The organism is Paenibacillus sp., assembly GCF_035645195.1.
GTDB lineage: Bacteria > Bacillota > Bacilli > Paenibacillales > YIM-B00363 > Paenibacillus_AE.
The window spans coordinates 1-57,671 of record NZ_DASQNA010000033.1; the positions used below are offsets into that span (position 1 = coordinate 1).

At 51.2% G+C, this 57,671-nt stretch carries 51 protein-coding genes and 2 pseudogenes (1 of these 53 running past the window's edge); 51 read left to right on the forward strand and 2 right to left on the reverse strand.

The window, feature by feature from the left end; genetic code table 11:
* Nucleotides 1-273 precede the first annotated feature (273 nt).
* The 44 genes and pseudogenes from VE009_RS17445 to VE009_RS17655 all read left to right on the forward strand — a co-directional run bounded on the left by VE009_RS17445 (nucleotide 274) and on the right by VE009_RS17655 (nucleotide 48,874).
* Nucleotides 274-792: a hypothetical protein gene (locus VE009_RS17445; protein ID WP_325009856.1), complete on the forward strand. Its 519-nt coding sequence runs from the start codon at nucleotides 274-276 to the stop codon at nucleotides 790-792.
* Between the two features lie 132 nt (nucleotides 793-924).
* Nucleotides 925-1,530, forward strand: a complete 606-nt coding sequence (locus tag VE009_RS17450; protein ID WP_325009858.1) for a nucleotidyltransferase family protein — start codon at nucleotides 925-927, stop codon at nucleotides 1,528-1,530.
* 128 nt (nucleotides 1,531-1,658) lie between these two features.
* A complete protein-coding gene (locus VE009_RS17455) occupies nucleotides 1,659-2,297 on the forward strand; it encodes a hypothetical protein (RefSeq protein ID WP_325009860.1) in 639 nt (212 codons plus the stop codon).
* A gap of 121 nt (nucleotides 2,298-2,418) precedes the next feature.
* Complete coding sequence (locus tag VE009_RS17460) at nucleotides 2,419-3,108, forward strand: hypothetical protein (RefSeq protein ID WP_325009862.1); 690 nt, start codon at nucleotides 2,419-2,421, stop codon at nucleotides 3,106-3,108.
* A 138-nt stretch (nucleotides 3,109-3,246) separates the two neighbouring features.
* Entirely contained in the window at nucleotides 3,247-3,630 is a 384-nt protein-coding gene (locus tag VE009_RS17465; protein WP_325009864.1) for a hypothetical protein, read from the forward strand.
* 186 nt (nucleotides 3,631-3,816) lie between these two features.
* A complete protein-coding gene (locus tag VE009_RS17470; RefSeq protein WP_325009866.1) occupies nucleotides 3,817-4,320 on the forward strand; it encodes a hypothetical protein in 504 nt (167 codons plus the stop codon).
* A gap of 165 nt (nucleotides 4,321-4,485) precedes the next feature.
* Nucleotides 4,486-4,971, forward strand: coding sequence for a hypothetical protein (locus VE009_RS17475; protein ID WP_325009868.1), 486 nt, complete (start codon nucleotides 4,486-4,488; stop codon nucleotides 4,969-4,971).
* A 112-nt stretch (nucleotides 4,972-5,083) separates the two neighbouring features.
* Nucleotides 5,084-5,569, forward strand: coding sequence for an NUDIX domain-containing protein (locus tag VE009_RS17480; protein ID WP_325009869.1), 486 nt, complete (start codon nucleotides 5,084-5,086; stop codon nucleotides 5,567-5,569).
* Between the two features lie 164 nt (nucleotides 5,570-5,733).
* Nucleotides 5,734-6,447: a class I SAM-dependent methyltransferase gene (locus VE009_RS17485; RefSeq protein ID WP_325009871.1), complete on the forward strand. Its 714-nt coding sequence runs from the start codon at nucleotides 5,734-5,736 to the stop codon at nucleotides 6,445-6,447.
* 427 nt (nucleotides 6,448-6,874) lie between these two features.
* The gene (locus VE009_RS17490) at nucleotides 6,875-7,402 is read left to right on the forward strand and encodes an effector binding domain-containing protein (protein ID WP_325009873.1); all 528 of its coding nucleotides are present in this window, start codon (nucleotides 6,875-6,877) and stop codon (nucleotides 7,400-7,402) included.
* Nucleotides 7,403-7,587: 185 nt separating this feature from the next.
* Nucleotides 7,588-8,121 carry a GNAT family N-acetyltransferase gene (locus tag VE009_RS17495; protein WP_325009875.1) on the forward strand — a complete coding sequence of 178 codons (534 nt, stop codon included), beginning with the start codon at nucleotides 7,588-7,590 and terminating at the stop codon, nucleotides 8,119-8,121.
* 270 nt (nucleotides 8,122-8,391) lie between these two features.
* Nucleotides 8,392-8,742 carry an NUDIX hydrolase gene (locus VE009_RS17500; protein ID WP_325010171.1) on the forward strand — a complete coding sequence of 117 codons (351 nt, stop codon included), beginning with the start codon at nucleotides 8,392-8,394 and terminating at the stop codon, nucleotides 8,740-8,742.
* 861 nt (nucleotides 8,743-9,603) lie between these two features.
* The gene (locus VE009_RS17505) at nucleotides 9,604-10,146 is read left to right on the forward strand and encodes a hypothetical protein (RefSeq protein WP_325009877.1); all 543 of its coding nucleotides are present in this window, start codon (nucleotides 9,604-9,606) and stop codon (nucleotides 10,144-10,146) included.
* 245 nt (nucleotides 10,147-10,391) lie between these two features.
* The gene (locus tag VE009_RS17510; RefSeq protein ID WP_325009879.1) at nucleotides 10,392-10,700 is read left to right on the forward strand and encodes a hypothetical protein; all 309 of its coding nucleotides are present in this window, start codon (nucleotides 10,392-10,394) and stop codon (nucleotides 10,698-10,700) included.
* A 143-nt stretch (nucleotides 10,701-10,843) separates the two neighbouring features.
* Nucleotides 10,844-11,389, forward strand: a complete 546-nt coding sequence (locus VE009_RS17515; RefSeq protein WP_325009881.1) for a histidine phosphatase family protein — start codon at nucleotides 10,844-10,846, stop codon at nucleotides 11,387-11,389.
* 109 nt (nucleotides 11,390-11,498) lie between these two features.
* Entirely contained in the window at nucleotides 11,499-11,906 is a 408-nt protein-coding gene (locus VE009_RS17520) for a hypothetical protein (protein ID WP_325009883.1), read from the forward strand.
* Between the two features lie 61 nt (nucleotides 11,907-11,967).
* A complete protein-coding gene (locus VE009_RS27280; protein WP_414694892.1) occupies nucleotides 11,968-12,270 on the forward strand; it encodes a TIGR04104 family putative zinc finger protein in 303 nt (100 codons plus the stop codon).
* A 67-nt stretch (nucleotides 12,271-12,337) separates the two neighbouring features.
* Nucleotides 12,338-12,767: pseudogene (locus VE009_RS17525) on the forward strand (NUDIX hydrolase).
* Nucleotides 12,733-13,197 (forward strand): aminoglycoside 6'-N-acetyltransferase, encoded by a 465-nt coding sequence (aac(6'), locus tag VE009_RS17530; RefSeq protein WP_325009885.1) that lies wholly within the window; start codon nucleotides 12,733-12,735, stop codon nucleotides 13,195-13,197. The pseudogene VE009_RS17525 and the gene aac(6') overlap by 35 nt, the downstream one beginning before the upstream one ends.
* Before the next feature lie 155 nt (nucleotides 13,198-13,352).
* Entirely contained in the window at nucleotides 13,353-13,802 is a 450-nt protein-coding gene (locus VE009_RS17535) for a PH domain-containing protein (protein ID WP_325009887.1), read from the forward strand.
* 37 nt (nucleotides 13,803-13,839) lie between these two features.
* Nucleotides 13,840-14,286, forward strand: coding sequence for a GyrI-like domain-containing protein (locus VE009_RS17540; RefSeq protein WP_325009889.1), 447 nt, complete (start codon nucleotides 13,840-13,842; stop codon nucleotides 14,284-14,286).
* 48 nt (nucleotides 14,287-14,334) lie between these two features.
* The gene (locus tag VE009_RS17545) at nucleotides 14,335-14,790 is read left to right on the forward strand and encodes an NUDIX domain-containing protein (RefSeq protein WP_325009891.1); all 456 of its coding nucleotides are present in this window, start codon (nucleotides 14,335-14,337) and stop codon (nucleotides 14,788-14,790) included.
* A gap of 439 nt (nucleotides 14,791-15,229) precedes the next feature.
* Nucleotides 15,230-15,455, forward strand: a pseudogene (locus VE009_RS17550) (malate synthase G); the annotation flags it as partial.
* Between the two features lie 244 nt (nucleotides 15,456-15,699).
* Nucleotides 15,700-17,754 (forward strand): hypothetical protein, encoded by a 2,055-nt coding sequence (locus VE009_RS17555; protein WP_325009893.1) that lies wholly within the window; start codon nucleotides 15,700-15,702, stop codon nucleotides 17,752-17,754.
* A gap of 204 nt (nucleotides 17,755-17,958) precedes the next feature.
* Nucleotides 17,959-19,539, forward strand: coding sequence for an extracellular solute-binding protein (locus VE009_RS17560; RefSeq protein WP_325009895.1), 1,581 nt, complete (start codon nucleotides 17,959-17,961; stop codon nucleotides 19,537-19,539).
* A 74-nt stretch (nucleotides 19,540-19,613) separates the two neighbouring features.
* Entirely contained in the window at nucleotides 19,614-21,761 is a 2,148-nt protein-coding gene (locus VE009_RS17565; RefSeq protein ID WP_325009896.1) for an alpha-amylase family protein, read from the forward strand.
* Nucleotides 21,762-21,838: 77 nt separating this feature from the next.
* On the forward strand, nucleotides 21,839-24,169 hold the full coding sequence (locus VE009_RS17570) for a helix-turn-helix domain-containing protein (protein WP_325009898.1): 2,331 nt from the start codon (nucleotides 21,839-21,841) through the stop codon (nucleotides 24,167-24,169).
* Between the two features lie 178 nt (nucleotides 24,170-24,347).
* Nucleotides 24,348-26,522, forward strand: a complete 2,175-nt coding sequence (locus VE009_RS17575; RefSeq protein ID WP_325009900.1) for a beta-galactosidase — start codon at nucleotides 24,348-24,350, stop codon at nucleotides 26,520-26,522.
* Between the two features lie 23 nt (nucleotides 26,523-26,545).
* Nucleotides 26,546-27,631, forward strand: coding sequence for a mandelate racemase/muconate lactonizing enzyme family protein (locus VE009_RS17580; RefSeq protein ID WP_325009902.1), 1,086 nt, complete (start codon nucleotides 26,546-26,548; stop codon nucleotides 27,629-27,631).
* 29 nt (nucleotides 27,632-27,660) lie between these two features.
* Nucleotides 27,661-28,614, forward strand: a complete 954-nt coding sequence (locus VE009_RS17585; protein ID WP_325009904.1) for an ABC transporter permease — start codon at nucleotides 27,661-27,663, stop codon at nucleotides 28,612-28,614.
* Nucleotides 28,615-28,629: 15 nt separating this feature from the next.
* Nucleotides 28,630-29,514 (forward strand): carbohydrate ABC transporter permease, encoded by an 885-nt coding sequence (locus tag VE009_RS17590; RefSeq protein WP_325009906.1) that lies wholly within the window; start codon nucleotides 28,630-28,632, stop codon nucleotides 29,512-29,514.
* Nucleotides 29,515-29,549: 35 nt separating this feature from the next.
* Nucleotides 29,550-31,655 (forward strand): hypothetical protein, encoded by a 2,106-nt coding sequence (locus tag VE009_RS17595; RefSeq protein ID WP_325009907.1) that lies wholly within the window; start codon nucleotides 29,550-29,552, stop codon nucleotides 31,653-31,655.
* Nucleotides 31,655-32,848 (forward strand): iron-containing alcohol dehydrogenase, encoded by a 1,194-nt coding sequence (locus VE009_RS17600; protein WP_325010173.1) that lies wholly within the window; start codon nucleotides 31,655-31,657, stop codon nucleotides 32,846-32,848. Before VE009_RS17595 ends, VE009_RS17600 begins: the two co-directional genes overlap by 1 nt.
* Nucleotides 32,848-34,299 (forward strand): CoA-acylating methylmalonate-semialdehyde dehydrogenase, encoded by a 1,452-nt coding sequence (locus VE009_RS17605; protein WP_325009909.1) that lies wholly within the window; start codon nucleotides 32,848-32,850, stop codon nucleotides 34,297-34,299. Before VE009_RS17600 ends, VE009_RS17605 begins: the two co-directional genes overlap by 1 nt.
* 32 nt (nucleotides 34,300-34,331) lie before the next feature.
* Nucleotides 34,332-35,495: an NAD(P)-binding domain-containing protein gene (locus VE009_RS17610; RefSeq protein WP_325009911.1), complete on the forward strand. Its 1,164-nt coding sequence runs from the start codon at nucleotides 34,332-34,334 to the stop codon at nucleotides 35,493-35,495.
* Nucleotides 35,496-35,980: 485 nt separating this feature from the next.
* On the forward strand, nucleotides 35,981-37,642 hold the full coding sequence (locus tag VE009_RS17615) for a sensor histidine kinase (RefSeq protein WP_325009913.1): 1,662 nt from the start codon (nucleotides 35,981-35,983) through the stop codon (nucleotides 37,640-37,642).
* Nucleotides 37,639-39,072 (forward strand): response regulator, encoded by a 1,434-nt coding sequence (locus VE009_RS17620; RefSeq protein ID WP_325009915.1) that lies wholly within the window; start codon nucleotides 37,639-37,641, stop codon nucleotides 39,070-39,072. Before VE009_RS17615 ends, VE009_RS17620 begins: the two co-directional genes overlap by 4 nt.
* 155 nt (nucleotides 39,073-39,227) lie before the next feature.
* Nucleotides 39,228-40,955, forward strand: a complete 1,728-nt coding sequence (locus tag VE009_RS17625; protein WP_325010175.1) for an extracellular solute-binding protein — start codon at nucleotides 39,228-39,230, stop codon at nucleotides 40,953-40,955.
* A 180-nt stretch (nucleotides 40,956-41,135) separates the two neighbouring features.
* Nucleotides 41,136-41,993, forward strand: a complete 858-nt coding sequence (locus VE009_RS17630) for an ABC transporter permease (protein WP_325010177.1) — start codon at nucleotides 41,136-41,138, stop codon at nucleotides 41,991-41,993.
* Between the two features lie 18 nt (nucleotides 41,994-42,011).
* On the forward strand, nucleotides 42,012-42,902 hold the full coding sequence (locus VE009_RS17635; protein ID WP_325009916.1) for a carbohydrate ABC transporter permease: 891 nt from the start codon (nucleotides 42,012-42,014) through the stop codon (nucleotides 42,900-42,902).
* Between the two features lie 26 nt (nucleotides 42,903-42,928).
* Entirely contained in the window at nucleotides 42,929-44,935 is a 2,007-nt protein-coding gene (locus VE009_RS17640) for an alpha-amylase family protein (protein WP_325009918.1), read from the forward strand.
* A 33-nt stretch (nucleotides 44,936-44,968) separates the two neighbouring features.
* Nucleotides 44,969-45,928, forward strand: a complete 960-nt coding sequence (locus tag VE009_RS17645) for a D-2-hydroxyacid dehydrogenase (RefSeq protein ID WP_325010179.1) — start codon at nucleotides 44,969-44,971, stop codon at nucleotides 45,926-45,928.
* A 19-nt stretch (nucleotides 45,929-45,947) separates the two neighbouring features.
* Nucleotides 45,948-46,805 carry an NAD(P)-binding domain-containing protein gene (locus VE009_RS17650; protein WP_325009919.1) on the forward strand — a complete coding sequence of 286 codons (858 nt, stop codon included), beginning with the start codon at nucleotides 45,948-45,950 and terminating at the stop codon, nucleotides 46,803-46,805.
* 32 nt (nucleotides 46,806-46,837) lie between these two features.
* Nucleotides 46,838-48,874 carry an alpha-amylase family protein gene (locus tag VE009_RS17655; protein WP_325009920.1) on the forward strand — a complete coding sequence of 679 codons (2,037 nt, stop codon included), beginning with the start codon at nucleotides 46,838-46,840 and terminating at the stop codon, nucleotides 48,872-48,874.
* Between the two features lie 48 nt (nucleotides 48,875-48,922).
* Here VE009_RS17655 and VE009_RS17660 read toward each other — a convergent pair whose 3' ends face one another.
* A complete protein-coding gene (locus tag VE009_RS17660) occupies nucleotides 48,923-51,586 on the reverse strand; it encodes a hypothetical protein (RefSeq protein ID WP_325009921.1) in 2,664 nt (887 codons plus the stop codon).
* A gap of 374 nt (nucleotides 51,587-51,960) precedes the next feature.
* On the opposite strand from VE009_RS17660, the gene VE009_RS17665 reads away from it, so the two are divergent.
* The 4 genes from VE009_RS17665 to VE009_RS17680 all read left to right on the forward strand — a co-directional run bounded on the left by VE009_RS17665 (nucleotide 51,961) and on the right by VE009_RS17680 (nucleotide 53,919).
* On the forward strand, nucleotides 51,961-52,437 hold the full coding sequence (locus VE009_RS17665) for a GyrI-like domain-containing protein (RefSeq protein ID WP_325009922.1): 477 nt from the start codon (nucleotides 51,961-51,963) through the stop codon (nucleotides 52,435-52,437).
* A gap of 89 nt (nucleotides 52,438-52,526) precedes the next feature.
* The gene (locus VE009_RS17670) at nucleotides 52,527-52,985 is read left to right on the forward strand and encodes a hypothetical protein (protein WP_325009923.1); all 459 of its coding nucleotides are present in this window, start codon (nucleotides 52,527-52,529) and stop codon (nucleotides 52,983-52,985) included.
* Nucleotides 52,986-53,056: 71 nt separating this feature from the next.
* On the forward strand, nucleotides 53,057-53,527 hold the full coding sequence (locus VE009_RS17675; protein ID WP_325009924.1) for a hypothetical protein: 471 nt from the start codon (nucleotides 53,057-53,059) through the stop codon (nucleotides 53,525-53,527).
* A 62-nt stretch (nucleotides 53,528-53,589) separates the two neighbouring features.
* Nucleotides 53,590-53,919, forward strand: coding sequence for a zinc ribbon domain-containing protein (locus tag VE009_RS17680; protein WP_325009925.1), 330 nt, complete (start codon nucleotides 53,590-53,592; stop codon nucleotides 53,917-53,919).
* A 95-nt stretch (nucleotides 53,920-54,014) separates the two neighbouring features.
* Here the strand turns inward: VE009_RS17680 and VE009_RS17685 are convergent, their stop codons facing one another.
* Complete coding sequence (locus tag VE009_RS17685; protein ID WP_325009926.1) at nucleotides 54,015-55,952, reverse strand: ABC-F family ATP-binding cassette domain-containing protein; 1,938 nt, start codon at nucleotides 55,950-55,952, stop codon at nucleotides 54,015-54,017.
* Nucleotides 55,953-56,312: 360 nt separating this feature from the next.
* On the opposite strand from VE009_RS17685, the gene VE009_RS17690 reads away from it, so the two are divergent.
* From VE009_RS17690 to VE009_RS17700, 3 genes are all read left to right on the forward strand, one after another.
* Entirely contained in the window at nucleotides 56,313-56,381 is a 69-nt protein-coding gene (locus VE009_RS17690; RefSeq protein WP_325010181.1) for a putative holin-like toxin, read from the forward strand.
* Nucleotides 56,382-56,566: 185 nt separating this feature from the next.
* Nucleotides 56,567-57,406 carry an aminoglycoside phosphotransferase family protein gene (locus VE009_RS17695; protein WP_325009927.1) on the forward strand — a complete coding sequence of 280 codons (840 nt, stop codon included), beginning with the start codon at nucleotides 56,567-56,569 and terminating at the stop codon, nucleotides 57,404-57,406.
* A 70-nt stretch (nucleotides 57,407-57,476) separates the two neighbouring features.
* On the forward strand, nucleotides 57,477-57,671 hold the 5' portion of the coding sequence (locus VE009_RS17700; RefSeq protein ID WP_325009928.1) for an HAD family hydrolase. The gene runs 21 nt beyond the window's last position; only the first 195 of its 216 coding nucleotides appear in the window; it begins with the start codon at nucleotides 57,477-57,479; the stop codon falls past the right edge of the window.

The following is a 57,671-nucleotide window of genomic DNA, read 5'->3' on the forward strand; positions in this document are numbered from 1 at the left end:
ATTAACAGGTTAATTCACAAACCGATTGACTATAACAGACCGATTGATGTTTTTAAACAAGCCTTAAAGAAACAATATAATGACATTTAGTAAGTATTTCGAGGAAGGCACTGGCATCACATAACACCGCATTCACGCATCGGGCTGGCGCCCTCGGTCGCAGACGTGGATTCGAAGTAGTGGATGCTGCGACAACTCCCTACGGGAGTTCGTGAATGCGAGAAACGTTATGTGAAATGCGAAGTTAAAATAATAGATGGGAGATGTGTTCAAATGAAGTTTCTAAAAACCGATAGACCAAATAATATTTTTTATGGAGATTTATTTGACATCAACGGGAAGGGATGTTTAATATTCGGATCCGGCAAAACAAAAGCATGTCGAGTGGCAGGAGAGGATATTGCACTAGATTTTGTTTGTTTAACGAGAGAAGGGGATGAGGTTTTTGGTCATTTTGAAATGTTCATGAAGCTTGATGGCTCTCCTGATCCAATTAATCAAAGAAAGAGAATAGATTATTTTGTTAGAATGCTAGATCAAATTGAAACTTCTCAATCAAATAACGTCCATCATGGAAATATAATTTCAGTAAGCTATGATGAATTTGTAAAGCTTTCTAGGTTTAACATATGTTTTACTATAGGATTCGAAACCCTTGAAACGTCTCCTGAAAAACGTATTACTAATTTTCTTAATTTGACTAAAAATGCTGATATTAAAGAATTCATAGTTGTTCCTTGGAAATCATCCCATGAAGAAAAAGGGACGATCATTAAAAAACATATAAATTAAGACCATTTGAGGGTAACTCTAAAGCACTTCACATAACAATGCATTAAACGCATCGGGCCTGATGGCCCTCGGTCCGCAGACATGATCTCGATGAAGCTAGAGCTGCGGACAACCTCCTACAGAGGTTCGTGAATGCAGGAGACGTTAGGCGAAAGATCGAAGATAAATTTAGTCAGGGCGGGTTCAATGATGCTCGAAGGAAAACTAATTGAAATTATGCTCATAAATCCCAGAACAGTCATAGATTTAGAAACGGTAAAGTCATTAGAGTTAAAGAACTGGTTCATTGCGGCCGGGTATGTCCGCAATCAAGTTTGGGATCATTTGCACAACAATAAAAAGCCTTTAATCTTTGAGGATGTAGATATCATTTATTATGATTCAAGTGATATTACAGAGGAAACAGACAAGAAATACGAGGAGCAGCTTAGAGCGAAAAATTCTAATTTAAACTGGTCAGTTAAGAATCAAGCAAGGATGCACTTAAGGAATAACCATGAACAATATTTAAGTATAGACGACGCAATGAGGCGATGGCCTGAAGCAGCAACAGCGGTAGGAATCAAGTTAACGGATCAGGATCGAATTGATGTAATCGCTCCACATGGATTAGAGGATTTGTTTGAATTAAAGTTAAGGCAAAGTAGATATTGTAAGGATCGGGCTATTTTTATGAAGAGGATTTATGATAAGAAATGGTTAGATAGATGGAACCAGTTAAAGATAGTGTTAGGGTAACTCAGAGATCCTTCGCCTAACACCGCATTCACGCATCGGGCTAACGCCCTCGGTCCGCAGAAGAGATTCAGTGAAGCTAGTGCTGCGGACAACTCCCTACGGGAGTTCGTGAATGCAGGAGCCGTTATATGAAAGATATGCAAAGTCAAAAGGGGCGAAATAATGTGATATTTAATTTATTTCGTAAGGGTAAAACAGAATCGGTATCTTTAGAAATGCAAATTCAAACATTAATTGACCTAGGTGTAACTTTTAACTTGTCGGATGCAGAATTAATTAAGGGATTGACGGATCAATTTGATAGGCAAGTTTACGAAGAAGATCCGTACAGACTACTCATTTCCGTTGCTGGTACTGATTTGCTCGATAATAACGGGAATGAATTACGGCTGTCATATGACATTTTAAGTTTTGATACTGAGTGCGTTGAGGATGAGTATATATACACAGATGTTATAACTCAGTTTTTGCGCCTTGCAAAATTGGAAAATTACATAAGTGAGTTAGACAGCAAAGTTAATTTTAATGAAGAAACTGCCTATATAACTTTCTTATTTGAGCAAAAAAGATATAAGTGGAATATAAGCTTTGACAGCGATTGGTTTGATGTTAGCGTCTTAGAGAGAATGGCGAGTGTGATTGAAAGGCCAAATATGAAGTTCATTTATTTTAATGATGGGCAGCATCTTACATTAATGTACTGTTCCAAAGCGGTATTTAAACAAATAAATAATCTAACAAAGAACAAATTCAGAATGTTAGCATAATCGAAGAAGGCGTATCCTTCATATAACACCGCATTCACGCATCGGGCCGAACGGCCCTCGGTCCGCAGAAGATCATTCGAGGAAGCGGGAGCTGCGGACAACTCCCTACGGGAGTTCGTGAATGCAGGGGACGTTATGTGAAATCGGGCTAAGAACATTAAAAACAAAGGAGCTCATTAGAATGGCTAGTAGGTTTGGTATCTTCAGGGAAGATGTAAGAAAAACAAATAAGGAATATTACTCATTAAGAGACAACAAAGTGAATTTTTATTTGATACCAGGAATGAATTTTATAGAATCTATTGGGTCTGGAAAACGAGATATTTATAAAATGCATGATTATAAAGAGGTTTGGACAATCGGGCGATTTATTAACCGCGTAAAATACTATACGGTAAGAGAATTAGGTAAAAACTTCAGTAGAATGCCATTAGAATTAGCTTGGGGAGATTCGGATAATGAATATAAAGCATCAATGTGGGTGCCTGAATATATATCTGATGATTTATTTGAAGTGACAATGAGTGATCTCGGAAGAAAATATGATTTTGTAAAAGATCTGTCTATATCTCTAATCTTCAGGAAAGAAAGGAATTGTGCACAGCTACTTCACTTCGGAGAATATAACCAAATAGAATCGTCAAAACAATACCTCCTTGAAGGAATATATGCAGAAGGATTTACCCCGACGGGCAAACTTGGAGAAATATTTTTGAACCATCCGCACTGTAACCCACCGGATAAACTCCAGATACTCCTAAGACAAGAAATCGCTGATAGCAAACTCAAAAAAGCGCCCGACATCACATAACACCGCATTCACTCATCGGACTGACGCCCTTGGTCGCAGATGAGAATTCGAAGAAGTGATTGCTGCGACAACTCCCTGCGGGAGTTCGTGAATGCAAGGAACGTTATGTGAAATTGCACGTTATTTAAGTGAAAGTCGGTGAAGTATATATTTAAAGATCATTGGAACCCAACTAAAGAAGAAATATACAACTGGGCACTTGACGAAGATGCATTGTGTGACCAGGATTGGGAACTCGCAGTTGCCCAGTTTGAACATTTTGAGCTTATGGTTCAGTTGGCAAATGATAATTCATTGGCTAAGAGATATTTTTTTCTAGGTTGTTTATATGTATTTACGGGGGATATTGTTCGAAGTGAAAATCAAAGCGAAATCGAAAGACTCAAATCTTTAATTAATCAACTGAATTTAAAGAATGAGAGCAATGAAATAAAGGACTGGAGACTTCGTTCTTTGTATCTAATCCAAAACCCTAGTCAATATGATTATACATATTGGGGGTTAAATTCAAAGTACATTTAACTTATTCGTAGGTATTTCAAAGAAGTGTGCAACATCACATAACACCGCATTCACGCATCGGGCTGACGACCTCGGTCCGCAGAGATCATTCGAAGAAGCTGGTGCTGCGGACAACCTCCTACGGAGGTTCGTGAATGTAGGAGACGTTGCTGAAATCCTCGAAAATCAAATAAAGGTGGTCACGCCGTGGGTCAACTCTCCCAAATAACCAAAGAGTTGTATTACAAAATATATAAAAACATTGATAACGGGCAAGATTACTTAAATTGGTCTTTTGCCTGTATAGATTATGGACTTGAAGGAAAATTCGTTTTGCAACTAGCTTCATTAAAAAGTACTGAGAGTTTGTTTATTTTTAAGGAGTATTTTGATAGGGCAATGAGAGAGATGGACTTTGAAATCCCTACTTTCGAAGAATGTTCATTAGCCTATATGGTCAAATATTGTAATGAGATTCTAAGTAATACATCTAGAGATATTTTCGATATCGTAAAGGATATTTTTAATGTAGTTGTTCTGGATCTTGACCGGGCAGCGGAGTATTCGGTTTGGCTGGAATTAGATGATGGAATAGATAGAATTAGGTACGATGATGAGTATTTCAAACCAGATGAAGAAGAACTTAAAAACCGAATAATAGAAGAGGCAAGAATTTTGTTAGCAACTCAAAACGTCGAGGACTTCAGATAACACCGCATTCACGCATCGGGCCAGCTACCGCCGTCCCTCGGTCCGCAGAAGATCATTCGGGAAAGCCGGAGCTGCGGACAACCTCCCACGGAGGTTCATGAATGCGGAAGCCGTTATCTGAAATGACCGTATAAAAAACAATAAAGGCAGGCTTCGATAAATTTCATGTTACCCTTACCTAAAGGAATTAGTGGATTCGGAGAAGTTGAAGGAAACAGAATAGAGCTAGATGAATTTAAACGAATATGTTATCACTTAATGATTGTGTTTCAATTTCAAGGTTTTGAATTGATAGATACTTATAGTGGTAATTATTATATTGGAAAGTTGATGAGAGCGGGCAATAACCGGGACATATTTATTCTAATGAATCAATGTTATCCAATTCTTTCCTTTGCCGATGAGTATGAATACGGGAATATAAATTTTGTAGAAGAGAGCACAATTGCTGAATATCTTAGTAATTTAGAGTATCGGTTAACTTCGATTGAAGGAGATCAAATAACTAATTACAAAGTAATAACTTTAGAAAAATTGAATGTAAGTTTAAGTGACTCGTTAATAGAAGGTTTACATAAAGAAGAGAAGAAACAAATTGATTATTGGAGACCCAGTAAAGTTAAAGATATTATCTTTAACAATTGGGATTGAAAGTATATCGAAGAAGACGGTCACTAACACCGCATTCACGCATGATGCCCTCGGTCGCAGACGTGGGTTCGGGGAAGCTGATGCTGCGACAATCTCCTACGGAGGTTCGTGAATGCGAGGAACGTTATGCGAAAACCTCGGAAAACAAATTATGTGGGTGATCACAAAGATGAATAGAGAAAGAGCATGTTCTGCTATATTATTTAATGGAAAAATTATAATGGTAAAAGTAGTCGAGAAAGATCACAGTTTTTGGACTCTTCCAGGGGGTGGAGTAGAAGCAGGTGAGAGTCGAGAACAAGCAGCAATTCGTGAGGTAATGGAGGAAGTTAACTTAGAAATTAATATCGTAAGATATTTGTTTGAACGTAAGTATGCTGCAGGTATTGAATATTGTTACCTGGCTGAACCCAAAGATATTAAAAAATTAAATATTGAACTTGGGTATGACCCGGAGCTGGAGGATTATGAGCAGGTTTTAAAGCAGGTAGAATGGTTTGAAATCGATAAAGTTAGGGAAGATCTACATGTTTCAAGAGTAATTGAATCATTAAGTCAAGAAGAGATAAATAAATACAATGTTAATGTGGTGAGATAAATAAAGAGATATTTTGTAAGTATATCAAAGATGTCGAGGTCATCGCATAACACCGCATTCACGCATTGGGCCTAACGGCCCTCGGTCGCAGGCGTGAGTTCGAGGAAGCGGTTGCTGCGACAACTCCCTACGGGAGTTTGTGAATGCAGGAGGCGTTATAGGAGATGGCTGCAAATCGGATAAAACATTGGAGGTTATTCATGGGCGTAGAGTGGTATGACATGATCGCTAGAAGAAATGGCGGATACCAGGGAAGATCTATATATACAATTGAAGGGAGATCAGCAGAGGATCTCTTTGAAGAACGGTTAATGAAAATGTTACCAAATTTTCGGACTGTACTGGATGCTGGGTGTGGCCATGGTGATTTTTCAATACGAATGTCCAAATACGCTAAGAAGATCATTGGTTTTGATAATTCAATTGAAATGATCAAAATTGCTCAAGGATTATTAGATTCAAGTCAAGCGGATAACGTGGAATTTGTTTACGCCACGACAAAGTCAGAGCTTCCATTTACTGATGGACAATTTGATCTAATTTACGATCGGAGGGGGCCAACTACAATCATAAATCACGGTAGGATATTAGCATCGGATGGGATCATATTTGGAATTCATAATAACGTAGATAAAGTAAGAGAACGATTAGTTATGAATGGTTATAAGAACATTGAGATTGAAGAGTACAAAGAGGCTATATTTTATTTTCCTAATGATTTGGAGTTTGCGAGATTTCTATCTGACATTCCAGGAAACCCGGACTATACGTTGCCGGAATATAGGGAAAAACTTCAAGAAAAGTTGAATGAAAATATGATAAATGGAAGAATCGGTTTTAGAGAACTGAAGTACATATGGAAAGCGGTAAAACCTTAAGTGTAAGAAACTCGAAGAAGGCAGCCACATCCTATAGCACCGTTTTCACGCATCGGGCCTAACGACCCTCGGTCGCAGACGTGAGTTCGAGGAAGCGGTTGCTGCGACAACTCCCTACGTGAGTTTGAGAATGCAGGAGGTGTTAGGCGAAAGATCGAAGATTAATTTAGTCAGAGCAGTTCAGTGATGCTTGAAGAAAACTTATAGAAATTATGCTCATGAATCCCAGATCAGTCACAGATTTAGAAGGCACCTCGGTCCGCAATGGAATGAAGGCAGGAGAAACATTAAAACTTCAAGGGAAATCTAAATATCAAATGCAAGATGAGAAGTTAATATTGATTAAAGACCATAGTTAAACCATTTTGGGAGTGTTTTAGCGGACAACCGTACTGGCTAAGAGCTATCTGAATGCAGAAGACGGTATATGAAATCGTGGCAAAGTAATAAACATAATATGGGGCTGATTGTAATGGCTATAACTACACCTCTATTAAACATGAAACCAGTAATAATTGAACATGAAGAGTTAAAACTTATTGGGATCCCTTGTATTAGTCTCACTAATATGAGTAGTAAATACCAGAACGCTAAAGAGAGTTTACTTTCTTCGACGAAATATTTTCCACAGGTAATCAATCATAAAATTCATTATGGAATGTGGCCGACCGTAGATACACAGAATAATCCAGAAAGACATGCTTATATTCTTTGTGTCGAAGTCAGCACCTTTGAAAACATTCCCGCGTGGTACATCAAGATAAGTGTACCAAAGCAAAAATGCGTAGTTGTTGCGAATGATCAAGGGGATTTTGATGCAGCTAGCAGACTTGTAGATACATATTTAAAACAAAACAAGATTAATGTAAGTGCAGTAGGCAGAGAATATATTATATGTGAAAAATATAATTATGAAGGGGAAGGTTTCTCAAGGTACTCATTACCTATTGTTTAATAAAATTATAGGGTATCTCAACCACGCATCGGGCTTACGCCCTCGGTCAGCCGAGGCATTTCAGTGAAGTTGATTCAGCGGAGAACCCCTCCACCACCTAGCCACATCGCGGCCGAAAATCCTGGGAGACTAAGATAAGAGCTATTCAAGTCTCCCAGGATTCCTTAAGGTGGTGGGGTTCGTGAATGCTGGCGCCGTTAAATGAAAGCTCAGAACTGGAAAATCTGGGGTTGAAATCATTTGATTTTTTCATACCGGAGGTTGTGATGGTGAATAATGTTACGTATAAAAAACTACAAACCGGAGACGAATTGATATTTTCTGAACTAGTTCTGCTTTTCAATAAGGAGTTTGAATCACCTAATACGGACTACGTAAATAATGATAATATTGCTAGGCTTTTATCGAGCCCTTTTTTTGTTTGTATCGTTGCAATACAGGGTGACGAGGTTATAGGCGGATTAACAGGATACGAATTGGATATGTATGATCGGAAGGGATCCACTCTATATTTATACGACATAGCGGTAGGAACGAATTATCAACGTAAGGGAATAGGAAGTAGTCTTATTAGGGAATTAGTAAAATATTGTAAATCAAATGAAATACGAGATATCTTTGTTCAAGCAGATGCTATTGATCAACACGCGGTTGAGTTTTACAAAAATCTTGGTGGAGAGAAATCTAGTGTCTATCAGTTTACATTCGCTGTTGTGTGACACTTAAAAATACCAAAAAAATCTTGGTTCGTATTTCGAAGAAGGCAGTAACATTCTTTAACAACGCATTCACGCATCGGGGACATTCGTCCCCTTAGTCCCGGAAGTGAGGGTTGAGGAGTGGCTCCCGGGACACCTTCGGGCTTAAGGTGGTGGGATGTCGCAAATGCAACAACGTTACACACGATATTCGCGAAAACCCAAAAACCCGAAAACCCGATAAAACTAATTAGAATAGGGGAATGACTCATTATATCTCAAGCAGTAATAATTAAAGACAAGCGAATACTTATGGTTAGGCAATATGTCGAAAGAGGGGATATTGTATGGAACTTTCCCGGCGGCGGAATCGAAGAAGGGGAAAGTGCTGAATTTTCATGTGTGAGGGAAGTCAAGGAAGAGACTGGATATGATGTAGAAGTTCGGCGGTTGCTGTGTGAAGAGGATGATAAATATACATATATTGTCGAGATCATAGACGGAGAATTACAACTAGATAAGAACGTGAAGTACGATGAAGATATCGTAGAAGTAGCTTGGATTGATGTTAATGACGAGGAGAAATTCGATACCTATACTCGACCTATAATAGATCGCTTGAAGAGGGAAGGGAGCTTGTAAGCAAACGCGCATTGGGCCAGCTACGCTGTCCCACGATACGGGGTGCTGCGGACAACCTCCGACGAGGTTTGTGAATGCAAGAGCCGTTCGACGAATATGTTACAAGTCTCCTGTTCGTAGTATTGTTACCAATTTACATAATTTAACAACTGACAACTATCAAAAGTGTTGCCATTACTGATGATGTTAGTAGTGAGTTTAACACTTTGAACGAACTATAGGTGGTATCAACTTGATGGATCTGGTCAACAGGCAGCGTATGCAGTCTTAAAGCTATCAGCAGCTGATTTCGAAGATCACGCATCGGGCTGACGCTCTCGATCCGCGGGAAGTATTATTCGGATTATTTGGAAGGAAGTGGAAGTTAAAGAGTAGAATAATTATGAAGATGACGTAACCGGATGCGGTTCCGAATTTGTGAAAAAATCGGTGATAAGAACAAGTAATTGGAAGGTGATTTTATGGACAATTTTAACACTAAGAACATCGTTAATTTCTTTGGAACCTGCATTGTTCTTTTATTGGTATTAGTAATATACCTGTTAGTAAAAGTTGAAAATATAAGTATACCAGCGCCTCAAGCAAACGTTAATATTCCACCTGCTTCAATACCATTTCATTCAACTAGTTCTTACGGGGATGGGGGATATTGGATTTACGATCAAAACAACGCGAGGGTAATCTTCCTTAGATATGATTCTGAACAAAACAAGATCATACAAATGGAGAAATATGTTAATGAGTGAATATACATATGAAGCCGGCTGCGCATGAGCTGCGGACAACCTCCTACGGAGGTTCGTGAATGCGGGAGGCGTAATTCGGAAATATGGCAGTAGTAAGGTAGGAGGTAATTCGGTAATGGAAGTTTTACAAGTACTCTTCATAAATATTCTTAGTGTTATTATAGGTGGATTAATTGCTTATCGAATTGCGAGATGGGAACATGATGCAAACGATTCTTTTGAGGGTCGAAAAAATCAAGTTTTGCTTAGAGAGAATATTAGTAGAATAAGGGAAGAATTAAGAAAAAATCTCGGTATTGTAACCGCACTTAGTGGAATTCTTAATAAAAGTAAGGTTGCTCGAACGGACCTATTGGATTGGGGAATGACATATGTTGAATCAATTTCCTTTTTCACGTTCCAACATTTCAGTTCCTCTCGCCTTAATACATGTCTGCCGACATCTCTGGAAAGATACATTTTTAATTCATACAATGAATTGGATAGTTTATCAAGTTGGTATAGACAAGCAGCGAAAGGTTATGATTTCTATGCCGGGCTTCAAGGATCTCAAGAAGATGAAGCAAGTAAGGAATATGAGATGATAAAGAAGAAAATAGATCAAACAATTCATAATTTAGAGTCAAATCTGAAGCAAATTGAAGAGTTTAAGGTGTAGCTTATTCAAAAATGGCATCGGGCCGACTGCGCCGTCCCGCGGTCCGCCAAAAGTATTTCGAGGGAGCGAAACCAGCGGACAACCCACGAAGTGTTCGGCATTATACAACACCGCGTTTACGCATCAGACTGAAGCCTCAGTCGCTATAACGTTGGCTTGGGGGCTAACGCACTCAGTCCGCAGGAGTCGATTGAAGAAGTGGGTACAAATTCCGAATGCAAGAGGCTTTACAAGGAAGTGAGAACATGAAAAGGGATTTTGAGGAAAAATGGAATAAAACAAGAGAAAAAGGGAGAAGTATCTATATCCTAAAGTATGGGATGTTAATGTACGGACTGCCTCTTGGTTTAATTGGGGCTTTAATAGCAAGATATTTCGAAAACGGTTTTTCCTTTGTCGGCTTTTTTTATTATGGTTTAGTTGGTGACATTATTGCTAGAGGTTTATTTACAATGGTTTTTGCAGGGGGAGTATTCGGGTATTTAATGTGGAAATCAAACGAGGAGAAATACTTGAAAGAAGTTAGTATGCGGGCCAGATCAAGATTAAAGTGAAGAGTGAAGCAGGTGCTGCAGACAATTCCTCGGCAGAAAAGAAAAGAGGGGCCCATGCTGCAACAAAAGTTATTGCCCAACGAGTTTGTGAATGCAGGAGGTGCATGTGCATTGCCGCGAAAACTGAATTGGAGGAGTATTCAATGAAGAAGATCTACTTAGTCCGACACTGTAAAGCCGGAGGACAAGACCCCAGCGCAGAATTAACTGATGAAGGAATCGAACAAGCCGAGTTATTATCGGATTTCTTTTCTGATAAAGGTATCGAGGTTATTATTTCGAGCCCTTACACGAGGGCGGTATCCACAATTCGACCTCTTTCGGATAAAAGAATGATAAAAATTCAAATTGATCATCGGTTAAGCGAGAGAGTGCTCTCGTCAGAAGACTTGCCTGACTGGATGGAGAGATTAAACGATACGTTCTCGGATTTGGATTTGAAATTAACTGGCGGCGAGTCTTCAAGAGAAGCGATGATACGCGGTGCCGCTGTAATAACCGAGTTATTTCATAGACCGGAAAATAATTTTATTGTTGTTACTCATGGGAATCTAATGACCCTCATGTTAAAGCATTATGATCATAGGTTTGGATTTGGGGAGTGGAAGAGTTTAACGAATCCAGACGTATATGAACTCTGTAAGTCGGATTCAGCCGATCATATTGAAATAAGGAGATTGTGGAAGTAGCTGGAGAAGCCGGCAATAGCAGCTATCACGCATTTGCGGTGTGCGCCCATTTCAACTTCGAAGGCATTTACGATGTTTAACGCAAAGAAAGAATGAAAGGGGTTGCCCTTTGAAGGATCCAAGTCAAAATAAAATCTTGAAAGCAGTACCATACATATTGTCATTAGGGTTTATATTTACATTATCATTTATATTAGTTAATAAATTCAAAGAACTTAGCTGGGAGGATAAAACGGGATTTATTATTTTGATTATAGGTGCACTAATGAATTTACTATTTAATATATGGAATAGGGGACAATGGAGTTACGATTATTTTACCCTTGGCTTTTCATTGTTTTTATTATTAAAATCAACGGTAATTTGTTACAATTATTTGTTTCATGATGGCATGTATTTATTTATTGATAAGGTTGCTTTTTCGTTTTTCTTGATTATGTATGGATTGGCCCTTTGGAATATAAGAAGAATAATCAAAGAGAGCAGGGTATTTGAGAAATTCCGAAGAGGGCACTAATTTGATATTAAAACTACCGATATAAGTTCACGTGAAGTTGCGGTGTGGAGGGAGGGAAGGAATGCAACGCTGTAAGGAATGTTACGAGCCTTTCTTATACAAAGAACTATTCCTTTCTGGATTAACAGGCTATAAACCCATCTCCTGTGTGAAATGCAATAAAAAGCATACAGTTACTTTAAGCTCTCGTATAAGCTCATCCCTTCTAATCGTCGCTTTTCCCATGTCTCTATCGATGTACTTATTGAAAGATCTAATTCAGATTAATCCTGTAGTTATATATTTGTGCATTGTTATCCCAACATTATTTATTTTACCTTTCGTATTAAGATATAAACTTGAACAAAATCATAAAAGAGGATGAGGCCTTCGAATAACTTTGTTCGAAGAAAAGACATTGGAGGAGTAAAAAAATGAGCTCACCTTAGCATATCCTTTCGGCTGCGGCGATTGTTGTGAATGATAGAAATAAATGAATTATTGCTTATAAAAGGTCCAAAAAGAGGCTGGGAGATGCCGGGTGGTCAAGTAGAGGAAGGAGAATCGTTAAGTCAAGCTGCAATAAGGGAGACGAAGGAAGAATCCGGTATAGATATTGAAATCATCAAGTTTTGCGGAATTTTCCAAAACGTGGGCAACTCGATTTGCAACACCCTATTTTTAGCAAAACCAATTGGCGGGGAATTAACTCCTACATCTGAAAGCGTAGATGTAGGTTTTTTTCCGATCGAAGAAGCTCTTACGAAAGTCGAATGGAAAAATTTTAGACAAAGAATTGAGTACTGTTTAAAACCTGAGCTGCAACCATTTTGCATTGAGGTTACAGATGAAAAGAAAAGAGTGGGAACTCATGATCATTGAAAAAGCAAAACCATCGAACCTTGATGAACTAACTAATTTAGCGATGAAGCTTTGGCCAGAAAATTCATGGGACAACTTAAGAACGGAGCTTGAAGATTTAATACAATCTGAGAAAGATATCATTTATCTTGCATTCGTCGAAGGAGAATGTATTGGGTTTATACATATGTCTTTAAGAGTTGACTATGTGGAAGGTTCTCGTTCAAGTCCAGTAGGGTATGTAGAGGGGATCTACGTGGAGGAGAACCATCGAAGAAAAGGAATATCCAAGAAATTGGTTGAGGCAGGAGAACAATGGTCAAAGTCATTGGGATGTAATGAAATTGCGTCAGATACTGAGGTAGATAATTATGATAGTCAGCAATTCCACAAAAAGATTGGATTCAGAGAAGCAGGAAGAATAGTTGCCTTCATTAAAAACATAGAGTAGCTGTGTAGCGGAACCTTACGGGTTCGTGATAAAGCAGAAACCTTATCCTGAGGTGAACATTTTGGGGTACATAAGAGATCTTCGAAAAATTGTTGGTTCAAGATCCCTTCGGACTCACGCTTAGATTGCCTCTGTAGAGGGAGGTAGTGTTCTCATTGAAGTTTCAAACGAAAAGAGATCAATTCTTTATTGTTTTTTGGATTGTAACGCTAATCATAATAAACCTCGGATTCTTATTGCCGTTATTGGGCGGTGGAAAATCGTGGGGTGATACAATCGTTGTAATCATTTTGGATCTGCTATTTACAGTTTTTTTTATTTGGCTGGCTGTGGACCTGAGTTACGTAATAAAGAATGATCACATACTCGTTAAAGGCGGGATCTTTAGGTCCAAAATCAAATACGAAGATATCACCAAGATTAGCGGAAAACCGAATATTTGGGCAGGGTACCGAATGATTTTCTCGAGAGATGCTATTGAGATATTCTACAAAACTGGCTTTATGGGGAGTGTAATCATTTCGCCGGTTAATAAAACGTTGTTTATTCAAGAGCTAGTTAGGAGGAATAATCAAATAAAAATCGAGGGATTTGATAAAGACTAAGTTCGAAGCTGCCTTGAGGGTTTGAGGAGGGAAGGAAATGAACGATAGTCAGGTGGAAATTGTCGAATTGGAAGAAAAACACTTTGTCGGCATAGCCGTAACTGTTTCGTTCCAAAGACATGACCCCGAAAGAATAAGAGAGGCTAGTCAACTTTTTTACGCTAGAAGAAAGGAAATTTCCGGAATAGTCAACGAGCAACAATATGTGTGCCCCCATTTTGCAAACGATCTCCTGTTTACCTACATATATTCCATGGAGGTGTCGGAAGTCAGGGATATCCCTAAAGGGATGATTGGTTTCAGCATTCCCAGCCAAAAATACGCGAAGGTGAGGACGAAGGACCAAGACCCTTATAAACTAATCAAGACCTACTTAAGGGATAATGGGTTTGAGAACAACGAGAGGTCAGTAGCGTTAGAAATATTCAAGTTTGGCGAAGACCAGCATGTTAATCACGCGGATATCTTCGTGCCCATAAAATAGATGAGGATGAAATGATAAGTCAATAAAAGACTAGGAGACCCTAAATAAATGAAACCTATTAGAAATTCGGCGAAAGCAATTATTGTGGATAACAACAGACTGCTTCTGACCAAGAATCAAGACAAACAGGGTTATTTCTACTTGTTCCCCGGAGGCGGACAAGAAAAAGGAGAAGAACTAAAAGCGGCAGTTGCTAGAGAGTGCATGGAAGAGTTGGGTTGTAAGGTATGGGTTGGAGATATCGTATTTATAAGGGAATACATAGGGAAAAATCATGAGTTTTCTGAGTGGGATTTCGATGTTCACCAAGTTGAGTTTTATTTTGAATGTGGGCTTGCCGAACCGAACGTAACCTTCAACGGGTCAAACCCGGACGATGACCAAGTCGATGTTGAATGGGTAGAGTTTGATCGTCTGAGTGACATAAGGATTTATCCGAAAAAATTAGTTGAACGGATCGTGGAGAGACAAGGGAAACCATGTTATATAGGGGACACCAATTAAGAAGTAGCGGGAGCTGCGAAAAGCTTAAGAACCGTCTTTGACAGGCAAGAGGCGGTGGGTGCCCAATCCCAGGATTCTCGCTGACCAAGCAAGGGACCCCTGTTAGTGACGAGCAGATTATTTTGGATTCGTTTATCTCCGGAGAAACTGCTGGATAACAATTATCAAATAAACGAAATTGAAGAGGTTGTGAAAACCCGGGGATCAGTATAAATGGATCAGAAACGGAGTCAATGAAACGAGCATTCCATTGAAAGCATTTTCAAATTGACCGAATTGGAAAGGCAATGATAAACTAAATCCAATCATTATCATGAACCACGTTCATAATAATGAATATAAACGAAATTTTTAACTAGCATCTCATAAATTCTCTAGGAGGAGGAACCAGTGGGGTAATCATTTCGACTTCGAAGCTTATAAATCCTTCCTTCGGGAGATCGGCTATCTGGAGCAGGAACCGGAGCATTTCTAGGTGACGATTGAGAATGTCGACGACGAGATCTCCGTTCAGGCGGGGCCGCAGCTCGTTGTGCCGGTACGCAAGGTATGCGGTTAACGCAACGAATGCCCGCTGGGGAAGCTTGTACGACGCCCTTTACGGCACGGATGCGATACCGGACGAGAACGGAGCGGACCGCCGCGTACAACCCGATCCGCGGAGACGCTGAAGATCGGCGTAATGGACGAGGAACGACGCAAGTCAATAAACCTGAGGGCTTACGGGTTTCTTGGACCGGACCGGCGGCGAGAAGCATACGTCGATGGAAGCGGGACCGTTGATCCGCAAGAACGATATGAAATCGTCCGTATGGCTGCAGAAGAAGTCGAACGTGTATGCAGGCTTGGCATCGGATTGCAAGGAAGCTGAAGACGACTCAAAACGTATAACGCGGGAGGGAACGAAACGTGGCAATCGAGGTGTTATGGAATACCGGCTCGAAGCGAATCGGGTTCGCGGTCGAGAAACTTCGGCAAGCGCTGCTTGACTTGGCAGCGTCTTCGGAAGGAACCGTACTCATCGCTCACAGGGAAGAGGACGCGCACGGTGTAGCGGTGAGCGAAGCGGTACGATCCGAAGGGTTCGAATTCCGTCGAGCAACCTTGCCAGGAAAGCAGGAACCGGCGCTTTGCGTTCTGGCGACGGACGAAACAGGAGCGATGTACGGCACGTTGGAGCTTGCGGAACGGCTGCGCAACGGGTCGTCGTTCTCTGAGGTGGAGGAGGGAATCGTGAACCCGCGATTCCCGTTCCGCGCCGTAAAGTTTAACCTCCCATGGTCCAGCTACCGAAAGAACGAATGCTTCGAGCTGCAGATGGAAACCGTCCGCGATTTGGAGTTTTGGCAAGGTTTTCTGGATATGATGGCCGAAAACCGATACAACGCGTTAACCCTCTGGAATTTGCATCCGTTTCCTTATATGCTCCGTACCGCATCGTTTCCTGACGCCACGCCGCTTTCGGACGAACAGCTTGCGGAATGGAAATCGTATTGGACCAAGCTGTTTCGAATGGCGAAGGACCGGGGCATCGAAACGTACATGCTTAACTGGAATATTATCGTGTCCGAAGCGTTCCGTACCGCATACGAGGAGAATGCGGTGGACGATACGATGTATCACTACGGGGACTCGTACGACAGCGAACGGATCCGGCGATACACGCGGGACAGCGTAACGCAAATGATCGACGAATATCCGGATTTGACCGGCTTCGGCTTAGCGCTAGGGGAGCGAATGAACGATATGACGCCCGAAGCCAGACAGGCTTGGATCGAGGATGTGTATTACGAGGGAATGAAGCGGGCAAGCCGCCCGATCAAATTCATCCATCGCGCGCCATTCTCCGTCGATCCGTCGATTACGCGAAGCTCCATCGAACAGAATGACTGTTTTATTGGACCTGTGTGGCTGGAGATTAAATTCAACTGGTCGCATGCGTACTCCGCGACGGAGCTGCTGCTGACGCACGGCGGCTCCAACGGCATGCAAGGCTATTGGGATCCGGCGCCGAGCAACTATAAAATTACGTGGATGGTCCGAAACGAGGATTTCTTCACGCTGCGATGGGCGAAGCCCGATTTTATCCGAGAGCATATCACGAGGAACGGCCAAGATTACGTTGGCGGGTATTACATCGGATCCGAATGTTTTATCCCGGGCAAAGATTACTCCCATATCCGGCCTCATCCGCATATGCACTGGAATTATGCTTATGAGAAGCACTGGCTTTATTACATGCTTTGGGGACGGTTGTTGTACGAGCCTTCGACGCCGGACGGCATCTTTACGAAGGAGATGAATCGGCGTCTCGGGACCGAGGCGGGAGAGACCTTGTTGCGGGCATATGCGCTGGCTTGCGGCATGCCGATGGCGCTGGGGTCGTTTTATAAATTTACTTGGGATTTCACGCTGTATGCGGAAGGCTTCCTATCGACGGGCGAGGAAGAATATAACGGCGGGAAAGCGTTCATCTCGCTCGAAGACTTATTGGAGAGCCAGCCGTTCGATCCGTCGTATTTATCGATCCGCGAGTTCGTAGCGCGCAAGCGAAACGGCCAGTCGACGGAGGGACGAATCACGCCCTTGCAACTGGCCGAGCGGCTGGAACGCGACGCGTCTCAAGCGCTCGAACTTGTCGGGGAGCTTCCGTCCGACTTGCCGGGTCTTCAATGCGAGATCGCCGACATTCAGGCATGGTGCTATCTAGGCATGTATTTCGCCTACAAATTGCGTGCGGGCGTTTCATACGAAATATACCGGGTCACCGGAGACGAGGGCGAGCGGGTGAAAGCGATCCATTATCTTCAGTCGGAGGGAGCCGCCGGACACTGGAGGGCGCTTGTCGAGGTCACGAAATCGCACTACACGGAGCAGCCGCTGATGCATCTCGGGAAGACGCCCTTCCACTGGGAGCTGTTTTTGCCGCAGGTAGACGAGGATATTGCGTTCGTTAAGAAATAGCGCTGCTCTAACGGTTATTTTGCGATCGAGGACAGTTCATGAACCGACAGACAATATTTGTTCACCCCTTGGCCGGCCGCGCAGCATCAAAAACTGTCAGTACCAAGCGAGCGAAAACATCAATACAATCGGATTGAAAGCGCTACCGGATTCGATGGGGACATCCGGTCTCGCCTTACGATCAGAAGATTAGGGAGGGTACACATGAAGGGTCGCAAAGTTTGGAGCATGACGGTTTCGCTGGTACTGTCGCTAAGTTTGATTGCAGGTTGTGCCGGGGGAACGGGGACCGAGCCGAGCAACGACGGAGGAGGTCAGGCCGAAACGTCGAAAACGAACGAGCCGGCCGCTCCGGCGGCAGGAGGATCGGCAAGCGCGGAGCCTTTGGAACTCCAATTTATGGTGCCATCGTATTCCGACGTGCCGGACATGAACGACGAATATTGGTCGGAATGGCAAAAGCGCACGAATACGAAGCTGGATGTCGAGTGGATTCCGTCCGGAGATTACGACACGAAGTTCGACCTTGTCCTTGCATCGGGCAACCTGCCGGAAATATTGGTAGCGACGAGCGCGACGCGGCCGACGCTGCTTAGCGCGATCAAGCAAGGCGCGTTCTGGGATTTAACGCCGTTCTTCGGGGATTTCAGCGAATATCCGAATCTGAAGAACAACAGCGAACCGAACGTATGGAACTATTTAAAGGTAGACGGCAAAATCTACGGCATTCCGCGGAACCGTCCGCACATCGACGTGGCAATTAACATTCGGAAGGACTGGCTGGACAAGTTCAATCTGCCGGTGCCGACGACGATCGACGAGTATGCGAATGCGCTCAAGACGATCGTAAAGGGCGATCCGGACGGCAACGGGAAGAACGATACGATCGGCATCCTCGGTCACGGCTTCCTGCTGGACGACGGAGACAACAACTACATGGGTCCTTTCGGCGCGCTCGACCCGGTGTTTAACGAGCAAGGCGGTCTCGTCAAGGACAACTTGACGACGAATTACACCGAGATGGTCGCTTGGTTCCGCGATTTGTACGCGAACGGCGTGCTTGCGAAGGAGTTCTCCGCGATAAAGAAGACGCAGGCGGAAGAGATGTTCGCCACGGGCCGCGCCGCTTCTTACGCGCGTAACATCTGGCGCGATTATACGTGGGAGCAGGAAATTCGCAAGGTGCAGCCGGAAGCGGAGCTGATCACGCTTCCTCCGCTCGAAGGTCCGAGAGGCAACAGCGCGGGGCTCGCGACGCCGTTCTTCGGCGCGATGTATATCTCCAAGAAGGTGCCGGAGGAAAAGGTGAAGCAAATCCTTGCGTACATGGATATGACGGCGACGCAGGAGTATACGGATTTCAACTACTACGGCATCGAGAACGTACATCACACCGTGGTCGACGGTCAGCCGCAGCTGACGGAGCTCGGCAAGAAGCAGGTGACGACGAACGCGAACCAAGTATTCGCGATGGCTTATAACAACAAAATGAAGGTCGTCAACCCGTCGGCGCCGAAGGCGTACAACGACGCGAAAATGGAGTCGGTTAAGATATTCGCGGAGGTCGGCAAGATCAACATCTTCTCCGTGATCAGCTCCGATACGTGGACGGCGGAATGGCCGAAGTATCAAGCGGAATGGGAGTCGATGGTCGTCAAGGCGATCGTCGGACAAATTTCGATGGAAGAGTACCAAGCGTACGTCGACGGATTGAACGGTAAGCCGGAGATTCAGAAGGCATATCAGGAATTCGCGCAAGCGTACAAAGAAAAGATCGGTAACTAAATCTATGATTAGCGGCCATGGAAAGGGCGGTTTAGAGCTCCTTCCATGGCCCGCATTCACGATTGGAGGCACTCATGGGAAAAGCGGATTGGTTAGAGCAACGGTCGAGAGGCGTACATTTAACCATACGGGATATCGATGTCATCGACTTCGACGCAGAACGGTTAGCCACCGATCTGAAGGCGATGAGCGTGAACGTGTTGTCGTTCTTTTGCGCAGGCTATGTCACCGTGCATCCGACGTCGCTGTCCATCCGGGTCAGTCCGTTTCTTGGAGACCGCGATTTAACGGGCGACATCGTAAAGGCGCTGCATGCGCAGGACATTCGTGCGGTTCCTGCGATGGACTTAAGCTTGATTCCAGGCAACGCGGCGGAGCTGCATCCGGACTGGTGCTCGCTTGACCGGGACGGACATCCGTATAAGGCAAACAAGGACTTAGGCAATTTCTATATCGCTTGTCCGTTGAGCGGATACCAGAACGAATACTTGTCGGAAATTTTGCGAGAAATCGTGACTCGCTACGATGTGGACGGCATTAAGTTCGGGGGAGGCAGCTACGGGTTCTCTTCGTATGGCAATGGCATTTGCTATTGTGCACGCTGCCAAGAAGCGTATAAGGAATACAGCGGCAATGAAGTGCCGGCGAACGACGATTGGAACGACCCGAACTGGGGCGTATTTCAACGCTGGAGACAACAGCGCGTCGTCGATCGATCGAAGTTTCTATACGATCTCGTGAAGTCGCTTCGCGCGGATTTGCCGGTGATGTGCAACAGCGTCGCCTTCGGTGACCCGGGCTGGACGACGAAAGGCGCGCTCGACATCGAACGGATGGCGCAGTACATCGATGCCGTGCAGGTCGAAGCGCAGACGCGCGTTCGCGTGGAGGGCGACACGAACCACTGGGACTTCTTGATGATGCCGGCGGAGGAAGCGAACTTTCTCAATACGGTCAGCGATCATCAGCCGTGGGTGCTGGCGTCGTACTTCCAAGCGTGGCCATGGCGCAGAAATGCGGTCCCTCCGGCGGAGCAGAAGGTCTATATGGCGCAGATTTACGCGAACGGCGGCAATGCGATTTTGAATTTGTCCGGCGGTCCGCCTAAGGTACATGAAGACCAAAGGGGGTTCCCGGCGGTTGCTTCCTTGTATTCATTCGTGGAGAAAAACCAAGCGTATTTCGCAAACGACCGATCGGCGGCCAACGTCGCGCTTCTATACTCGCAGGACACTCTGTTTTATTATGGGAGAGACGATGCGAAGGCTCGTTACGTCGAGGCGATCCGCGGCTTCGAACAAGCGTTGTCGGATTATCACATTCCGTTCGATATCATCTCCGACAACTTCGTGAACACCGGAGATCTTTCGAAATATGCCGCGATCGTGTTGCCATCGGCCGCTTGTATGTCCGATTCGACCGCGGAAGCGTTGCGGGCCTACGTGAGCAATGGGGGAAGCCTAGTCGCAACCTTCGAGACGTCTTTGTTCGATACCGACGGCAACAAGCGCGACGAGTTCTTGCTCTCGGATTTGTTCCAAGCCGCGTATCAAACGACGGAATCGGTCATGGGCGAAAATAACGGCGTGTTTAAACAGGCGTATATGAACATCCGAGACGCGTCCCATCCGCTCCTGAAGACCATTGGCGATACGAAGGTCATCCCGGCGTCCAACCAGTTCTGCCGAGTAAGCGCGAAGAACGGCGGATCCGTACCGTTGACGTTGTCGGCCGCATTCCGCGTGTTCCCTGAGGGGATGTCGTACACGCAGCAACCGGACACCGGACATCCTATGGCGATTGCATCGGAGCACGCGTCCGGAGGAAGGACCGTGTACTTCCCGGGTCAACCGGATACGGCATACCTGCGGGCCGGCTATCCGGACTGGGCGCTGCTGCTCGCGAACGCGGTCAAATGGGCGGTCAACGATTCGTTGCCGCTGCAGACGGATGCGCCGCAGACGGTGCTGACGACGATTCGTTCCCTGCAAAACAAGCAGGCGGTGCATCTCGTCAACGTCAATGGCGGCCGGCGCATGTTCGCCGAAATCATCCCGGCACGGGACATTACCGTCACGCTTCCGGCCACGGACGCGTTCCGTCCGAAGCGCGCGTACCTGCTGTCGGATCATGTGCCGTTAGCGCTGAAAACCGATGCGCAAACCGTATCGGTTACGGTGCCGGTTGTAATCGATTACGACGTCGTAGTATTCGAGGCGTAATTTTCAAAAACAGGGTATCGATCATTCGGGAGAGCAAACGCTGATTCCAGGATGCAATCAGGTGGGGGTACGGAAAGATGGCTAACTGGAAAACGTATTTGGGAATGGGTAATGTTAACAAAAAAACGGTGAATCCGCGGAAATACCTGCTTCGATTAATATGGCTCAGCTGTATTTCCGCCTGCATTCCGGTCATTCTCGCAAGCGCTGCGTACCACTATATTTCGATGAGCCGGATGGAGCAGTACATTCATGCGGAAAGCGACGCCTCGTTGCTTCTCATGAAGGACCGGGCGGAACGGGTGCTGCAAGGCATCGAACAGGAGTCGCTCCAGTTAGCCAAGGACCCGCTGCTCTCGAAGATGATCGGTCACCCGCATCATCCGCAATCGCTCATCTGGCATATCGAGCTATTGGACCGGCTGTCGGTGGCGAAAAACATGAACGGCTTTATCAGCGAAATCTTCCTCTACCTGGACGCCGAAGGTTTAGTAGTATCGAACGAATACGGCGTAATCGCAAGGAATGAGTTCAAGCACGAAAGCGATATCCAAGCCCTGATGCAAAGCGGCCGGCTGTCCCAATGGGCCCGGCTGCCAAGCAGCGGGAAGGACGGTTACATTACGTTCGCCCGTATGCTGCCGATGGTCGGCGGGGGGGAAGCGAAGGCCGTGCTAGCATTCGAGATCGAAGCCGCCTCGTTCGCTAGCTTCCTCGAAGCGGACACCGTCGTCATTCCCAGAGGCTCGGAACTGATCATCTTAAATTACCGTGAATTGTTCGGTACAAACGCTGAAGAGAATGCCCGCAAGCAGGAACTGGCCGCACAGCTGCAAGCGATCGACAATATCGCCGCCGCCGGGAAAAACGAGGAGCGCTTCGTCGCTCCGGGCATTGACGGCAAGCCGGCCCACTACCATTACACGAAGAACATATTCTCCAGGACATATGTAACGATCGTCCCTGAGCACGTAATTACGAGCCAGTTCCGCTGGATCGGAGGCATGACGCTGCTTATCCTACTGTCGTTCATGGGGATCGGAATGATCTTAACATGGATTACGGCGCGCAAGGCGTATAGTCCGATCGAGCGTCTAATCGATTACAGCCGGAGTTTGAATGCGGAGCGCGTCCCCGTCAAGGAGAACGAGCTAGAATATATTAAGGCCACGCTCGACCAACTCAATAAGGAAAAACATCATCTCTCGGAGTTCATGGAGAAAATCGAACCGTCCATGCGGGAGAAATGTCTGCAACAGCTGCTCGTCGGACAATATACGAATCACGCCAGGCTGCTGCAGGATTGCAAAAATTACGGAATCAATACCCAATTTACGAATGTCGTACTGATTGTCCAAGCGGAAAATTTGCACAGCGATAAGCGGTTCCTCCCCGAGGAGCGCAGCATCGTAGCCTTCGCATTGGCAAACGTCATGGAGGAGATCTTGCGCGCGCAAGCGTCGCTTCAAGGCCATGTCGTTCCTTACCAAGGCGCCGGCGTGGCGATCGTTCAGTTTAATTCCGGTCTGGATCAGAACCATATGCATGAACGCACGCTTGAGTATGCTCACGCGGTGTCGTCAGCGTTGAAAAGTGTATTGGCGTTCGATGTGACGGTCGGCATCGGGCGATATTACTCGCACATCGCCGATGCGAGGGTATCCTACAAGGAAGCGCAGAACGCGCTTCAATATCGGATCTTCCAGGATTCGGAGCGCATCCTCTTTATTGAAGATGTGGAGTCTGAGAAAAAGCAAACGATCCTCAGATATCCGCGCGAGCTGGAGGCGGATATGATCGATGCGCTTGATCGGGAGGACGCATCGATGGCCACGGAACACCTGCGTAAATTTGCAGATCTCTTACGAGGATCTCAATCATATGTGTTCATCCATCAGAGCTACCACCTGCTCTTGTCGTCGCTGATCGCGTCATTGGATAAGCATAATGTAAACCAGATGGAACTGATGGAGCAAAATTTGTTCGAACAGCTGAAAACCAAGCAGACCTTCTCGGAAGTGTTCGGTTGGTTCGAACAAACGGTATTTCCGCTCTACGTATGTCTTACCCGGAGCGAGCGCGAATCGGATAGCGAGACAGGAATACAGTATATTTGCAAGTACATTCGAGAAAATTGCGGAGAAGATTTATCGCTCGTGCAATGCGCCGAAATGATCGGGGTCAGTCCATCCTATTTAAGCCGTTTGTTTAAGAAGGAAATGGGTATGAATTTCTTGGAGTACGTCGTGGAATGCAAGGTGTCGGAAGCAAAGCGGCTGCTGCGGGAAACCGAGCGGAGCATCAGCGAGATCGCCTTGGCGGTAGGGTACTCCGAACGGAATTTGAACCGGATCTTTCAACGCCATATCCAGCTTTCGCCCGGCAACTACCGGGCTAAATATCGCTAGCCGCGGAAGCGGCGCCGACCTAGAGACAGTTTTTGCTTTGACGGACCATTTTTGTACGAGGGACCGCATAGCGAAAACTGTCTCTTTCGTACCGTCCGCAAGAGACCATAAGATAAATTTGTAAGCATCGGCATCGTTCAGATTCATAATCATACGTGAAACCTAAGGTGGCATTGTCATGAACAAAACCGAGCTCCCGCAGCTTCCGTACGGCAGCGTCTACTTTCGAAAATCTAATCCGCCGGAAGCGGATTGGGAAAGGGATTATGCGCAGGCTCAGGCCGACGGGATGAACATGTTCCGCCATTGGTTCTTATGGGGGGCGATTGAAACCGCCCCGGACCGATACGATTGGGACGATTACGATCGTCAGTTGGATTTGGCGGCTAGGAACGGAATCAAGACCATTATCGCGGAAATGATTACGTCGGTCCCGGAATGGATGGCCGCGGCCCATCCGGACGCCGTCTACCGACGGAGCGACGGAACCCGACTTCGGAGCCAGATGGGGGTGAGTTCGGCGACCGGCGGGTTCGGCAGCGGTACCTCAGGCCTGCTGTGCTTAGATCATCCCGTTGCAAGGGAACGAGCCGGTCGATTCCTCACAGCCCTTGCCGAGAGGTATAAGGATCACCCTTCCGTCGTCGGCTACGATGTTTGGAACGAATGCAATTACGCGGCCGACATTTGCTATTGCGAGCATACGAAGGAACGGTTCCGCGCGTGGTTGGAGCGAAAATACGGAGATCTTGCCGCGTTAAACCGCTCCTGGCGGCGCTACAGCTATACGGCGTGGGAACAAATCGAGCCGCCGGTTACCCTTGCGCCTTATCCGGAGTGTGCGGACTGGCTGCATTTTAAGAGGGAACATTTTTACGAACAGATGCAGTGGAGAATTGATCTCCTTCGCAAGGTCGATTCCCGGAGCTGGATCACGGCGCATGGCATTGCCGGAAGCGTCAATCAGCTTGCGCTCGCCGGGGCGGACGATTGGGAGGCGGCGTCGCGAGTTGATCTCTACGGCTTTACATGGGTCGCCTCCCGCAAGGGCAACGAACCATGGAAGCAGTGGCACGCGGTGGATCTCGTTCGCTCCGCCTCGCGCGGGAAGCCGTTCTGGCACGCCGAGGCGCAGGGAGGACCCCTATGGCTTCAGCCGCAAGTCGTCGGTCGGACGGAGGAGGACGGGAGAATCGCCGACCCGGAGGATCTTCGGGTATGGCAGATGATTTCTTTCGCCGGGGGCGCAAGAGGGTTGCTGTTCCCGAGATGGAGGCCGCTCCTCGACGGACCGCTCTTCGGCGCCTTCGGCCCGTACGGTATGGACGGCGCGCCGACGAAGCGTTCCGAGACGGCTTCGAAGATCGCGAAGTGGGCGAATGCGCCGGCGCGGAAGGAGCTGTGGGAATCGGCGCCCGTCAAGGGCGAGATCGGGATTCTACTGCTGCCGGATTCGCAGGTATTCGACGCGCTGCTGAACGCCGAGAGCCGAGACGAGCATTATAGCCACGCCGCATGGGGCGCCTACCAAGCGTTCTTCGACGGCAATGTGCAGGCGGATTGGATTCGCTTGGAGCAAATAGACGACTACCAGACGGTCTATCTCCCGTATCCGATCATGATGACGGAAGCTGCCGCGGAGACGTTATCGGCATGGGTGCACCGAGGCGGCACGCTGATCAGCGAAGGGTGCCCGGCGTATTTCGGCGAAGGCGGCCGCGTCGGTACGATGCAACCGAATTACGGATTAACCGAACTTTTCGGAGCGGTGGAAACGGACGTTCAGTTCATGCCGGACCGGTTCCGCGAATTGACCTTCGGCTGGAACGGCAACCGCGTTTATGGCGGCGTTTACAAACAGACGTTCCGCCCGACGACCGGCCGCACGGTGGGACGTTACGGCAACGGCTGCCCGGCGGTAATCGAGAACAGCTGGGGGGCAGGACGGACGCTGTTGATCGGCACGTTCCCTTCAGCGGCGTACTACCACGGAAAGCAAGGTACGAACGCAACCTTCTTCGCGAACGTGTTGGAATGGGCCGGCGTTGTGCCAACGCTGAGAATAGCGGGCAGCGGCTCGCTTCAGGCGAGAATGTCCTCCCACCCAAGCGGCGATATGGCGCTATGGATCGTCAATAGCGGCAGAACGCCGGCCGACGCCGAAATCCAAGTGACGCTCCGGAACGAGCAAAGACGATGGAGCTTGTCCAGAATGCATTGGGGGAGCGGGGAGCACTGCGAGCAGCGCGGCGACGCGCTTCGCGTCCATGTACCGGCGCGAGATGCGTTGGTCGTTTGGCTGACGATGAACGAGGGCGTAAACGATGACCCTGGAGCGGACGCAGATGGGTAACGCGAATCGAATGGAGGGCTTATATGAAAATCAAGCGAATTGAAACATTCTCTACAAGGATGCTTTCGATCGTCCGCGTGACAACCGAGGACGGCATGCAGGGTTACGGGCAGCTGGCTCCGTATCATGCCAATTTATCGGCGGCTGTGCTGCATCAGCAGATCGCGCCCCATGCGCTCGGTGCGGATGCGAACGACATCGGAGGACTCGTCGAGCGCTGCATTCGCAAGGAACACAAATTTCCCGGATCATACGTATGCAGGGCGGTAGGCGGACTCGATACGGCGCTGTGGGATTTGAAGGGGAAACGCGCGGGAAAGAGTGTATGCGAGCTGCTCGGCGGAACGCCTCGAGCGATTCCTGTCTACGGCTCCAGCATGCGCCGGGACATCGCGCCGAAGGATGAAGCGGAACGGCTGCTTCGCCTGCAGGAGACGTACGGTTACGAGGCGTTCAAGATACGGATCGGCAACAACTTCGCCTACGACGTAGACGTCTATCCGGGCCGAACGGAGGATGTCGTGAAGGAAGTGCGCAGGGCGCTCGGGCCCGGCACGCACCTCTTCGTCGACGCGAACAGCGGCTTCACCCCGAAACGAGCCATCGAGGTCGGGTACTTCCTTCAAGAGCAAGGGGTCACCCATTACGAGGAACCGTGTCCGTATCCGGAGCTGGAGTGGACGAAGCAGGTCGCCGACGCGCTCGACATTCCGGTTACGGGCGGGGAGCAGGATACCGATCTGGCACAGTTCCGGCGCATGATCGCAATGGGCGCCGTGGACGTCGTGCAGCCGGACATCTGTTACCTCGGGGGCATCGACCGCACGCTGCAGGTTGCGGAAATGGCGCGCACGGCGGGGATCCCTTGTACGCCGCACGCCGCTAACCTCTCGATGGTCACCGTGTTTACGCTTCACTTGGTGGCGGCCCTCCGGAACGCCGGGCCTTATATGGAATTTACGATCGAACGCGATCCTTGGACGGAAGGGTTTCTAACGAAGCCGCTCGCCGTCGAGAACGGGGCCGTTCGGGTCCCGGAAGGACCGGGCTGGGGCGTTGACATTTCGCCGGAATGGCTGGCGAAAGCGGAATATGCGGTAAGCGAATAACGAATAAAGGAGAAGGCGGGTGGAAGCGCATGTCATTGTCCCTATCGACGAAGAAGAATAAATCCCTGACGCAGACGCGGTCGAGCCTACTGAATCGAATCGTTCAGCATCGCTGGCTGTACGTATTGGCGCTCCCGGGGCTGTTGTACCTCGTATTGTTTAAGTACGCCCCGATGTGGGGGTTGTCGATCGCTTTTAAGGAATATAACCCGTATGCCGGCTTCTGGGGAAGCGAATGGGTCGGCTTTAAACACTTCGCCGAGCTGTTCCGGAGCGAAAGCTTTTACATTATGCTGCGAAATACGTTCGCGATCAACATCTTCGGTTTAGTGTTCATGTTTCCCGTTCCGATCGTTCTCGCCTTGATGCTCAACGAGGTGCGGCATGAGACGTTCAAACGAATCAATCAGTCCATCGTATACCTGCCGCATTTCTTGTCTTGGGTCGTCGTGGCGAGTATGACCTTCTTCCTCTTGTCCACGGATGTAGGCATCGTGAATAAGATCATCACGGAGTACGGCCATGATTCCGTCACGTTCTTATCCGAGCCGAAATACTTCTGGGCGCTCCTCACGGCGCAGACGATGTGGAAGGAAGCCGGCTGGGGCACGATCATTTTTCTCGCGGCGATGGCTGGCGTCGACCCGGCCCGGTATGAGGCAGCCGTCATGGACGGTGCGTCGCGCTGGAAACAGATCTGGCATATTACGCTGCCGGCGATCCGCCCGACTATCATCATTCTGCTCATTCTGCGACTTGGGCAAATGGCGGACGTCGGCTTCGAGCAAGTGATCCTGATGACGAACCCGCTCGTCACATCGGTGTCCGAGGTGTTTGACACATACGTCTATACGGTCGGCATTCTTCGCGGGCAAATCAGCGTCGGCGTCACGGTCGGCATGTTCAAAGGCGTCGTCGGACTCGTCCTCGTCGTCATCTCGAACTATATCGTCAAGAAGATGGGCCATGAAGGAATTTACTAAATGGGGTGACTATTCATGAGCTTCGTAGCGAAGAAAAAAATAACGGCTTTCGATTACGTAAACTATTCCCTGCTCGGCATCATTTCGCTCGCCAGCGTCTTTCCTTTCATTTATGTGTTCAGCGTTTCGTTTACGGACCCGGAAGTGTACGTTCCGCTGAAATTTTATTTGTTTCCCGAACAATGGTCGCTCGCTGCGTACCAATACATTTTGTCGACCAACAGCTTCGTGAACGCATTCAAGAATACCACATTCGTCACGGTCGTCGGCACGATTCTCAGCATTCTCGTTTCGTTTACCTTTGCGTATGCGCTTACAAAGAAATCGATGCCGGGGCGCAATTTGATGATGAGCGCTGTCGTATTCACGCTCGTATTTAACGCGGGCATTCTTCCGAATTACCTCCTAATTAAAGAGTTGGGACTGCTGAATTCGCTGTGGTCGCTCATTTGGTCCGGTCTTACGAGCGCTTGGAGCTTGATCGTCATTAAGAGCTTCTTGGAATCGTTGCCGCCGGAGCTGGAGGAGGCGGCCCGCATTGACGGGTGTTCCGAAATCGGAGTGTTTTGGCGGATCGTCATTCCGTTGTCGATGCCCGCGATCGCTGCGTTTACGCTGTTCTTCGCCGTCGCGTACTGGAATACGTACTTTAACGCATTAATCTACGTGTCCGACTCCGAGAAATGGACGCTTCAAGTGCTGGTGAAATCCCTCGTAATCGATTCCGACTCGAACGGCGTCGGCGCGGCCGGAGCTTCCGGCGGAGACGGAGCGTTCCTGCCGCAGGAGACGATTCGCATGGCTTCGATCGTGCTGGCCATGGCTCCGATTTTGCTCGTGTATCCGTTCTTGCAGAAGCATTTCGCGAAGGGCGTCATGCTCGGATCCGTGAAGGGGTAATTCAATCTATTGGAAAAAGGCAGGTGGCCTCGGTCATGCAGCTGATTTACGATCATAAAGATCCGCTGGTGCGTTTCGGCATGCAGCAAATTAAGGCCAGCTTGGAGCGCAGGGGCATCGACTTTGTCGAGAAGTTCACGCAATACGGGACTACGCTCCTTCCGGAGCGCGGCATCGTCGTCACGAAGGTAACGGCAGTCAAGGGTGCCCCTGTTCCGTACGAGGATCAGTCATTTCTGATCGCAGAGAAGCGTCCCGGCCGCATCCACATCGAAGGGTCGGACTCCCGCGGCCTCCTATACGGCTGCTTGGAATGGGCAGAACGGCTGCAGCGCGGGCAAGACGGCCTCTCGGGGCTGGAAATTAGGCAAAAGCCGGCGCTAGGTATGCGAGGGGTGAAGTTTAATCTCCCTTACGCGCCGTTCGACTCGGGGGACCCGTTCGTAAAGAACGAGGAGACGTGCCTTGACTTCGATTTTTGGAAGAACTACATCGATATGCTGGCGCTTAACCGCTACAACTGTCTGAGCCTGTGGTCGGAGCATCCGTATCATATGATGGTCGTCTCTCCGAAATATCGAGCGGCGAATCCGTTCTCCGATCTTGAGATCGAGCGGAATATTCAACTGTTCCGCAACGTGTTTCGGTATGCGGCGGACCGCGGCATCGACGTCTATTTGTTTACCTGGAACATTCGAATTTTGCCATCCGTCGCCGCTGCTCTAGGCTTGCCGGAGACGGTCGGCGATTTCGGCAACATGTACGACGAGCTCATTCACCGCGTAGGCATCCCGTTGAACCGATTCCGCAGCCGCTCCGAGCCGATTCGCGATTACGTCCGGGAGATGGTGCTGCAACTGCTGTTGACGTACCCGGAGCTCAAGGGTCTCGGCACGTCGGCCAGCGAATGGATGGACGGCGACGGCTACGAGCGGGAGCAGTGGATCGTCGAAACGTACGTGGAAGCGATCAAGGAGTCGGGTCGGGACATCCCGTTCATTCATCGAACGAATATGCAGAATGCCGGGAAAGAAATCCGTGAGCTGGTCGCGCCGCTTTTTCCCAAAGATCGGTTCTTCATTAGTTGGAAGTACTCCAACGCGCACGCGTACTCGCACCCCGAACCGCAATTCGAGAAACTGTGGGGCGCTTGGGAGGGGATCGACCTCGAAAATACGCAGGTGCTGTACACGGTACGCAACGACGATGTGTTTACGCACCGGTGGGGGGACCCGGAGTATGTGCGCGCTTACGTGTTAGGGATGATGAAGCCTTATGTCAAAGGATTTTACTGGGGCGCCGACGGTTATATCTGGGGCAATGATTTTCAGCACATCGATCATGGGCATAAAACATGGAAGTACGACTTCGAACGGCATCTGCTGCAGTTTCAGCTGTGGGGGAGGCTCTCCTACAATCCCGACGCCGGCGACGAGGTGTGGTCGACAGGGGGGAGACAGCAGTACGGACGCGAACACGCGCCGCTGTTCTTGGAAGGATTACGTCACGCTTCGAAAATCATTCCGGCCGTAAACCGGCTGTTCTGGATCGATTACGATTTCCAATGGCATCCGGAAAGCTGCTTGTCGCAGGTGAGCGGATTTAAGACAATATTGGATTTCGTCGACGGGTCCCCGATGCCGGGCGTCGGCGTGATGAGCTTGAAGGAGTATGCGGCCGCCGAGGCTGCGGGCGAACAGGTCGGTCCGCCGAATTCCGGCGTTGAGACGCCGGCGGACATCATCGGTTCGCTTCGGGACGCAGCGGACCGGACGGAGCAGACCGCTCTCAGGCTCCAGAGCGAGCTCGGAGAGTTGTGCGGCGGGCATGCGGAGTGTACGCTGTATGATTTATTCGCTTACGTAGAGATGGGACGTTACTATGCTTGCAAGTTTTCGGCTGCGCTGGAACTGAACCGTTACCGCCTTTCCGGGGAGGCTCATCTTCGCGAAGCCGCCGTCACGGCCTTGGAGCAGGCGGCACGGCACTGGGAGAAGCTCGGGTATTATTGGAGCTTACATAATAAACCGTACTTCATGGCAAGGGTGAAACGGACGTTCGGTTACCCGTTCTACATGTTGGACGTGTCGGCGGATATCGAGCTCGCTCGTCGGTTTATGCGGGAGGGGGAAGACGCGTGATTCATGAGGTAATGCTGCCAAGCCGCATCGTGTATGGGGTTGGTTCGTTCGCCGAGGTCGGTGCGCATGCGGCCGCGCTTGGGAGCAAAGCGTTGATTGTCAGCGATCCGGTGATGGAGCGAATCGGGCATGTCGCGGCGTGCATGCGGTATTTGGACGAAGCGGGAGTCAGCTGCGCGGTTTATTCCGGGGTTCACACGGAGCCGACCGATCTTCATGTGGACGAAGCGATGCGAATTTGCTCCGAGGCGGAATGCGACGTCGTGGTCGCGGTCGGCGGCGGAAGCTGCATCGACGCGGCGAAGGCGGTCGCCGTGATGATGAACAACGAGGGACGAATTCGAGATTACGTTGGAGGTAAAAAGCGGTTCGGCTCCAAGCCGCTTCCGCTGATCGCCGTCCCGACGACGGCGGGCACCGGCTCCGAGGTGACGAAGGTTACCGTCATCATCGATACGTCCGACGACGTGAAGATGATGATTTCGCAGCCGGAGCTGCTGCCCGCGGTTGCGATCGTCGATGCGGCGCTCTCGATGTCGTGCCCGCCTTCGGTCATCGCCGCATCGGGAATCGATGCGCTGTGTCACGCGATCGAGGCGTATCTCTCGAGGAAGGCGCAGCCGATGTCAGACGCTTGGGCGCTGCAAGCGATCGATCTGATTTATCGGAATTTGCCGGAGATTTATTCCGGACAGGGCGATACCGCACGCTTCGAGCAGGTCGCGCTGGGCGCCATGCTGGCGGGTGCGGCGTTCTCCAACGCCTCCGTAACGCTTGTGCACGGCATGTCTCGCCCGATCGGCGCGCTGTTTCATGTGCCGCACGGGATCTCCAACGCGATGCTGCTGCCGGCGGTGCTCGCGTATACGGCCCCGGCGGCGACGGGCCGGCTTGCGGACATCGCCCGCGTCATGCGCCCCGAATACGCGGACTTGAGCGTGGATGCGCTTGCGGAGCTTGCGCTCGGCGAGGTTCGCCGTCTGTGCGCGGAGCTTGACGTGCCGAACCTGCGCGACTGGGGACTCGACCGCGCCGCGTTCGAGGCGGCAATTCCGAAGATGGCCCTCGACGCGGCGGCAAGCGGAAGTCCCGCCAACAATCCGCGTTCGGTCACGGTGGCCGAGATCGAAGCGTTATATCGGATGTGCTATGAGTACAGCTTTGTAGATAGAGATCAGGAGGGAATTGTCTGATGACGGCAGCAGTTACAACGTTGCGGAATTATATCGGCGGCACATGGGTGGAATCGCGGGGAGAGACGATCGACGTCCCGAATCCGGCGAACGGCGAGTCGTTGGCTCGGGTGCCCCTCTCCACGCGCGCCGATTTGGAAGACGCGGTCGAAGCCGCCGCGAAAGCGTTCCCGGGTTGGAGCTCGACCGCAGTTCCGAAACGGGCCCGCATTTTGTTTAAATACCAACAGCTTCTCGTCGAACATTGGGAGGAGCTGGCCCGCCTCATTACGTTGGAGAATGGCAAGAGCTACACGGAGGCTTACGGCGAAGTGCAGCGGGGCATCGAGTGCGTCGAATTCGCGGCCGGCGCGCCGACGCTGATGATGGGCGCACAGCTGCCCGATATTGCAACGGGCATCGAGTCCGGCATGTACCGATACCCGCTCGGCGTCGTCGCCGGCATCTCGCCTTTTAACTTCCCGATGATGGTGCCGTGCTGGATGTTCCCGCTCGCGATCGTATGCGGCAACACGTTCATACTGAAGCCGTCGGAGCGTACGCCTTTGCTTGCGAACCGGCTGGCCGAACTGTTTACCGAGGCGGGATTGCCGAACGGCGTATTAAACGTCGTGCACGGTGCGCACGAAATCGTCAATTCGGTGCTGGAGCACCCCCGGATCCGCGCGGTGTCCTTCGTCGGCTCGCAGCCGGTGGCGGAGTATGTGTATAAGACAGCCGCCGCTCACGGGAAACGGGTCCAGGCGCTGGCCGGCGCGAAAAACCACAGCATCGTGCTGCCGGATGCCGACTTGGACCTCGCGGTCAGCAACATCGTCGGTGCCGCTTTCGGCTCCGCTGGAGAGCGCTGCATGGCTTGTGCCGTCGTTGTTGCCGTAGGCGACGTGGCGGAGCCGCTTCTTGCGAAGCTGACCGAAGCCGCTCGCAGCATGAAGATCGGCGACGGTTTGCAGCCCGATGTCTTCTTAGGACCGGTCATTCGCGCCGAGCATAAAGCGAGGACGATCGGTTACATCGAGGCGGGCGTTCGCGAGGGAGCGACCGTCGTCGTAGACGGCCGCGAAGCCGCAGCGGCATCGGAAGAAGGCTACTTCCTTGGGCCGACGATCTTTGACCGGGTTACGCAGGAAATGAGTATTTGGCGGGACGAAATTTTCGCTCCAGTGCTAAGCGTCGTTAGGGCGGACAGCTTAACGGAGGCGATCGCGATCGCGAATGCGTCGGAATTCGCGAATGGCGCATGTCTCTATACGGACAGCGCGAAAGCGGTTCGTCAGTTCCGCGAGGAAATCGATGCCGGGATGCTCGGCATTAATGTGGGCGTTCCGGCGCCGATGGCGTTTTTCCCGTTCTCGGGGTATAAAAAATCGTTCTACGGCGATCTTCACGCGAACGGTCGAGACGGGGTGGAGTTTTATACGCGTAAGAAAATGGTGACGGCAAGATATTGATCTGGGCTCAAAATGAAAAGGGGATGGTTAGCATGAAAATCGGATTTATCGGACTTGGGAACATCGGAATGCCGATGGCGCTACAGTTGGTGAAGGCAGGGTTTGAGGTTTACGGGAAAAATCGCAGCCCAGGCAAAGAGCAGACATTCATCGAGCGCGGTGGAAAGGCGGGGTTGTCGCTCGGGCAGCTTGCGGCGGAGATGGACATCGTCATCACGTGCTTGCCGATGCCGGCCGATGTCGAAGAGGTGTATCTCGCGGAAAGCGGCTTGCTTGCAAACGCCCGGGAAGGCTTGATTGTAATCGATTGCAGCACCGTGTCTACGGCATTGAGCCGGAGGTTGTTCGAGCGATCGGAGGAAGCGAGGGCGAAATTCCTCGATGCGCCGGTCAGCGGCGGCACGGCGGCGGCGGAGAACGGCACGCTCAGCATCATGGTCGGCGGTCGCCGGGACGTGTTCGACCGCGTGTCTGCCGCCGGGGTGTTCGACGCGATGGGGAAGAACATCTATTATGTCGGCGAAGCCGGCAGCGGTTCCGCAGTGAAGTTGATCAATCAGCTCATGGTCGGCATTCACACGCAGGCGTTCAGCGAGGCGTTCGCGCTCGGGCGGGCGTCCAACCTAGACCCGGATACTTTGTTTACGATCTTAAACAGCAGCTTGGCGCAAAGCAAAATTATGGAACGCCATTATACGTTATACATGGCGAAGGATTCGTATGATCCGGGCTTCGCGATCAAGCTTCTATCCAAAGATTTAAATTTGGTGGCGGAAACCGCTGCAGCTTCCAATGTTCGCCTGCCGGTCGGGGGGCGGGTACAGTCGCTGCTCGGGCGAGCCGAGGGCGAATACGGCGCGCTCGATATGTCCGGGATGGCCGTGTACCAAGCCGACGGCGACCGGCGTCTCCGCGAGGAGGGCGCATTGAAGCATTTCGCCGTGTTCTTGCCGATGCTCGATGCCGAGAAGAGCGCATTGTACCGCGAAGAGCATCTGCGCTTCTTGGATGAGCGCCGCGCGGCCGGCATGCTGCATGCGAACGGCCGTTTCGTCGACGGCGCGGGCGGCTTGGTCATCTACCGCGCCTCCTCCTACGACGAGGTCGAGCGTTGGGTGCGCCAAGACCCGTATATCGTGAAAGGCGCTAGACGATACGAAATCCACGAGTGGGATATCGTGTTGGCGGATCGATAATTTATTCGAACAAAAACTTTGTTGGATGCACTCCTTAGAACGGATATTTCGATGCCTTTCTAAGGGGTGTATTTTTTTGCGAATCGTCAAAATTTTGCAAATTTATTGCATGGGCAACTGTATACTATTTATACATCCGACTTCCAAGGGAGTGTTGCCCTTGAAAAAAGATATCCGCCTCTACGCCGGCATCGGAGTCGTTCATCATTCCGCATTCCGTAGCCGGCCCGGTGCGTGGAGGTGAAACTGCAACGCGCGGAGGAAGCCGATCAACCGAAGATTAACGCTGATAAATGCCGCGGCTGCGGCTTTTTCGCGTGGTTGGGATCGCTCGATAATATGAATAAAGTTTTGCGTCATACGATCAAATCCAAGATAGGATGTCGATGCCCATGCTATTCGGCTATCACGCAAGCCGCAAAAGACTACTCTCCTATTTTTACGAAACGATGACGTTAAAACGTAGAATCATGATGTTATTTCTCATGAACTCCTTCATCCCCGTCGCGCTTGTCGGTATGATCTCATACGATTCCATTCATTCCATTCTCAATACGAAAATTCAAGACGGCATCCGCAGCAACTTAACGCAAGTCGTTGGTTCCATGGAAAATGCAATCAGCAACTTGAACCATGTGTCGCAGCAACTGGCGTACGAGGGAACGATCGGCAAGAAGCTTAATATTATGCTGACTTCCGAACAGCCCTTCGAACGATCGCGGGTGGCCGCCGAATTAAAGAACGAGCTGAATTTAATCACGTTAACGAACCCCGGCGTCGGGCTGAATTTTTATTATTTTTCGGAAACCGGCAAGTTTGAGTTCGAGAGTTTGCCCGTCAAACCGGGAGCTGCTCCCGAAACCCTGCCGTTGCTGTTCGACTATTACGGGATGTCCTATTACGGACCGCATGCGACCAATTACCGGTTGGGGGATCAAATCGTCATTTCTGCGCTTCGGAAGGTGGAGCTGCCGAGAAGGGACGACGTGTTCGTCTACCTGGAGAGCGGTTTCAATATTACGCAAAATATTATGGAATCCGGATACGGCGGGCAAAAGGCGTCGTTTCTGTTTTTGGACAATGCCGGAAATATCGTCTTTAGTCAGTTATCCGAACAGTTCCCGGCCGGCTCGGCATTCTCCGCCGCAGGCACTCAGGGCATGCGAAACGGATTTTACTGGTTTAAGGAAACCAGTAATCAGGGCTGGAGCGTCGTATCCGCCATATCCGCGGCGGACTATAACCGAGAGATCAATCTGTGGTATCGAAAATTTATGCTGTTCTCGCTGTTTGCGTTCGGAATCAGCTTGTTTACGGCATGGCTGCTTTGGAAGATGGTGTACAAGCCGCTGAAAGTATTCAACGCGGAAATCCGCCGCATGGCGAATCATCAGGCCGAAGCGGCTGTGACCTCGGCGCGGTGTCGCATTCCGGAATTCGATTATTTGTTAAAGAAGTTCAGTCTAATGAAGGAGCAGATTTGGGAGCTGTTCGCGGAAATCAAGCAGAAGGAAAAGCGCCGTTTGAATCTAGAGGTGGAAAAGTTGTTGTACCAGATCAACCCGCACTTCTTAATGAACACGTTAAATACAGTGCATTGGCTGGCTCTGGTCAACGGACAAACCGAAATCGACCGCCTGGTTCAAGCGCTGAACAAGCTGCTTCATTACAATCTTGGAAAACTCGGTGAATATTCGAACGTAGGGGACGAAATCAGTGCGGTCGAGCAGTATTTGATCCTGCAGCAAATTCGGTACGACTTCATATTCGATGTGAAAATCGACGTCGACGAAGACACGCTGAAGACGCCGATGCCGAGGTTTATTCTACAGCCGCTCGTAGAGAATGCCCTCTATCACGGCTTCCGCGAGAACGGGTACGTTCGGCTCCAAGTCGCACGAAACCGGGATCTCGAGATTACGATCATCGACAACGGCGTAGGCATGTCGGAGGAGACGATCGAACGACTGCTGCATAACGAGCAGCCCGAGCACCGGAAGGTAGGCATGGGGATCGGCTTGAACTATGTGAAACGGATGATCGAAGCGCAGTACGATGGTAAGGCGAGTCTGGACATTCAGAGCGCGGAAGGCAAAGGCACCCGAATCCATCTTCGGTTGCCGGTGACGGGAGGGGCATGCGAATGATCAAGGTGCTCATCGTCGAGGACGACAAGCTCGTCCGAATGGGGCTCGTTCACGCGATGCCGTGGAAGGCGTACGGTATGGAGGTCGTCGGCGACGTCTCGCACGGCCAAGAAGCGCTTACGTTCATGGAACATAGCGAGGTCGATTGCGTGATCACCGATCTCGAGATGCCGATCATGTCGGGGATCGAGCTAATGCATGTCCTTCGCAAGCGGTATCCGTCCGTTCAGATCGTCGTGCTGACGCTTCATAAGGATTTCGAATACATCCAAGAAGCGCTGCGATTGGGCGCTATCGACTATATCGCGAAAGTGCAGCTCGATAAGGAGCAATTCGAGGTAGTGCTGGAGAGACTGCAGCGGCTGATTGCGGAGAAGCGGCGGGCGGAACGCCCGGCGTCGCCTGCCGATATCCCGCAGGACGGGTTTTCGCTTGATTTCGGGTATGCGCTGTTTTCCCTGCAGGATACGAGCGATATTCGATGGCTGGAGTCCGTCGATGGCGCGCCTCCGTTCGACGAGATCGGCAATGCGGCGTGGTTTCTGGCTCCGGATAGCGAAGAAGGCCTTGACCGCGTCGCAGAAGTCGTTACGAAAGCACTTCGGAACAGGGCGGGGTGGACGCTGGTTCGAATCGAGGGGATTCGCGGTCGTAAGCCGCAGGAAGTTTACAGCAAGCTTCGAACGTATCGCGGTCGCGATTACTTTTATGATTTCGACGATGCCGTACCGGCGACGGCGATTTCATTCGACCGTATTGCGCCTCACGTCGACAAGCTGAGCGAAGCAGCATTCGAATCCCTGAAAGCCGGTTGGTTGTCCTTCGATTGGATCGCCGACGAGAAGCTCTTCGAGATAAAAAAGGAACAGCTTATGCGGCTGCGGCTGCCGAGCGAGAAACTGAATTATTTACTCTACGAAATCGTCTCGCAATGGAACCGGAGATATTCGACCGGGGTTTTGCCGTCCGAGCTGATCTTATCCGAACCGACGCTAAGCTGGCAGGAGACGGAACAGTGGCTCGCGCGGATTCGCACAAACACGATCGAACTGTCAAAGAAGCTTCCTTACTCGATAGAGGTCGTGTGCTGCATTACGAAGGCCGCGAGAATCGTGGAGGAGGAGCTCGAACGACCGTTGTTCGCCGTCAACGTCGCGAAACGCGTGAACATGAGCCGGAGCTACTTCAATCAATGTTTCAAGGACATCATCGGCTGTTCCTTCAACGAATATGTACGTGCGACCCGATTGGAAAAGGCGAAAAACTACTTGCTTCATACAACCAAGCCGATCCAGTGGATCGCCGAGCGGACCGGATACTCCGATGAGAAGTATTTCGCTCGCGTGTTCCGCCAGCTGCAGTCAATGACGCCCACAGAGTTCCGGAGTAAGCATCGAAGGGGAAGTGGAGAATCGTACGAAAATCGGTGAACATTTGTCTGAAAAAGCGAGCGGGCTTTCGGTCGAAAGCACACCCTCTTCCTGCCAATCATCTAACGTAAAGCGCTTTCACGTTTGGTACATTGAAATTACACCACGAAGCCGCTTTCGGTGAACTGAGAAAATGACGAGGGGAAGTGTTAGTGATGTGGAAGAAAGGCTTTATGATCGCAATGGCCGCGATGCTCGTCTTCCTAAGCGCATGCGCCGATTCAGGCGGAAGCGGGGGGGCCGGCGAGTCGAACGGAGGTAACGATGGAACCGCAGCGGAACAGACGCCGTCCACCGGCGAAACGCCCGCCGCACCGGCAAATTACGACCCGATGGGCAAATACCCCGAGCCGATCACGCTCACGACCGGCATCTGCGTCGATCCGGGAGCTCCTAAGGATTTGCCGGCAGGGGATACGCTCTCCAACAACGCGTACACCCGGGCGGCGCTGAAAGATCTAAATATTGAGCTAAAGGAGCATTGGTCCGTCTCCTGTACGAACCTGGACCAAAAGATCAGCTTGTCGATCGCCAGCAACGATTTGCCGGACGCGATGATCGTCGACCGCGTGCAGCTTCGGAAGCTGGTGGAGGCCGACCAAATCGCCGATATGACGGAAGCGATCAAGTACGCCCTGCCGATGTCGCAAGCCGCGTGGGAATCCTCGAAGGGAGCGGCGATCGAAGCGGCGACCTTCGACGGCAAGATCATGGCGATTCCAAGCTCTAACCACGCGGACGGCAGCCTGAAAAATATGTGGATCCGCAAGGATTGGCTCGATAAGCTTGGCCTCGAGCTTCCGGATACCCTTGAGGAATTAGAGGCCGTCGCCAGGGCGTTCGTCGAGCAGGACCCGGACGGCAACGGTCAGAAGGATACCATTGGAATTATGGGCATGGACGTAAACGACACGATGTACGCTACGTTCCTGCAGCAGAACGATAAGGGCCTCGGCAGCATCTTCTACGCCATGGGCGCGTTCCCGGGCTATTGGATCGAAGGCGCGGACGGCGCGACGTACGGCTCGATCCTGCCGGAGACGAAAGAGACGTTGGCGCTGCTGCGGGATTGGTACGCCGAAGGCTTGATCGATTCGCAGCTTGGCATCCGCAAGGACGCGAACGAACCGATCATCTCCGGCAAAGTCGGCATCTTCTTCCAATCGCTCTGGGCCGTCTACACGCCGCTCACGGATGCATGGAAGAACGATCCGACCGCGAACTGGCAAGCGTACGCGCTCCCCTTGGACGGCAGCGGCAAGTGGACGCAGCCGGTGAACGCGGCAGCGAACGACTTCATCGTCGTGCGGAAGGGGTACCCGCATCCGGAGGCGGCCGTGAAAGCGCTGAACTATCGCTTGACGTACGGGGACTATTACGAGTTCGAGCACGGCCTCGACGCGAGCCATATCCCGCTCCGGATCGATACGCAGGAGCGTTATCAGATGAAGCAAATCGCCGAGCTGATCGAGAGAGTGTCCATCGGCGGCGAACCGAAGGAAATTCTGGACGTTCCGTGGGAGCCGTCGCTGTTCGACCAAGACTACGACTATTATCTGAAGGTGAAGAAAGAGCCTTACAACGAATACGACATTCAATACTGGAACACGGAAGATCTGGTGCAGATGCCGCGCATTTACGGCCGGATCGTAGGAACGAGACCGATCCGGGATCCGAATCGTAACGACCTCTCAAGCCTCGTGTACGAGCAAACGCCGACGATGACGGAGCGCTGGACGAACCTGACGAAGCTGGAGACGGAGACGTTCCTGAAAATCATTATGGGCGCGGCGCCGATCGAGGAGTTCGACAGCTTCGTGGAGAACTGGAAGCAGCAAGGCGGAGATCAAATCACGTCGGAAGTGCGGGAGATCGCGAAGTAAGCACTCGCAGAGGCGCGGCGAAAACGCGGCGCCTCTCTTTCCAACAAGGTCCGGAGGGAGGGAGGGATCACCATGTCCGTGGCCGAAAAATCCAACCTCAGCAGCAGCATCAACACCGACGCTGCAGTGTTAAAGAAACGCAGCGCGAAATCCAGGGGGTTCGGCAAGCATTATCTTCTGATGTTGCTGCCGGGATACCTCTGGGTGACCCTGTTTTGCATCGTGCCGATGTTCGGCATCGCCATCGCCTTCCAAGACTTCAATCCCGCGAAGGGAGTACTCGGCTCCGAATTTGTCGGACTGAAGACGTTCGAATACATGTTTGTCCTTGAGGACACCGTAAACATTTTTTTGAACACGCTGTTTATTGCGGTGCTGAAGATCGTCGGACATTTGATCGTCCCGCTCGTGTTCGCACTCATGCTCAATGAGGTCAGGCATATGCTGTTCAAGCGCACGGTACAGACCATCGTGTACCTGCCGCATTTTCTATCGTGGGTCATTCTAGGCGGGATCGTGTTGGATATTTTCTCGTATGACGGACCCGTTAATCAGCTCCTGGCCGCGTTCGGCCTGCAGAAGCCGATCTTGTTCTTCGCGAAGGCGGAATGGTTTCCGTTCTTCGTAGCGGGCAGCGACGTGTGGAAGGACTTCGGATTCAACACGATTGTCTACTTGGCTGCCTTAACGGGCATCAACCCCGCCTTGTACGAGGCTGCGGGCATCGACGGGGCGAACCGCTTCCGGGCGCTGTGGCATATTACTTTACCCGGCATTCGGACGACGGCGGTGCTGCTGGCCGTGCTCAGTCTCGGTCAAATCTTAAACGCGGGCTTCGACCAAGTGTTTAACATGTACAATCCTTTGGTGTACTCCACGGGGGACATCATCGATACATGGGTGTACCGGGTCGGACTCTTGGACCTGCAGTATGAGTTAGCTACCGCCGTAGGTCTTCTGAAGTCCGTCGTAGGTTTTATCATGATCATCATTTCTTACGCTTTGGCTTATAAGTTCACCAATTATCGCATCTTCTAGACGATTGGAGGGAGGACGGTGATTCGAAGCACGACGTTCGGTTCAAGAATGTTCGACATCGCATTGCTTGCGGCGCTCAGTCTCATCACGCTCTCTTGCATTCTTCCGATTTGGTATACGCTGGCGCTGTCGTTCAGCTCCAAATCGGCGGCGGCTGCCGGGATGGTATGGCTCTGGCCGGTCGACTTCAATGTCAATTCGTATCGCCAGCTGCTGGAAGACAGTCAATTCTTCCGCTCGTTCTGGACGTCCATCCAACGCGTCGCCCTCGGGGGAGCGCTGAACTTTATCGTCGTGGCGATGACGGCGTACCCGCTGTCGAAGAGCTCGAGGGAATTTAGGCAAAGAAACGTGCTGATGTGGATCTTGGTATTCACGATGCTGTTTCACGGCGGGTTGGTTCCCTTGTATTTAACCGTGAAGGCGTTAGGTCTCATTAACAGCATCTGGTCGCTGATCCTGGTAGCCGGCGCGCATGGGTTGGTGTTCAACATTATCCTGACGGTGAATTTCTTCCGGAATTTGCCGAGCGAGCTGGAAGAGGCCGCATTGGTCGACGGCGCGGGCCCGTGGCGGATGCTGTTCCAGGTGTTCATCCCGCTCTCGGTGCCGGTGCTCGCGACTGTCACCCTATTTAGCCTCGTGATGCATTGGAACGAGTTTCTGTATGGGTTAATTTTCATGACCCGGGAGGAATTTTATCCGCTGCAAACGTACATTCAGCAGATGGTTATCGTCTTCGATCCGAACATCATGGACGAGGAGCAGCTGAAGATGCTGGCGGAGCTGTCGAACCGGACGCTCAACGCGGCGAAAATTTTCATCGCGATGATCCCGGTACTGCTCGTGTACCCATTCCTCCAGCGGTATTTCATTCATGGGATTACGCTGGGTTCAGTAAAAGAATAATTTTTTCGGAAACGGAGGGGGCCCCCATGCCATGGTGGTCGAACAATCGGCTGCGCTTGATTCAGAACAACCTGCGGGAGAGTGACGCGAACCTCGATGTCGACGCGTTGATCAAGCAGTTGAAGGAGCTGCACGCTAACGTGCTTATGATCAACGCGGGCGGGATCGTAGCGTTCTACCCGACCAAATTGGAATACCAGTACCGGGCCGCCGGCCAGCAGAAGGACCTGGTGCGGGAGGCGCTCGACAAGGCGCATGCCGAGGGTATGAAGGTCATCGTACGATTCGATTTCAGCAAAGCGCACGAGAGCATTTTTGAGAAGAAGCCCGAATGGTTTTACCGAACGAAGGAAGGCCGGGAGGTCAATTACCATGGCATCGTGCATTCCTGTATCAGCAGCTATTACCAACAGGAATACTCGTTGAAGATTATCGACGAGGTGCTCACGAATTACGACGTGGATGGGATCTTCTTCAACTGGTTCGGCTACAACACCCGAGACTACAGCGGCAACGACCATGGGATTTGCCATTGCGAAGCCTGCAAGACGAAGTTTCGGGAGCGGTTCGGGCTGGAGCTGCCGGAACAGGAGAATCGAGATGACCCTGCGTTCCTGAAGCATCTGATCTACCGCGAGGAAACCGCGGCCATGATGCTGGATCGCGTCCATGCGCTGGTGAAGAGCAAGAACCGGGACATCGCCATTTCGACCTACAGCGATCACAAGGTGGATATTATTCGAGCCGAATCGAACACGGACAAGGCGCGTCCTCATCCGGTGTGGCTGTATTCGGCGTCCGAGAACGTGAAGGCGGTCGAGGATTCCTGGGACGATAAGCTGATCAGCAACTGCGTCATTAACGCCGTGGATTTGGTTCACCGGTTTAACGCCGTATCAAAGCACGAAATCAATATCCGGTTGAAGGAAGCGCTGGCCAGCGGATCGGGGTTGGACTTCTGCATTATCGGCGTGTTCGAGGATTATCCCGACCGGGAAAACTTGCCTATCGTTGCGGACATTTTCGCGTATCACGAGAAGCATCAGGAGTATTATGGAAATTTCACTTCCGTAAGCGAAATTGCGCTCGTTAAGCCGCGCAGGACGCAGTCGGCCGACTCGAAGGAATATGCCGGGTTGTTCAAGATGCTGAAGGAAGAGCATGTATTGTTCGATGTGGTTCAGCAGAAAACGCTGCCGGGCCGCGCGGAACGGCTATCCCGGTATAAGACGATCCTCATCCCGGATATCGCCGAGTTTTCGGCCGAAGAGCTCGAGGCGCTGGAGTCATACTCGGCGCAAGGAGGCTGCTTGATCGCGACGGGCCGCTCTTTCACGTCGGGCGAACCGAATCGCAGCTTCCTGCAGCGTACGTTCGGCGTGCAGGCGGAAGAGGCGGGGACGTTCCGGCGGCAAGCCGCATACTTGTACGTCGGGGACAAAGAGACGTTCCGGCGGTTCCCGGAGCGCGACTGGCTGCTGCTCGACGGCCACTTTGGCCGCGTCCGGTTCGGCGCCGCATGCCGCACCCACCTTCCGCTCGTGGAGCCGTCCACGTTCGGTCCGCCGGAGCGGGCGTTCGGGCATCGAATTTCGGACGACGTCTTCGGCCTGGGCGTCCATTCCGACGATCGGCGCACGTCCGTCTACATGCCGTGGCAGCCGGGGCAGCTGTATTACAAGCACGGCTACGACGACAATAAGCGGCTGCTGCTCGATGTGCTGGATCGATTCGTTCAGCTGGAATCCCCCGTCATCATCGAAGCGCCGCAAACCGTAGAACTGTTTTTTAACCGCTTGGACGACGAGACGTATATCCTGCACCTGCTGAACTTGTCCGGCTTCAACGGGGTGTCGTATTTCGAGCCGACGCCGATTCATAACGTTCGGGTTCGGCTGCCGCGCGTGGAGCGATGCAAGCAGCTGATATCTTTGGTCGACGACGCGACCCCGGTCGTCGCGGGCGACACCGACGGCGTGACGTTGACGCTGCCGGTGCTGCGGGACTTTGCCGCGGTCGTATTGAAGGTGTAAATCGAGTCGGAGGAGAGGGATCATTCGGTGAAAATGGTCACTACGTTCACATTCCTGCCGGAGCAGGTGGAAGCAATGCGCGCCAAAGGCGTAGATGTGCTGCAGTACAACTCCGAGCAGGCGCTGATTGACGGGGAAGAATACGTCGACGCCGACATTATTATCGCCAACCATCGCACGCTCCAGCGGGATTTCTTAGAGCGATGCAAGCGGGTGCGTTGGGTGCAGGTCGCGCATATCGGTATTGAACGGCTGCCGATGGATTACTTGCAGGAGCGGGGCGTGATCGTCATTAACGCCCGGGGCGGTATGGGCGTACCGATTGCGGAAGACATCCTGTGCAAGATGCTGATGCTTTCCCGCAAGAGCGCCTCGCTCATGAAGCATCAATTCGAACGCGCGTGGACGAAGGCGAGCGGCATCGTGAACCTGAGCGGCAAGACCGTCGGCATCATCGGAGCGGGGGACGTCGGGACGGAAACAGCCATCCGGGCCAGAGCGTTCGGGATGCGAACGATCGGAATCAATACGGACGGGCGGCCGTCGCCCGATTTCGACGCGATCTATAAGCCGGAGCAGCTGAACGAGGTGCTGGCGCAAAGCGACTTCCATGTCCTTGCGCTGCCTTTAACGGACCGGACCGTCAACCTGATCGACGAAGAGCAATTCGCGGCAATGAGGCTGAGCTCCTTCCTCATCAACATCTCCAGAGGCGCGCTCATTAACGAGGCGGCGCTATTGGACGCGCTGCGGAACCGGAGGATCGCGGGCGCGGCGCTCGACGTATTCGTCGAGGAATTCAAGCTCGGGTATCTTCCGAAAGAGAGCCCGTTCTGGGATTTGGACAATATCATCATCACCCCGCATTGCGCGGGCGCCGGGGATGGATTCGCCGCGCGGTTTACGAAGGTGTTCTTGACGAATTTGGACCACTTCTTGCAGGGGGACGTCGATCGCATGGTCAACGTGCGGGAATTCGGCAAAGGGTATTAGAAGAGAGGGGGCGAAGCGGTTGAAGGTCGGGTTTATCGGACTGGGCATCATGGGGAAGCCGATGGCGAAACACATTTTGAAGGCGGGATATCCCTTATCCGTTTACAATCGAAGCTCGGCGCCGGTGGACGAATTATCGGCGCTCGGCGCGCGCGCTTGCGGCAATCCGAGGGAGGTGGCCGAAGCGTCCGACGTCGTCATCACGATGCTGCCGGACACGCCGGACGTTCGGCTGGTAGCGCTGGGCGTGGAAGGCATTATCGAAGGGATCGCGCCGGGCGGCATCGTGATCGACATGAGCTCGATCAACTCGAACGCGGCCGTGGAGATCGCGGGGAAGTTCGCCGAGCGAGGGGTCTCCTTCCTGGATGCGCCGGTGAGCGGAGGCGAGATCGGCGCCGTGGAAGGGACGCTGGCGATTATGGTCGGCGGTAACGAGAGCGTGTTCGCGGCCTGCGAGCCCTTGTTGCGCTCGATGGGCAAGACCGTTACCCGGGTCGGGGGCGTCGGCGCGGGCAACACGGTGAAGCTTATGAACCAAATCATGGTCGCGATCCACCTGGCCGCCTTATCGGAGGCGTTCGCCTTCGGGAAGAAGGCGGGGATCGATCCGAATGTGGCATATCAAGCGATTAGGGGTGGTTTGGCCGCAAGCCGGGTCATGGACACGAAGATCGCGAACATCGAGAAGGAGCGGTATGAGCCGGGGTTCCGGATCAAGCTGCATGCGAAGGATCTTCGCAACGCGATGGCGGTCGGCGAGGCGGCCGGGGCGGCATTGCCCTTCGCGGAGCAGGTGTTGGACTTATTCGCCGAGCTGGCCGAGCAGGGCTTCGCGGAGGAAGACCACAGCGCCTTGCATCGCTTATTTCGGTAAGCTGCAGGATCGCGAAACGAGGAGGTCGTACGATGACGAGATGGTGGCAGGAGAAGCCGATGCGGCTCATCCAGACGAACCTGCGGGAAATCGACGCTGCCCTTGACGTAGGGGAGCTGGTGGACAGCTTGCAGCAATACTCGGCGAACGTGCTGTTGTTTAACGCCGGGGGGATCGTGGCCAATTACGAGACGAAGCTTCCGTTCCATTATAAAAATCCGAATTTAAGGAATGACTTCTTGGGAGAAGTTGTCGAGGCCGCGCATCGAGCGGGCATCAAGCTCATCGCCCGTTTCGATTTCAGCCGGCTGAACGAACAGATTGCATTGCAGCACCCAGAGTGGCTCTACAAGAGCGTGAAGGGCGATATCGTCAACTATAACGGGCAGGTGCATACCTGCTTGAACGGCGCGTATCAGCAGGAGCGATCGATCGATATCTTAAGGGAATGCGCGGGCAATTATCCGATCGACGGCGTCTTCATCAATATGCACGGCTACGTCACGAGCGATTACAGCTATAATTACCATGGCATCTGCCAGTGCGGCAACTGCCGCGACAGGTTCCGGCAGATGTTCGGGCATGAGCGGCTGCCGATCGTCGAGGACGGGAATGATCCCGTCTTCCGCGATTATCAGAAGTTTCGCGAGGAAACCGTGGCCGAACTGTTCGTTCGCCGCTCGCAAGCGGTGAAGCGAATCAACGAGAATATCGCGATTTGCAACTATACGCCGGAAGGCACGGACATTTTCCGCAAGGAGTCCAATACCGGCATCGATCGCCCTCTGCCCGAATTCAATTACGCTTCCAGCTATCACGTCAAGACGGTGCACGGCTCCTGGCCCGGCATGGCCGTCAGCAACTCCGCCGTGCACTTCGTCGATTTCGCGATGCGGCATTCCGCCGTGTCTCCGCACCTGACGGCGGTTCGCTTGGCCGAAGATCTCGTGCAGGGCGGCTGGCTCGACTTCTACGTCATCGGGACGCTGACGAACCAGGACGATCGCCTCGTCCTCGACAGCGTGAAAGAGCTGTACCGTTTCCATGCCGAACATGAGGAACAATATAGGGGAATCGAGGCGGTGGCCGACCTATGCCTCGTCGAGCCGCATCGCAGCGCAATGTTCGGCAGCATCAAGGAGTTCAGGGGCTTGTTCCGCATCCTCTCCGAAAGGCATCTGCTGTTCGATGTCGTGCAGGACAGCGTGCTTGAGGGGGAACGGGCGCTGGAGACCCTTCGGAAATATAAGGCGGTCGTCTTACCTGACGTAAGAGCGATGAGCCCGGAAGCCGTCTCCGCCCTGGACAATTACGTCCGGTCCGGCGGGAAGCTGCTGGCGACGGGCTTCTCGTCGACTTGCGACCGAAAGGGCAACCCGTTGGACCGGTTTCAGTTGGAGAGTCTGGGCGTTGCCGGCATACAAGCGCGACGGCCGCGGTCGCAGGGGGACTACTTCGCCTTCTTGCCGGGGGATAAAGAGCGGCTAAACGGGTTCGAGTCGGTCGATGTCGTGTACTTATCGGGAGAGATGCTCTGCTGCGAGCCTAAGGCGACCTCCACCGCTTACCTGGGATTGATCGATCAGTGCATGTTCGGCCCCCCGGAAAAGTGCTATTACACCGAGGTCAGCTCGGTTCCCGGCGTCATTCGTCAGGGATTCGGCAAAGGCGGAACCGTTGCGATCCCATGGGGCGTCGGGGCACACTACGAGCGGCTGAGCAACCATGGGCATTCGCTGCTCGTCGCCTCCGCGCTGCGCGACTTGCTGCAGTTGGAGTCTTCGATCGAGGTCGAGGCTTCGCCCCTGCTCGAGGTGTCGGCGCATCGCGGGCGGGACGGAACGCGGGATCTTGTCCACGTCGTGAACCACAGCGGCCAACTCGGAACGGCATTCCATGCTCCGCTGCCCGTTCGCAACGTAGCGTGCACGTTCGCTGCGGCTCGGAAGCCGACGGGGGTTCGCGCCTTGCGGAGCGCAGCCGATTTGCCCTTCACGTGGTCGGATGACCGCGTCTCGTTTACCATTCCGGAGGTCCGACTCTTCGAAACGGTTGTTATCCGCTATTAATAAAATTTAGGGCCGAACATCAACACATGTTCGGCCCTAAGCAACGCCTTATTTCCGTATACGGTCTTGATCGCGCAGCACGTAATACGGCTGATTCGACAAATCTTCCGAGAATCCCGGAGCGAGCCACGCATCCCCGTGGACGTTGCTCAGCTCGAACATATAGACAATCGGAAACGGAGAATCCGTATAATCTCCCGGAATGACAGCCTCATACCGTCCGCTTTCATCCGCCCGAATCATCGGCGCCGTCCGATACGCTTCAGACTGATTCGCGTGGCGGTACAGCAGCACCACTTTGGTCTCGGTCCCCAGGGCATTCTCCGCATCGGAAAGGGTCGCCTCCAGCTTCACCGGCTCGCCCCTGCGGAAGGATTGCGGATCCTCGTGCCGGAAGGCGGGGCGCTGTCGCCTGATCCCCGCCGTGCTTATGAAGGCCGCGGAGGATGCGGTTTCTTGGAATCCTTCGGGCGCTTTGCCTTCGCCGCCGGAAACGGCATCCGCATAAACCCGCTCCATTCTTGCGATATCTTCCTCGATCCCCGCCAGCCGGTCTGACCAATGGCCTTTCATAAACGGCTTATATCCGAAGGGAATGTCATCGCGGTATACGTCCTTCGTGCAAGTTACAATTCGTTCCCAGGCGGATTTGGCCGTCCGGTAGCTAACGATCGCCTCCTGCAGGGAACCCGTATTTCCCGTCCGCTCGTACAACGCGTAAGATACGCCGGCGCGCAGTTTATTCGCGAAGAAATGACCGAGCCCCGCTTGTACGGCAATATCGATCGACCAGCGTCTGAAAGTGGCGCCGTTCGGATCTTCCGCCGATGAAGCCGCCGCCGTCAGATGCTTTTCGGCCGTTTCCGCAAGCGCCTCCAGCCGATCGGCGACCTCAAGCGGCGAAAGCTTACCGCGCAGCTTGCCTTGCGACACATCGTCCGCAAATTCATTAATCCCGTAAAATAACGCCGTATCCAGAGGGCTGACCGCTCCGAATGTATGCGGTTCGGGGGTATCGAAATCTACCTCGGACGGTCCCGAGCGTACAATAGCCAAGTTATTGTACATCTCCGGCCAGAAATAATTGTTCGATGCGGAAGGCAGATGAGCCGATGTGAGCAGAAGCAGAATCCTGCTGGCGTGGGCCAGCGCCTGCTCGCAGTCGGCAGCGGCTGACTGAAACTCGTGCCGCAAGTATCTTTGCCACTCTCCGGATTCGGCATCGGGATTGTACATCAATCTGCCCCATACCCGGTACGTGTACTCGTATTTTTGCCATTCCCGGCCTTTCATCTGCAACGACTCATCCTTGTACGGCTCTCGCCCGCCAGGTACGCCGCTGGTCTTCCGCGCCTTGAACGACATCGGCTCGCACAGCTCCACGCCGAGACTGCCGCAGAAGCTGCCGCTTCGCCCGTAGCCTGCGGCCATAGCCGGATCGCCCCATAACAAGACCCTTTGCGTCCCGGGCCAAATCCGATGGAGCACGCCGGTTTTCCGGTCCTCGTTCAAATAGTCGGCATAGCCGTATCGCGTGAAGCGCCGGACGGTTTGGGTGATCGCCATCAATTCAGGGCGCTCTGTCGTTGCCACCGGTAGTTCCTTGGCGCGAATTGCCCCTTGGTGATAAGGCAAGCCCATATGTTCGGCCCAAAATTTCGGCGACACAATGACCGGCATACCGGTGCCCAAAGCGACCTCCAGCATCTGAGCGTCCACGCCTTTGGGATGCATGTCGATTTCAATCGTTCGTCCGCAAGAAGTTAGCCCTTTAAAGACCTCGTTCCAGAAGAGGTGGGACGGCTCGGGGATCCCGCCCTCGTAATGGGTGCGGATCGTCACGCCGTCGATATCCGGGCAAGCCTTCAGCAAATAGCCGAGCGCATCGCGGCAATAAGCGGCATGGTTCGTTTCGTCTACGCCTTCAACCGTGTGAAGCTCTTCGGGACTGCGCTCCATCTTGTAGGCATGGTTCCACAATCCAAGTTGAAAATGAATCCCCCGGCGCTTGGCCTCCCGGCTGATGAACCGCAGCGTCTCCAGATTACGTTCCTGTTCCCCTTCCTCTAGTTCTTTCACACGAACCTGATACCCGGGAACGGACACGAAAAACGGGTAAGCAAACCCAAAGTAATTATCGCGTACATCCGGGTCATGCCCGTAATCGTACGATATCCCCAGCGTCAAATGAATCCTGTTGAAGCGGTGTGTTGCAAGCTCGGTCAAATAAGCTTCCCAGAACGCCTTATCGTAAAACCAAGACTTATCCTCGATCTCACTGCAAAACGAGCGGCTGATGCTGCGGATCAGGTTGTGGGGTTGACAGCTATATGTATCTATATCCGTCAGTGCGGTCAGCGGATTTTCGCTATATCTCGCGCGGTCCGCCAGCTCCAGCAGACCATAGACCAAGCCTCGAGCATCCGCTCCGACCACGGTTATTCGGTCCGGCAAAGCTGCCGATTCCGCCCGATCGTTTTGGATAACGAATGATTCGGGAACGTCCGCCGACGCAGAACCCATAATGTTCAGGCATAATTTTGCGCTTTGCTCTTCTGGGAGGCCGCCTCCGGTTGTCTCGGCAATGGTGATCCCTCGTTGTTCGAGCACACCGGATAAATAAGAAACGGCCCAGGTTACCGGATCACTGGAAGCAATCGCATCCGAAGAATCACGGGCTACGATAACTTTTACATGTTCATCGTATTTCATCTTTTCCATCTCCTTTTGCATCGATTGAATGGCATCCATAATTGAGCGTGACAGCGCATTCATAATAATTATAAGGCTCTCCAAACGGCATGTTAGCGACAATTTTAGCCGCGACGGGCGATAGGAGGGAGAGAACCATTTTTGTCTTGTCGGCAAAAATTGTCCGTTTAACAGGATCAACCCAAGGAAGAATCATAACAATACGGGAGTTCGTGAATGCAGGGGCCGTTATACAGGGTTAACCAGAACCGTGCTCGAGAAGTGTCCCCCTAATCGTCTAAATATGTTAATATATGGGCATCACCTTGAGTTGCTCGGAACTTGTTTTGTTTGAGGAGCGAAAGGTGACTTTTTATTTATTGGGAGGTTATTACATGGAAGCAAGAGAAATTCGGTTGCCTGCGTTTACTGTTATTGGATACCAAATTGAAGCTAACCTCGATGAGCTTGAAGCAGGATTAGGGAAACAAGCTTATAATTTGTTAATTTCGAGTAAGGATGAAATCCCTCACAAAAAAAATGAGAACGTTATATTGATGCAGATTTATCCTATGAAGCCTGGTTTTAGTCCGCGAGTTGACCGGTTTACTCAAATATTCGGCTATGAAACAGCTAGTACAGATGATGTTCCGTCGGGGATGATTCATCATACCGTTTCAGAAGGCAAGTATGTTACATACACTCACAGAGGATTGGAATCCGAGTTGGGCAAATCCTACGATTATGTATATGGGAAGTGGATGAGAGAAACGAATAACGAACCCAAAGGATTTGACTTTGAAATCTGGGATCAGAGGTATCAACCCGATAGTCCAGAGAATGAAATTGATTTGTTTGTAGCAATAAGGTAAAGGTCAAGTTTACCAAAGGCGAAGGAATGGCGAGCAAGAGGAAGTTCGGCGGATGTGAATACTGTAATAGTAAAACAAAGGGGGCGAACATGAGGAAGGCAATCACTGCAGTATTGTTAACGATCATTCTAACAACAGGATTCATGATCTATGTAGACCGAAACTATCTTTTTACTCCTTTCTCAGAGCTAGATCGAGATATTACCGTTCGCCCCTGGTACAAGTTTCGTAAACCATTGGAATTAGAAATCTCGTTAATTGAACAAGGGTGGAAAAGTAAAAGGATACAAGATGAGGTCGAGATTATTCGAATTCTTGAAGACCTTGAGCAACTGGAATACAGTGGAACGGAAATAATTCAAAAAGGAAGGCATTTTGTAATTACATTACGGCAACCGGATACGAAAGATCATGCAGGCTTACTCCTGCAATTCGACGGCTACGAAGATGGAGACATAAGGATCAATAATGGCAAGGCGAAACGCCTCTCGAACGACTTTAGAAACAAGATAAAAGGAATACTTGATGACATCGAAAGGGTGACTTGAGTTCCGCATGATGTCGTATGGTCGCTGCGAATCCCCCGGGGGCGTGAGTAAATGATGTGAGGGACAATCGTATGGGAAACAAAACGCATTCCATCGGGGTCGTTATCAGTTCTTTATTGTCGATATGTGTTGGTTACCTGTACATCCGTAATGTGTATTTTGATTTTTCGTGGTTAGGGGTGGAAACGGGATCGGAGAATGAGGCGGTTTCTCATTGGTCGGTATTATCGATCATTCTTGGATTGGTTACGATCCTCAGTCTTTATTTAGTACCGTACAGGAGAATAAAGTTGTTTGCTGAGTCCTTCATTTTCGTTGGGATGCTGTTCTTGTTCATTTTGCAGCTGCTTCCCCTGACGGCTTGGATATTCGTTTTGTATTTTGTGGATAGAACTGCAGGTTACGTCGGAGTAATACCGCATTGCGGAATCATCGCTTCCATCATCGTCGGTTCGTATGGGCTATTTCAATCTGGCGTGTCGACTCGGCGCTCCGAGGAAGATGGTGAGCAGCTCGCATGTACGAAAGGGGAAAATCAATAATGGTTGAATGCCCTTGGTGCAATAAGGAAGTAGTTATTACGAATCAAGTGTGTCCCGAGTGTATGCATGAAGTACTGCTTGATGATCAAGGAAACGTCGTCTTTGGGGACGTTACGGAGCATGTAGAAGAAGCGGAAAGCGCGGAACCGGATCTTGAATCTCTAATCCACGAGCGGTATAAGTGCGTAAAATGCGGGAATGACGAATGCGAGATCAAAGAAGTGGCGATGACCGGTACGGGCTTAAGCAAAATTTTCGATGTTCAGTACAATCATTATTTATTTGTGTCTTGCATGAGATGCAGTTACGTAGAGGTTTATAACCCTAATATATTAGCTAAAGGGGCGAGAGGATCGCTCGGTACGGTGATGGATATCCTCTTTGGTAATTAGAACGGTTTGCATGACCGTGTGGTGTCGAATCGATTCTGCGGCATGCTGCCCGACATAAAGAAGGCTATGCCGAAATTGCGGCATAGCCTTTTTTGCTATCTCCCGTGCTGGGATTTGTTTTTCTCGATTTGTTCCGCGAGTTCGTTGAGATAGGCCCAACGTTCCATTTGCTCGTTCAGCTCTCGTTCCAAGGATTGCTGAGCCGCGGACAGCTCCTGCAGCCGTAGGTAGTCTGTTCCGGTTTCGGCGACGGCTTTGTTGATCTCCTCCAATCGCTGCTCTAAAGAGGCAATGCGATCTTCGATTTCTTCGTACTCCTTCTGTTCCTTAAATGAAAATTTCAACGGGCGCTCCTTTTTATCGGGACCCGGTGACGACGGCGCATGGGAGCCGGATTCTTTCTTGGTATGGCGAGGCTCCTCGGCGGCGGCGTCCAAGGCGGCACGACGTTCCATATAATCGGAATAGGTGCCTACATAGCGGTCGACCGTGCCGTCCGCTTCCAACGACCAAAGGCGATCCACCGTGCGATCCAAGAAAAAGCGGTCGTGAGACACGACAATTACCGCTCCCGGGAAATCGTCAAGGTAATCCTCAAGCACCGTGAGCGTCTGAATATCCAAATCGTTCGTCGGTTCATCCAGCAGGAGCACGTTCGGAGCGCCGATCAACACGCGCAGCAGGAAGAGCCGCCGCTTTTCGCCGCCGGACAACCCCGATATCGGAGTCCATTGGACCGCGGGAGGGAAGAGGAAGCGCTCGAGCATTTGCGACGCGCTGATCGTGCTGCCGTCCGACGTTTCGACTTGCTCGGCGGCTTCTTTAATATACTCGATGACGCGCAGGCTGCCGTCCATTTCGGTCTGCTCTTGAGTAAAATAGCCGATTTTTACGGTAGGGCCGACATCGATGACGCCTCCATCGGGAGCAAGCCGGCCGGCAAGCATATTGAGGAGCGTCGATTTGCCGCTGCCGTTCGGGCCGATGATGCCGATACGGTCGTCGCGCTGCACGATTTCCGAGAAGCCGCGGATGACGGCGCGCCCCGCGTATCCCTTCACCACGTCATGGATTTCCAGCACTTTCTTCCCGAGCCGGGAGGCGCTGAGCGACATATCCAACGATTCATTCCGTTCCGGTGCGGCGGATGCCTCCAGCGCTTCGAAACGATCGATTCGCGCTTTTTGTTTCGTCGTGCGCGCCTTGGCGCCTTTGCGCATCCAGGCGAGCTCGCTGCGGTACAAATTCCGGCGTTTGCGCTCGGCGGCCTCCTGCTGCTCCATACGCTCGGCCTTCTGTTCGAGGAAGACGCTGTAGTTGCCGGTGTAGCCGTAAAGTTTTCCTTGGTCAAGCTCCAAAATCCGATTCGTAACGCGATCCAAGAAATACCGGTCATGGGTAATCATCAGGAGCGCCGATTTGGATTTTTGCAAATATTGCTCCAGCCAAAATACGGTCTCGGTATCGATATGGTTCGTCGGTTCGTCGAGGATGAGCAAATCCGCCGGTTGAATGAGGGCGGCGGCGAGCGCTACCCGCTTCCGCTGGCCGCCGGACAGGGTGCCCAACCGCTGCAGCACATCGTCGATCCCGAGGCGGGACAATATTTTTTTGGCTTCGCTTTCGAGCTGCCAGACGCCTAAGGAATCCATTCGCGCCATGATTTCCGCAAGCCGGCGATCCAACCCGGGCTGCGCCGCTCCGCGCTCGAGAGATTGAAGCACATGCTCGTACTCGCGCAGAAGCTCGAACTCGGGGCTGCTCCCCTTGAAGATGTGGTCGATGATCGTGGATTCGTTTTCGAAAGGCGGCTGCTGCGGGACATACTCGATGCGAATGCCGTTGCGGTACGCGATCGATCCGCTGTCGGGCTTTTCGATGCCTGCAATGATTTTGAGAAGCGTCGACTTCCCGGTGCCGTTCACCCCGATCAAACCGATCCGGTCCCGGTCGTCAATGCTGACGTCAATTCGGTCGAAGAGCGTCTTCATGCCGTAGCTTTTGGACAATTGGTCTGCTGTGAGTAAGTTCATCGTTCCAATTCCTTTGTTCTCGTTTGGTTCAAGCATACCATATGCCGCACGGTTACACACGTTCGCAGCACTAGGAGCTCGTGGAAGGATGAACCATAGATTCATTGAATTGTTGAGGGTAAACCCTTACAATTGGATATTATTGTACTTAATTCAGGAAGTTGGTATGTCATGAGAAATGCGGCATGGAAGAGGGGATAGATCAACGGAACTAGGGTTATATAGAAATATATGAATACAAACACTTGTTCGCATACGCCTTAGTGAGGTAAACTGAGGAAGTACAACTGAATCTTGGGTGGTCCTGGTTTCCCTTCGGAAGGAGGTGAAGCCATGGAAGTTAAAGATGCAATAACTATCATGATCGCATTCGCAACGTTTGTCATTGCACTTTTAACATACGTCGGGAACAACTACAGGAGAAAGTAAAAACCCACCCCAAGGTTCGCGGCCGAAGGTGGGTTTTGCCCGTTCAGCTCGGAAGGGAAACCCGTCCAAGCCAGTTGTACAGGCCAAGCGTTCCAGCGCTTGGCTTTTCTTACACCAAATTTTATCACAAGGTGTCGCTCGGTAACAACACGGAAGTGAACGGAACCGAAAGGAAGGTCGATGCTTTGAACATTCAATGGGTCGAACGGGTACAAGATATGGTGGATGTCAACGCTCCGGAACATCGGATCGTCCCTTTAGCGCCGGGGCTCGAAGCGACGGTCGCGAAAGTGGACTCGGAGAACGGTTCTTACGTCCTCAAAGTTTGGAACAAACAGGCAAAACCCGATATTGGAAAGCAGTACAACCTACTATCCGCCCTTCATCGTCAAGGGTTATGCGTTTCCAAGCCTTACGGATGGGGCATCGACTCGGATCACAATCAAGTGCTGCTGACCAGCTACGACGGCATCCCGATTTCAAGATTGGACAAAGAAAAACTGAAGCGCATCGCGCGGATGTTAGTCGAAGTCCACCGTTGCCGCGTGAACGAAAGCGACTTCTCGAACCTCCTTCACCACGAATTTATCGCATATTTTTTTCCCGCTATAGAAATGCACAACGATTTACATGATGTGTTGCTGCGCCTCCTGGAGAACGTGGAACTTTCTCAGGATCGTCTTATCCATGGCGATTATAACTTGGGAAACATTCTTGAGGAATCGGACCGATTTACGATCATCGATTGGACCAATGGACAACTGGGCGACCCGAGATACGATATCGCATGGTCGGTACTGTTAATGCGAGTTTACGTCGGGGAAAGGTATGGCGGTCTGTATTATAACGAGTTCTTGAAATTAGGGGACTACCGACCGGAAGATTTGGAAGTCTTCGAAGCGATTGCCAGCATCCGGTGGTTGTTATTGGACCGTATCGCCGGCCTGCCGAAAGGTCCAAGTACAATGAAGCGAATCAAAACGTTGGTTCGGAACAATCGTTACATACACGAAAACCTGATATAAATTTGGGGAGAGCAAGATAGGTTGTGAACGGCGAAAAGGTAACTCATAGGGGGATCTGGAGGAAGTCGCTTTGCACCGGATATTCATTACCGATCTCGACGGCACGCTGTTGCGGTCGGACCAGACGCTTTCCGATTATACGGTCGACGTACTGAACGCCGCGATGCAGGAAGAGGATTGCATCGTAAGTTTTGCAACAGCCCGAGGGTTCGTCAGCGCGATCGGCGTGGTGTCGCCTGTAGCTTGGAAGTACCCGGCGATTTTG

Excerpts from the sequence above, each read along its gene's own strand:
- VE009_RS17445 (WP_325009856.1), top strand. The coding sequence starts at position 274 with ATGAAGTTTCTAAAAACCGATAGACCAAATAATATTTTTTATGGAGAT.
- VE009_RS17450 (WP_325009858.1), top strand. The coding sequence starts at position 925 with ATGCAGGAGACGTTAGGCGAAAGATCGAAGATAAATTTAGTCAGGGCG.
- VE009_RS17455 (WP_325009860.1), top strand. The coding sequence starts at position 1,659 with ATGAAAGATATGCAAAGTCAAAAGGGGCGAAATAATGTGATATTTAAT.
- VE009_RS17460 (WP_325009862.1), top strand. The coding sequence starts at position 2,419 with ATGCAGGGGACGTTATGTGAAATCGGGCTAAGAACATTAAAAACAAAG.
- VE009_RS17475 (WP_325009868.1), top strand. The coding sequence starts at position 4,486 with ATGTTACCCTTACCTAAAGGAATTAGTGGATTCGGAGAAGTTGAAGGA.
- VE009_RS17480 (WP_325009869.1), top strand. The coding sequence starts at position 5,084 with ATGCGAGGAACGTTATGCGAAAACCTCGGAAAACAAATTATGTGGGTG.
- VE009_RS17485 (WP_325009871.1), top strand. The coding sequence starts at position 5,734 with ATGGCTGCAAATCGGATAAAACATTGGAGGTTATTCATGGGCGTAGAG.
- VE009_RS17490 (WP_325009873.1), top strand. The coding sequence starts at position 6,875 with ATGAAATCGTGGCAAAGTAATAAACATAATATGGGGCTGATTGTAATG.
- VE009_RS17495 (WP_325009875.1), top strand. The coding sequence starts at position 7,588 with ATGCTGGCGCCGTTAAATGAAAGCTCAGAACTGGAAAATCTGGGGTTG.
- VE009_RS17505 (WP_325009877.1), top strand. The coding sequence starts at position 9,604 with ATGGAAGTTTTACAAGTACTCTTCATAAATATTCTTAGTGTTATTATA.
- VE009_RS17510 (WP_325009879.1), top strand. The coding sequence starts at position 10,392 with ATGAAAAGGGATTTTGAGGAAAAATGGAATAAAACAAGAGAAAAAGGG.
- VE009_RS17515 (WP_325009881.1), top strand. The coding sequence starts at position 10,844 with ATGAAGAAGATCTACTTAGTCCGACACTGTAAAGCCGGAGGACAAGAC.
- VE009_RS27280 (WP_414694892.1), top strand. The coding sequence starts at position 11,968 with ATGCAACGCTGTAAGGAATGTTACGAGCCTTTCTTATACAAAGAACTA.
- VE009_RS17540 (WP_325009889.1), top strand. The coding sequence starts at position 13,840 with ATGAACGATAGTCAGGTGGAAATTGTCGAATTGGAAGAAAAACACTTT.
- VE009_RS17545 (WP_325009891.1), top strand. The coding sequence starts at position 14,335 with ATGAAACCTATTAGAAATTCGGCGAAAGCAATTATTGTGGATAACAAC.
- VE009_RS17560 (WP_325009895.1), top strand. The coding sequence starts at position 17,959 with ATGAAGGGTCGCAAAGTTTGGAGCATGACGGTTTCGCTGGTACTGTCG.
- VE009_RS17565 (WP_325009896.1), top strand. The coding sequence starts at position 19,614 with ATGGGAAAAGCGGATTGGTTAGAGCAACGGTCGAGAGGCGTACATTTA.
- VE009_RS17570 (WP_325009898.1), top strand. The coding sequence starts at position 21,839 with ATGGCTAACTGGAAAACGTATTTGGGAATGGGTAATGTTAACAAAAAA.
- VE009_RS17575 (WP_325009900.1), top strand. The coding sequence starts at position 24,348 with ATGAACAAAACCGAGCTCCCGCAGCTTCCGTACGGCAGCGTCTACTTT.
- VE009_RS17580 (WP_325009902.1), top strand. The coding sequence starts at position 26,546 with ATGAAAATCAAGCGAATTGAAACATTCTCTACAAGGATGCTTTCGATC.
- VE009_RS17585 (WP_325009904.1), top strand. The coding sequence starts at position 27,661 with ATGTCATTGTCCCTATCGACGAAGAAGAATAAATCCCTGACGCAGACG.
- VE009_RS17590 (WP_325009906.1), top strand. The coding sequence starts at position 28,630 with ATGAGCTTCGTAGCGAAGAAAAAAATAACGGCTTTCGATTACGTAAAC.
- VE009_RS17595 (WP_325009907.1), top strand. The coding sequence starts at position 29,550 with ATGCAGCTGATTTACGATCATAAAGATCCGCTGGTGCGTTTCGGCATG.
- VE009_RS17605 (WP_325009909.1), top strand. The coding sequence starts at position 32,848 with ATGACGGCAGCAGTTACAACGTTGCGGAATTATATCGGCGGCACATGG.
- VE009_RS17610 (WP_325009911.1), top strand. The coding sequence starts at position 34,332 with ATGAAAATCGGATTTATCGGACTTGGGAACATCGGAATGCCGATGGCG.
- VE009_RS17615 (WP_325009913.1), top strand. The coding sequence starts at position 35,981 with ATGAACTCCTTCATCCCCGTCGCGCTTGTCGGTATGATCTCATACGAT.
- VE009_RS17620 (WP_325009915.1), top strand. The coding sequence starts at position 37,639 with ATGATCAAGGTGCTCATCGTCGAGGACGACAAGCTCGTCCGAATGGGG.
- VE009_RS17625 (WP_325010175.1), top strand. The coding sequence starts at position 39,228 with ATGTGGAAGAAAGGCTTTATGATCGCAATGGCCGCGATGCTCGTCTTC.
- VE009_RS17630 (WP_325010177.1), top strand. The coding sequence starts at position 41,136 with ATGTTGCTGCCGGGATACCTCTGGGTGACCCTGTTTTGCATCGTGCCG.
- VE009_RS17640 (WP_325009918.1), top strand. The coding sequence starts at position 42,929 with ATGCCATGGTGGTCGAACAATCGGCTGCGCTTGATTCAGAACAACCTG.
- VE009_RS17645 (WP_325010179.1), top strand. The coding sequence starts at position 44,969 with ATGGTCACTACGTTCACATTCCTGCCGGAGCAGGTGGAAGCAATGCGC.
- VE009_RS17655 (WP_325009920.1), top strand. The coding sequence starts at position 46,838 with ATGACGAGATGGTGGCAGGAGAAGCCGATGCGGCTCATCCAGACGAAC.
- VE009_RS17660 (WP_325009921.1), bottom strand. The coding sequence starts at position 51,586 with ATGAAATACGATGAACATGTAAAAGTTATCGTAGCCCGTGATTCTTCG.
- VE009_RS17665 (WP_325009922.1), top strand. The coding sequence starts at position 51,961 with ATGGAAGCAAGAGAAATTCGGTTGCCTGCGTTTACTGTTATTGGATAC.
- VE009_RS17670 (WP_325009923.1), top strand. The coding sequence starts at position 52,527 with ATGAGGAAGGCAATCACTGCAGTATTGTTAACGATCATTCTAACAACA.
- VE009_RS17675 (WP_325009924.1), top strand. The coding sequence starts at position 53,057 with ATGGGAAACAAAACGCATTCCATCGGGGTCGTTATCAGTTCTTTATTG.
- VE009_RS17680 (WP_325009925.1), top strand. The coding sequence starts at position 53,590 with ATGCATGAAGTACTGCTTGATGATCAAGGAAACGTCGTCTTTGGGGAC.
- VE009_RS17685 (WP_325009926.1), bottom strand. The coding sequence starts at position 55,952 with ATGAACTTACTCACAGCAGACCAATTGTCCAAAAGCTACGGCATGAAG.